The 56,459-nt window shown below is 66.5% G+C and carries 51 protein-coding genes and 1 pseudogene (2 of these 52 cut by a window edge); 19 read left to right on the top strand and 33 right to left on the bottom strand.

The annotated features are described in order from the left end of the window. Together QHG62_RS23590 and QHG62_RS23585 are read left to right on the top strand one after the other, a co-directional pair. Positions 1-4,367 carry the 3' portion of a non-ribosomal peptide synthetase gene (locus tag QHG62_RS23590; RefSeq protein ID WP_281148050.1) on the top strand. It extends 3,502 nt beyond the left edge of the window, so the window shows 4,367 of its 7,869 coding nt (coding positions 3,503-7,869); the start codon falls outside the window, past its left edge; the stop codon is at positions 4,365-4,367. Beyond that, positions 4,367-8,467, top strand: a complete 4,101-nt coding sequence (locus QHG62_RS23585; RefSeq protein ID WP_281148049.1) for an amino acid adenylation domain-containing protein — start codon at positions 4,367-4,369, stop codon at positions 8,465-8,467. Before QHG62_RS23590 ends, QHG62_RS23585 begins: the two co-directional genes overlap by 1 nt. Before the next feature lie 83 nt (positions 8,468-8,550). Here QHG62_RS23585 and QHG62_RS23580 read toward each other — a convergent pair whose 3' ends face one another. From QHG62_RS23580 to fhuF, 5 genes and pseudogenes are all read right to left on the bottom strand, one after another. Further along, positions 8,551-10,752, bottom strand: a complete 2,202-nt coding sequence (locus QHG62_RS23580; RefSeq protein WP_281148048.1) for a TonB-dependent siderophore receptor — start codon at positions 10,750-10,752, stop codon at positions 8,551-8,553. Positions 10,753-10,920: 168 nt separating this feature from the next. After that, positions 10,921-12,255, bottom strand: coding sequence for a lysine N(6)-hydroxylase/L-ornithine N(5)-oxygenase family protein (locus tag QHG62_RS23575; RefSeq protein ID WP_281148047.1), 1,335 nt, complete (start codon positions 12,253-12,255; stop codon positions 10,921-10,923). 13 nt (positions 12,256-12,268) lie between these two features. Then, on the bottom strand, positions 12,269-13,312 hold the full coding sequence (locus QHG62_RS23570; protein WP_281148046.1) for a GNAT family N-acetyltransferase: 1,044 nt from the start codon (positions 13,310-13,312) through the stop codon (positions 12,269-12,271). Continuing rightward, positions 13,309-14,227: pseudogene (locus QHG62_RS23565) on the bottom strand (N(5)-hydroxyornithine transformylase PvdF). The gene QHG62_RS23570 and the pseudogene QHG62_RS23565 overlap by 4 nt, the downstream one beginning before the upstream one ends. 49 nt (positions 14,228-14,276) lie before the next feature. Beyond that, positions 14,277-15,005 (bottom strand): siderophore-iron reductase FhuF, encoded by a 729-nt coding sequence (gene fhuF / locus QHG62_RS23560; protein WP_281148045.1) that lies wholly within the window; start codon positions 15,003-15,005, stop codon positions 14,277-14,279. A 183-nt stretch (positions 15,006-15,188) separates the two neighbouring features. Here fhuF and QHG62_RS23555 point away from each other — a divergent pair, with 183 nt between their 5' ends. Both QHG62_RS23555 and QHG62_RS23550 read left to right on the top strand, forming a co-directional pair. Continuing rightward, positions 15,189-16,880: a cyclic peptide export ABC transporter gene (locus tag QHG62_RS23555; RefSeq protein ID WP_281148044.1), complete on the top strand. Its 1,692-nt coding sequence runs from the start codon at positions 15,189-15,191 to the stop codon at positions 16,878-16,880. A 9-nt stretch (positions 16,881-16,889) separates the two neighbouring features. Then, positions 16,890-17,135 carry a hypothetical protein gene (locus QHG62_RS23550; RefSeq protein ID WP_281148043.1) on the top strand — a complete coding sequence of 82 codons (246 nt, stop codon included), beginning with the start codon at positions 16,890-16,892 and terminating at the stop codon, positions 17,133-17,135. 12 nt (positions 17,136-17,147) lie between these two features. Here the strand turns inward: QHG62_RS23550 and QHG62_RS23545 are convergent, their stop codons facing one another. The 5 genes from QHG62_RS23545 to QHG62_RS23525 form a co-directional block, all read right to left on the bottom strand. Beyond that, a complete protein-coding gene (locus QHG62_RS23545; RefSeq protein ID WP_281148042.1) occupies positions 17,148-17,363 on the bottom strand; it encodes an iron dicitrate transport regulator FecR in 216 nt (71 codons plus the stop codon). A 10-nt stretch (positions 17,364-17,373) separates the two neighbouring features. Further along, positions 17,374-17,988 (bottom strand): RNA polymerase sigma factor, encoded by a 615-nt coding sequence (locus QHG62_RS23540; RefSeq protein WP_281148041.1) that lies wholly within the window; start codon positions 17,986-17,988, stop codon positions 17,374-17,376. Between the two features lie 241 nt (positions 17,989-18,229). Further along, the gene (locus QHG62_RS23535) at positions 18,230-18,934 is read right to left on the bottom strand and encodes a glutathione S-transferase N-terminal domain-containing protein (RefSeq protein ID WP_281148040.1); all 705 of its coding nucleotides are present in this window, start codon (positions 18,932-18,934) and stop codon (positions 18,230-18,232) included. Positions 18,935-18,992: 58 nt separating this feature from the next. Continuing rightward, complete coding sequence (locus QHG62_RS23530; protein WP_281148039.1) at positions 18,993-19,880, bottom strand: phosphate/phosphite/phosphonate ABC transporter substrate-binding protein; 888 nt, start codon at positions 19,878-19,880, stop codon at positions 18,993-18,995. Positions 19,881-19,987: 107 nt separating this feature from the next. After that, positions 19,988-20,827 carry a hypothetical protein gene (locus tag QHG62_RS23525; RefSeq protein WP_281148038.1) on the bottom strand — a complete coding sequence of 280 codons (840 nt, stop codon included), beginning with the start codon at positions 20,825-20,827 and terminating at the stop codon, positions 19,988-19,990. Between the two features lie 211 nt (positions 20,828-21,038). Between QHG62_RS23525 and QHG62_RS23520 the strand changes: the two genes are divergently transcribed. Continuing rightward, complete coding sequence (locus QHG62_RS23520) at positions 21,039-21,692, top strand: DUF1345 domain-containing protein (protein ID WP_281148037.1); 654 nt, start codon at positions 21,039-21,041, stop codon at positions 21,690-21,692. Here QHG62_RS23520 and QHG62_RS23515 read toward each other — a convergent pair. The 3 genes from QHG62_RS23515 to QHG62_RS23505 are packed head-to-tail and all read right to left on the bottom strand — an operon-like array spanning position 21,667 to position 24,788. Next, positions 21,667-22,635 (bottom strand): DMT family transporter, encoded by a 969-nt coding sequence (locus QHG62_RS23515; RefSeq protein ID WP_281148036.1) that lies wholly within the window; start codon positions 22,633-22,635, stop codon positions 21,667-21,669. The two genes, QHG62_RS23520 and QHG62_RS23515, sit on opposite strands and share 26 nt — an antisense overlap. Positions 22,636-22,682: 47 nt before the next feature. Beyond that, positions 22,683-23,177, bottom strand: a complete 495-nt coding sequence (locus QHG62_RS23510; RefSeq protein WP_281148035.1) for a methylated-DNA--[protein]-cysteine S-methyltransferase — start codon at positions 23,175-23,177, stop codon at positions 22,683-22,685. A 6-nt stretch (positions 23,178-23,183) separates the two neighbouring features. Further along, the gene (locus QHG62_RS23505) at positions 23,184-24,788 is read right to left on the bottom strand and encodes a DNA-3-methyladenine glycosylase 2 family protein (protein WP_281148034.1); all 1,605 of its coding nucleotides are present in this window, start codon (positions 24,786-24,788) and stop codon (positions 23,184-23,186) included. Positions 24,789-24,899: 111 nt separating this feature from the next. Here QHG62_RS23505 and QHG62_RS23500 point away from each other — a divergent pair, with 111 nt between their 5' ends. Both QHG62_RS23500 and QHG62_RS23495 read left to right on the top strand, forming a co-directional pair. Next, complete coding sequence (locus tag QHG62_RS23500; protein WP_281148033.1) at positions 24,900-26,282, top strand: phosphomannomutase/phosphoglucomutase; 1,383 nt, start codon at positions 24,900-24,902, stop codon at positions 26,280-26,282. Between the two features lie 5 nt (positions 26,283-26,287). Then, positions 26,288-27,667: a 3-deoxy-D-manno-octulosonic acid transferase gene (locus QHG62_RS23495; protein WP_281148032.1), complete on the top strand. Its 1,380-nt coding sequence runs from the start codon at positions 26,288-26,290 to the stop codon at positions 27,665-27,667. Positions 27,668-27,684: 17 nt separating this feature from the next. Here QHG62_RS23495 and QHG62_RS23490 read toward each other — a convergent pair whose 3' ends face one another. The 4 genes from QHG62_RS23490 to QHG62_RS23475 all read right to left on the bottom strand — a co-directional run bounded on the left by QHG62_RS23490 (position 27,685) and on the right by QHG62_RS23475 (position 31,058). Further along, positions 27,685-29,238, bottom strand: coding sequence for a TolC family outer membrane protein (locus QHG62_RS23490; RefSeq protein WP_281148031.1), 1,554 nt, complete (start codon positions 29,236-29,238; stop codon positions 27,685-27,687). Between the two features lie 21 nt (positions 29,239-29,259). Beyond that, positions 29,260-29,598, bottom strand: a complete 339-nt coding sequence (locus QHG62_RS23485) for a rhodanese-like domain-containing protein (protein WP_157614927.1) — start codon at positions 29,596-29,598, stop codon at positions 29,260-29,262. A 14-nt stretch (positions 29,599-29,612) separates the two neighbouring features. After that, a complete protein-coding gene (locus QHG62_RS23480; protein WP_281148030.1) occupies positions 29,613-30,290 on the bottom strand; it encodes a protein-L-isoaspartate O-methyltransferase family protein in 678 nt (225 codons plus the stop codon). Between the two features lie 90 nt (positions 30,291-30,380). Continuing rightward, positions 30,381-31,058, bottom strand: coding sequence for a TetR/AcrR family transcriptional regulator (locus QHG62_RS23475; protein ID WP_281148029.1), 678 nt, complete (start codon positions 31,056-31,058; stop codon positions 30,381-30,383). A gap of 113 nt (positions 31,059-31,171) precedes the next feature. On the opposite strand from QHG62_RS23475, the gene QHG62_RS23470 reads away from it, so the two are divergent. The 3 genes from QHG62_RS23470 to QHG62_RS23460 all read left to right on the top strand — a co-directional run bounded on the left by QHG62_RS23470 (position 31,172) and on the right by QHG62_RS23460 (position 34,790). Further along, entirely contained in the window at positions 31,172-31,567 is a 396-nt protein-coding gene (locus QHG62_RS23470) for a hypothetical protein (protein WP_281148028.1), read from the top strand. A 77-nt stretch (positions 31,568-31,644) separates the two neighbouring features. Beyond that, positions 31,645-33,759 (top strand): TonB-dependent receptor, encoded by a 2,115-nt coding sequence (locus tag QHG62_RS23465; protein WP_281148027.1) that lies wholly within the window; start codon positions 31,645-31,647, stop codon positions 33,757-33,759. 80 nt (positions 33,760-33,839) lie between these two features. Then, on the top strand, positions 33,840-34,790 hold the full coding sequence (locus QHG62_RS23460; protein WP_281148026.1) for an AEC family transporter: 951 nt from the start codon (positions 33,840-33,842) through the stop codon (positions 34,788-34,790). A 99-nt stretch (positions 34,791-34,889) separates the two neighbouring features. Here the strand turns inward: QHG62_RS23460 and QHG62_RS23455 are convergent, their stop codons facing one another. Continuing rightward, positions 34,890-35,243: a hypothetical protein gene (locus QHG62_RS23455; protein ID WP_281148025.1), complete on the bottom strand. Its 354-nt coding sequence runs from the start codon at positions 35,241-35,243 to the stop codon at positions 34,890-34,892. 24 nt (positions 35,244-35,267) lie between these two features. Here QHG62_RS23455 and QHG62_RS23450 point away from each other — a divergent pair, with 24 nt between their 5' ends. Continuing rightward, on the top strand, positions 35,268-36,470 hold the full coding sequence (locus QHG62_RS23450) for an OmpA family protein (RefSeq protein WP_281148024.1): 1,203 nt from the start codon (positions 35,268-35,270) through the stop codon (positions 36,468-36,470). Between the two features lie 6 nt (positions 36,471-36,476). Here the strand turns inward: QHG62_RS23450 and pdxH are convergent, their stop codons facing one another. Beyond that, positions 36,477-37,130: a pyridoxamine 5'-phosphate oxidase gene (pdxH, locus tag QHG62_RS23445; protein ID WP_281148023.1), complete on the bottom strand. Its 654-nt coding sequence runs from the start codon at positions 37,128-37,130 to the stop codon at positions 36,477-36,479. Positions 37,131-37,184: 54 nt separating this feature from the next. Here pdxH and QHG62_RS23440 point away from each other — a divergent pair, with 54 nt between their 5' ends. After that, positions 37,185-37,757 (top strand): nucleotidyltransferase family protein, encoded by a 573-nt coding sequence (locus tag QHG62_RS23440; protein WP_281148022.1) that lies wholly within the window; start codon positions 37,185-37,187, stop codon positions 37,755-37,757. Between the two features lie 8 nt (positions 37,758-37,765). Here the strand turns inward: QHG62_RS23440 and QHG62_RS23435 are convergent, their stop codons facing one another. Continuing rightward, positions 37,766-38,308, bottom strand: a complete 543-nt coding sequence (locus tag QHG62_RS23435; protein WP_281148021.1) for a superoxide dismutase family protein — start codon at positions 38,306-38,308, stop codon at positions 37,766-37,768. After that, positions 38,305-39,066 (bottom strand): gamma-glutamylcyclotransferase, encoded by a 762-nt coding sequence (locus QHG62_RS23430; RefSeq protein WP_281148020.1) that lies wholly within the window; start codon positions 39,064-39,066, stop codon positions 38,305-38,307. Before QHG62_RS23430 ends, QHG62_RS23435 begins: the two co-directional genes overlap by 4 nt. A gap of 123 nt (positions 39,067-39,189) precedes the next feature. On the opposite strand from QHG62_RS23430, the gene QHG62_RS23425 reads away from it, so the two are divergent. The 4 genes from QHG62_RS23425 (at position 39,190) to QHG62_RS23410 (ending at position 43,129) form a co-directional block, all read left to right on the top strand. Beyond that, a complete protein-coding gene (locus tag QHG62_RS23425) occupies positions 39,190-39,747 on the top strand; it encodes an OmpA family protein (RefSeq protein ID WP_281148019.1) in 558 nt (185 codons plus the stop codon). A gap of 172 nt (positions 39,748-39,919) precedes the next feature. After that, a complete protein-coding gene (gene edd / locus QHG62_RS23420) occupies positions 39,920-41,746 on the top strand; it encodes a phosphogluconate dehydratase (RefSeq protein ID WP_281148018.1) in 1,827 nt (608 codons plus the stop codon). A 16-nt stretch (positions 41,747-41,762) separates the two neighbouring features. After that, the gene (gene eda, locus QHG62_RS23415; protein ID WP_258501562.1) at positions 41,763-42,398 is read left to right on the top strand and encodes a bifunctional 4-hydroxy-2-oxoglutarate aldolase/2-dehydro-3-deoxy-phosphogluconate aldolase; all 636 of its coding nucleotides are present in this window, start codon (positions 41,763-41,765) and stop codon (positions 42,396-42,398) included. A gap of 2 nt (positions 42,399-42,400) precedes the next feature. Further along, entirely contained in the window at positions 42,401-43,129 is a 729-nt protein-coding gene (locus QHG62_RS23410) for a haloacid dehalogenase type II (RefSeq protein WP_126746221.1), read from the top strand. A 23-nt stretch (positions 43,130-43,152) separates the two neighbouring features. Here the strand turns inward: QHG62_RS23410 and QHG62_RS23405 are convergent, their stop codons facing one another. The 9 genes from QHG62_RS23405 to QHG62_RS23365 all read right to left on the bottom strand — a co-directional run bounded on the left by QHG62_RS23405 (position 43,153) and on the right by QHG62_RS23365 (position 51,767). Further along, complete coding sequence (locus QHG62_RS23405; protein ID WP_281148017.1) at positions 43,153-44,214, bottom strand: acyltransferase family protein; 1,062 nt, start codon at positions 44,212-44,214, stop codon at positions 43,153-43,155. Further along, entirely contained in the window at positions 44,211-45,416 is a 1,206-nt protein-coding gene (locus QHG62_RS23400) for a hypothetical protein (protein WP_281148016.1), read from the bottom strand. Before QHG62_RS23400 ends, QHG62_RS23405 begins: the two co-directional genes overlap by 4 nt. A 272-nt stretch (positions 45,417-45,688) precedes the next feature. Further along, positions 45,689-46,129, bottom strand: a complete 441-nt coding sequence (gloA, locus tag QHG62_RS23395) for a lactoylglutathione lyase (RefSeq protein WP_281148015.1) — start codon at positions 46,127-46,129, stop codon at positions 45,689-45,691. A gap of 44 nt (positions 46,130-46,173) precedes the next feature. Next, on the bottom strand, positions 46,174-46,851 hold the full coding sequence (locus QHG62_RS23390) for a glutathione S-transferase family protein (RefSeq protein ID WP_281148014.1): 678 nt from the start codon (positions 46,849-46,851) through the stop codon (positions 46,174-46,176). Positions 46,852-46,948: 97 nt separating this feature from the next. Further along, positions 46,949-47,632: an ABC transporter ATP-binding protein gene (locus tag QHG62_RS23385; RefSeq protein WP_281148013.1), complete on the bottom strand. Its 684-nt coding sequence runs from the start codon at positions 47,630-47,632 to the stop codon at positions 46,949-46,951. Then, positions 47,629-49,293, bottom strand: a complete 1,665-nt coding sequence (locus QHG62_RS23380) for an ABC transporter permease (RefSeq protein WP_281148012.1) — start codon at positions 49,291-49,293, stop codon at positions 47,629-47,631. The genes QHG62_RS23385 and QHG62_RS23380 overlap by 4 nt, the downstream gene beginning before the upstream one ends. A 25-nt stretch (positions 49,294-49,318) precedes the next feature. Next, a complete protein-coding gene (locus tag QHG62_RS23375; RefSeq protein ID WP_281148011.1) occupies positions 49,319-50,380 on the bottom strand; it encodes a Fe(3+) ABC transporter substrate-binding protein in 1,062 nt (353 codons plus the stop codon). A 133-nt stretch (positions 50,381-50,513) separates the two neighbouring features. Continuing rightward, complete coding sequence (locus QHG62_RS23370; RefSeq protein ID WP_281148010.1) at positions 50,514-51,206, bottom strand: nitroreductase; 693 nt, start codon at positions 51,204-51,206, stop codon at positions 50,514-50,516. Positions 51,207-51,221: 15 nt separating this feature from the next. Continuing rightward, positions 51,222-51,767, bottom strand: a complete 546-nt coding sequence (locus QHG62_RS23365; RefSeq protein ID WP_281148009.1) for a PaaI family thioesterase — start codon at positions 51,765-51,767, stop codon at positions 51,222-51,224. 51 nt (positions 51,768-51,818) lie between these two features. Between QHG62_RS23365 and QHG62_RS23360 the strand changes: the two genes are divergently transcribed. From QHG62_RS23360 to QHG62_RS23350, 3 genes are read left to right on the top strand one after another with little or no spacing between them, the layout of a single operon-like run. Further along, a complete protein-coding gene (locus QHG62_RS23360) occupies positions 51,819-52,322 on the top strand; it encodes a MarR family winged helix-turn-helix transcriptional regulator (RefSeq protein WP_281148008.1) in 504 nt (167 codons plus the stop codon). Beyond that, positions 52,315-53,550 (top strand): MFS transporter, encoded by a 1,236-nt coding sequence (locus QHG62_RS23355; protein WP_281148007.1) that lies wholly within the window; start codon positions 52,315-52,317, stop codon positions 53,548-53,550. Before QHG62_RS23360 ends, QHG62_RS23355 begins: the two co-directional genes overlap by 8 nt. Then, a complete protein-coding gene (locus QHG62_RS23350; RefSeq protein ID WP_281148006.1) occupies positions 53,547-54,956 on the top strand; it encodes an MATE family efflux transporter in 1,410 nt (469 codons plus the stop codon). Before QHG62_RS23355 ends, QHG62_RS23350 begins: the two co-directional genes overlap by 4 nt. A 37-nt stretch (positions 54,957-54,993) precedes the next feature. On the opposite strand, the gene QHG62_RS23345 is transcribed toward QHG62_RS23350, so the two are convergent. The 3 genes from QHG62_RS23345 to QHG62_RS23335 form a co-directional block, all read right to left on the bottom strand. Continuing rightward, complete coding sequence (locus QHG62_RS23345; protein ID WP_281148005.1) at positions 54,994-55,317, bottom strand: hypothetical protein; 324 nt, start codon at positions 55,315-55,317, stop codon at positions 54,994-54,996. Between the two features lie 158 nt (positions 55,318-55,475). Beyond that, positions 55,476-56,213 (bottom strand): aldolase, encoded by a 738-nt coding sequence (locus QHG62_RS23340; RefSeq protein WP_432445557.1) that lies wholly within the window; start codon positions 56,211-56,213, stop codon positions 55,476-55,478. 49 nt (positions 56,214-56,262) lie between these two features. Then, positions 56,263-56,459, bottom strand: partial view of a 2-dehydro-3-deoxy-6-phosphogalactonate aldolase gene (locus tag QHG62_RS23335; RefSeq protein ID WP_281148004.1) — the 3' end only. 445 nt of this gene lie beyond the right edge of the window; only the last 197 of its 642 coding nucleotides appear in the window; the start codon falls outside the window, past its right edge; it ends in the stop codon at positions 56,263-56,265.

Here is a 56,459-nt window from a genome sequence, read left to right as displayed (position 1 = left end):
AAGGCGCATGGCACCAGCACTACACGGCAATGTCCGACAGCGAACTCGCCGAACTGCTGTGGGTGCGCAAGGCACGCGATGCAGGGCAGCTCGAAGCGCTCTGCGACGAAGCGCAGCGCAGCCTCGACCTGGCGCGCGGCCCTCTGCTGCGCGCGCTCGCCGTCGAGTTGCCGGACGGCGAATTGCGCCTGCTGCTCGCCATTCACCACATGGTGGTCGACGGCGTGTCGTGGCGCATCCTGCTCGAAGACCTGCAGGATGCGTATCGCCAGATCCTGGCGGGCCGAGCCGTTGCGCTGCCCGCCAAGAGCAGCAGCTACAAAGACTGGACGACTGCATTGCAGGGCTATGCCGCAAGCCACGCCGACGGAATCGCCCATTGGGCGGCGCTGGCGGATGCCCACGCCAACCTGCCGTGCGCTCGCCCCGACGGATCGAACACCGCAGCCGACCAGCAGACCCTCGAAGTGCGGCTGGACACAGCGACGACGCAGGCGCTGTTGAAAGACGCACCCGCCGCGTACCGTACACAGGTCAACGACCTGCTGCTGACAGCGCTTGGCCGTGCGCTGTGTGCATGGGCCGGCCACGGCAAGGTGCTGGTCGATCTTGAAGGCCATGGGCGCGAAGACCTGTTCGAGCACGTCGACCTGTCTCGCACCGTCGGCTGGTTTACCACGCTGTTCCCGGTTGCGCTCGATCCGTTGGGTGAACCCGGCGCTGCCATCAAGCGCGTGAAGGAAAGCCTGCGCGCCATACCCGACAAGGGCATTGGCCACGGCGTGCTCAAGTACCTTGGCGACCTTGCGCAACAACAGGCGCTGCGGGCGCTGCCCAGTGCGCAGGTGGTCTTCAACTACCTGGGCCAGTTCGACGCCGGCTCCGATGAGCGCGCGCATTGGCTGCTGGCCCACGAGGCGAGTGGCGCGCCGGTGGATGGCGGCGCACCGCTCACGCACGAGTTTTCGGTCAACGGCCAGGTGCACGAAGGTGTGCTGACGCTGCGCGTGAGCTATAGCCAGGCCCGCCACGACCGAGGCGCCGTCGAAGGCTGGGTGCAGCGCTTGCAGCAGGAGCTTGAAGCCTTGGTCGCACATTGCACCAGCGGTGCGCAGGGCGTGACGCCGTCGGACTTTCCGCTGGCCCGCATCGGCGCGCAGCAGCTCGATGCCTTGCCGCTGCCGGCTTCAAATCTGGCGGATCTGTACCCGCTCTCGCCGATGCAGGCGGGCATGCTGTTCCACAGCCTGTATGCGCCCGGAGGCAGCGCCTATGTCAACCAGCTGCGCGTCGATATCGACGGGCTCGATGTGGCCCGCTTCAAGGCGGCATGGCGGGCAGTGCTGGAGCGGCACGACGTGCTGCGCACCGGTTTTCTCGTGGGCGAACCGGCCTTGCAGTGGGTCGCACGGCATGTCGACTTGCCGATGGCCGAGCATGACTGGCGAGACCGCGGCGACGCCGCAGTCGCGCTCGACGAACTGGCGCAGGCACAACTCGCGCAGGGCTTCGACTTGGCGCAGCCCCCGCTGATGCGCTTCGTGCTGGTGCAAACGCAAGGCGGCAAGCACCATTTCGTCTGGACCATGCATCACATGCTGCTGGATGGCTGGAGCACCTCGCAGCTGATGGGTGAAATGCTGCGGCATTACGCCGGCGAAGCCCTCGCAGCGCCGGGCGGCCGCTATGCGGACTACATCGCCTGGCTGCAGAAGCGCGACGGAAAGGCCGACGAGCGCTATTGGCGCGAGCAGCTGGCGCGCATAGATGGGCCCACGTGGCTGGCCAACACCCTGCCCAAACCGCGCGACGCGCGCACGGGCCATGGCATGCATCGCTGCGAGATCGACGCGCAGCGCACCCGCGCGCTGGCAGAAGCAACCAAGCGCGAGCGCGTGACCCTCAACACGCTGGTGCAGGCCGCATGGGCGCTGCTGCTGGCACGCCACACGGGGCAGCGCACAGTGAGCTTTGGCGCCACCGTCGCGGGCAGGCCGGTGGAGCTGCCCGGCGCCCAGCAGATGCTTGGACTTTTCATCAACACGCTGCCGGTCATCGCCACGCTTGAGCCGGCACAGCGCGTGGGCGATTGGCTGCGCGAACTGCAGGCGAGCAACCTCGGTGCGCAGGAGCATGAGCACACGCCGCTCTACGAAATACAGCGCTGGGCCGGGCAGGGCGGTCAAGACCTGTTCGACAGCATCGTGGTGTTCGAGAACTATCCGCTCGACCAGGCGCTGAAGCAGGGCGCGCCCGACAGGCTGCGCTTCGGCGAAGTCTGGAACCGCGAGGAGACGAACTACCCGATGACGCTCTCGGTCAACCAGGGCGAGACCCTGGTGCTTAGCTACAGCCATGCGCGCGACCAGTTCGACCCCACGACCGTGGAAACGCTCGCGCACCGCATGGCGCAGTTGCTCGACTTGCTCGCTGCATCGCCCGATGCGCCTGTGGGCGACATCGGCCTGCAGGACGAAGGCAAGGCGGCGCTGCCGCCGGCCCGACCCGCGGAGGCCTTGCATGCCGCCGACGTCGCGCAACCCGTGCACCGCTGGTTCGAGCGGCAGGCGGCCTTGCATCCGGACGCGACGGCGGTGGTCTTCGGCGATGAAAGCCTGAGCTACGCGGAACTCGACGCGCGTGCCAACAAAGTCGCGCACCGGCTCATCGGTCTTGGCGTGGCGCCCGAGGTGAAGGTGGGCATCGCGGTCGAACGCTCGACTGAAATGGTGGTGGGGCTGCTCGGCATCCTGAAGGCCGGCGGCGCGTACGTGCCGCTCGACCCCGAGTACCCCGCCGACCGCCTGGCCTACATGATCGAGGACAGCGGCATTCGCCTGCTGCTCACGCAAAGCCATGTGCAGCCCAGGCTTGCGCTGCCGGGCGATGTGCGCGTGCTGGCGCTCGACGATGCCGGCCTGGATGCGGCACCCGCGCACGCGCCCGACGTGCCGGTGCATGCCGACCATCTCGTCTACGTGATCTACACCTCGGGCTCGACCGGCAGGCCCAAGGGCGCGCAGCTGACCCATCGCAACGTGACGCGGCTGCTGGGTTCGACGCAGCCCTGGTTCGGGTTCGGCGCGCAAGACGTGTGGACGAACTTCCACTCGTATGCCTTCGACTTCTCGGTGTGGGAAATCTTCGGTGCGCTGTGCACCGGCGGCAGGCTGGTGGTGGTGCCGTTCTGGGTCAGCCGCTCGCCCGACGATTTCGTTGCGTTGCTGCGCGAGCAGCAAGTCACCGTGCTGAACCAGACGCCGTCTGCTTTCAGGCAATTGATTCACAGCGCGGCGCTTGCCGCGGGCGAACGGCTGCCGCTGCGATGCGTGATCTTCGGCGGCGAGGCGCTCGAGCCGGAGAGCCTGCGGCCATGGATGGATCGCTTCGGCGACCGGCAGCCGCAGCTCATCAACATGTACGGCATTACCGAGACCACCGTGCACGTGACCTACCGGCCGATCGTGCGCGCCGACCTCGACGAACAGAGCAGTCCGGTGGGCGCCTGCATTCCAGACCTTGGCATGTGGGTGCTCGACGGCGACCTCAACCCTCTGCCCGTTGGCGTGGCGGGCGAGCTCCATGTTTCGGGCGCGGGCCTGGCGCGCGGCTACCTCAACCGCGCGGGTCTCAGTGCGGAGCGTTTCGTGGCGGCGCCCTTCGGCCCTGCGGGCGGGCGGCTTTACCGCACCGGCGACCTGGTGCGCTGGCGCAGCGACGGCCAGCTCGACTACCTCGGCCGCATCGACCACCAGGTGAAGATCCGCGGCTTCCGCATCGAGCTCGGCGAGATCGAGGCGCAGTTGCTGGCGCAGCCCGAGGTGCGAGAGGCGGTGGTGCTGGCAAAAGAGGGCGCGGGCGGCATGCGGCTCGTGGCCTATGTGTCCGCGCGCGCCGGCCAGGCGGTGGATGCCGCAATGCTGCGCGAGCGGCTGCTGCAGAAGCTGCCGGACTACATGGTGCCCGCGGCGCTGATGGTGCTCGACGCCGTGCCGCTGAACTCGAACGGCAAGGTCGACCGCAAGGCGCTGCCCGATCCGGAGATTGCCGGCGGCGGAGCCTATGCAGCACCGGTGGGAGAGGTGGAGAGCGCACTCGCCGCCATCTGGGCCGAAGTGCTCGAGGTGGAACGCGTGGGCCGGAGCGACAACTTCTTCGAGTTGGGAGGCCACTCGCTGACCCTCTTGGCCGTGCAGGCCAAGGTGCAGAAGCAGCTTGCGGTGCAGTTGCCGCTCAAGCGCTATTTCGAAAACCCGACGTTGGCCGCAATGGCGGGCGCCGTGCAGGAAGAGGTCGGCACAGCCGCGGCCGCGGGCTCGGAAGACCTCGCGCAGATGGCCGCGATGCTCGACCTTCTGGAGGATTGATGGAGATCGACAAGAACAGCATTGCGGACCGCTTTGCGCGCCTGCCCCGCGAAAAACAGAAGGCGTTTCTCGGCTTGCTGCAAAAGCAGGGCGTGGACTTTGCCAGGCTGCCCATCGTGCCCCTGCCGGCCGGAACGAAGGCCGAGCTGTCTTACGCGCAAATGCGCCAGTGGTTCCTTTGGCAGCTGGACCCGAAGAGCACGGCGTACCACATCTCCGGCGCGCTGAAGCTGCACGGGGCGCTCGACATCAATGCGCTGAAGAACAGCTTTGCGGCACTTCTGGGGCGTCACGCGTCGCTTCGCACGGTGTTCAGGCCGGATGCGCAGGGCCTGTGCGAACAGGTTGTGCAGGAGCGTGTGGATCTCGACATCGCAGTGATCGACGTGGCCCACGGGCCCGGCGACGTGGAGGCGCGTGCGCGAGAAGAAGCCCGCCGCCTGAGCGCGACGCCTTTCGATCTCACAACGGGTCCGCTGATGCGGGTGGGCGTGATCCGGCTTGCGCCGCAAGAGCATGTGCTCGTGCTCGCAATGCACCACATCGTTTCCGACGGCGGCTCGCTGCATCTGCTGGTGGGTGAGTTCGTCGCGCAGTACCGTGCGCGGGTGCTCGGCGACCGGGTGGACCTGCCGCCGCTGCCGATCCGCTATATCGACTACGCGGCATGGCAGCGCAACTGGCTGGAAGCCGGCGAAAAACACAGGCAGCTTGCCTATTGGACCGAGCGCCTGGGCACCGGCAACCCGGTGCTGCAGCTGCAAGCGGACCACAGCCGCCGGCCGAACGGCTACTACACCGCGGCCAGGCATGGCGTCGATCTTGCACCGGAGCTGGTGCAGGCGTTGCACAAGCGCGCGCGCACCGGCGGGGCGACGCTCTTCATGGTGTTGCTGGCGGCTTTTCAGGCGCTGCTGCACCGCTACAGCGGGCAGCAGGACATTCGCGTGGGCGTGTCGGTGGCCAACCGCCATCGCGCGGAGACAGAAGGCGTCATCGGGCTCTTCGTCAACACGCAGGTCATGCGCAGCACGGTCGAAGGCCGCATGAGCCTGGCGAAGGTGCTCGCGCAGGCAAAGGAAGCCGCCATCGGCGCGCAGGCGCACCAGGACTTGCCTTTCGAACAGCTGGTGGACGCGCTGCAACCCGAGCGCAGCCTCAGCGTGAACCCGCTGTTCCAGGTGATGTTCAGCCACGACCGCACCGACTCCCGCACGCTGAAGCAGTTGCCCGGCCTGGCGCTCGAAGACTATGCGTTGGCCGCGCCGGTGGCGCAGTTCGAACTGGTGCTGAACACCAGCGAAGACGCCGATGGGCGCTTGCATGCGAGCTTCATCTATGCATCGGAGCTGTTCGAGCCCGGCACCATCGAACGCATGACCGCGCACTATGTGGCGATGCTCGGTGCGGTGGCTGATGACGAAGGGCGTGCGGTGGGCGACATCGCCCTGCTCGGCGCCCCCGAGCAGGCCCAGCTCACCGCCTGGAGCGTGAACCCCCATCGCGAGCCGGCTCCCGAGCCCGTGCACCGCCTCATCGAGCGCCACGCCCGCCAGCAGCCCGAGGCCACCGCGCTCCTCTTCGCTGACGAGGCGTTGAGCTTCGCTGAACTGAACCGCCGTGCCAACCGCCTCGCGCACCGCCTCATCGCCCTGGGCGCCGGCCCCGACCGGCTCGTGGGCATCGCCATGGAACGCTCCGTCGAGATGGTCGTCGCCATCCTGGGCGTGCTCAAGGCCGGCGGCGCCTACCTGCCGCTGGACCCCGACTACCCCGCCGAGCGCCTGGACTACATGGTGCGGGACAGCGGCATCGAGCTGCTGCTGGCGCACCGCGCCACGCGCGACTGTCTCGACGACCGCAGCAGCCTCACCACGCTGGAGATCGACAGCCTCGACTTCAGCGGCGAGCCAGAGGCGGATCCGCAGGTCGCCCTGCACGGCGAGCACCTCGCCTACGTCATCTACACCTCCGGCTCCACCGGCAAGCCCAAGGGTGCCGCCATCCGCCACCACGCCCTGCACAGCTGCATGGCTTGGATGCAGCGCACCTACGGCCTCACCCGCGAAGACACCGTGCTGCACAAGGCCCCCTTCGGCTTCGACGTGTCGGTGTGGGAGCTGTTCTGGCCCCTGACCGCGGGCGCCCGCCTCGTGGTGGCCCAACCCGGCGACCAGCGAGACCCGGCCCGGCTGGTCGCGCTCATCCAGCGCCACCAGGTCACCACCCTGAACTTCGTGCCCTCCATGCTGCAGGCCTTCCTGGCGCACGAAGGCATCGAGGCCAGCACCCGCTTGAAGCACATCATCTGCGGCGGAGAGGCCATGCCCGCCGAGACCCAGAGGGAGACCCTGCAGCGCCTCCATGGCGCCACGCTGCAGAACCTGTACGGCCCCACCGAGACCACCATCCATGTCACGCGATGGACCTGCAGGGACGATGGCCAGAGCCTGGTGCCCATCGGCCGCCCGATCACCGACACCCAGGCCTACGTGCTCGATGCAGAGCTCAACCTGGTGCCGCGCGGCGTGGCCGGCGAGCTGTACCTGGGGGGCGTGAGCCTGGCGCGGGGCTATTTGAAGCGGCCGGGCCTGAGCGCGGAGCGCTTCGTGGCCGATCCGTTCGATGCGAAGGGCGGGCGGCTCTACCGCACGGGCGACCTTGTGCGCTGGAACACCGAAGGGCAGATCGAATACCTGGGGCGCATCGACCACCAGGTGAAGATCCGGGGGCTGCGCATCGAGCTGGGCGAGATCGAGGCGCAACTGCTGGCGCAGCCCGAGGTGCGCGAGGCGGTGGTGGTGGCCAGGGAGGGGCCGGGCGGGGCGCGGCTGGTGGGCTATGTCTCGGTGCATGCCATGCAAGCGGGGCAGGCCATCGACACCGCGGTGCTCAAGGAGCGCCTGGGCCGGGTGCTGCCCGACTACATGGTGCCGGGGCTGATCGTCGTGCTCGATGCCTTGCCGCTGAGTGTCAATGGCAAGGTGGAGCGCAAGGCGCTGCCGGAGCCCGTGTTCGCCGGCGAGCTTGCGTATGAAGCGCCGCAAGGCGATGCCGAAGAGGCGCTGGCTGCCATCTGGCGCGAGGTGCTGGGCGTGGCGCAGGTGGGGCGCGGCGACAACTTCTTCGAGCTGGGCGGCGATTCGCTCCTGAGCCTCAAGCTCATCGCGCGCATTCGCAAGCAGCTGCCCGGCGGCAGCCACCTGGGCCTGGCCGATGTGATGCAGGCCGCAAGCCTGCGCGAGTTGGCCGCGCGCGTGAACCAGCGGGCCGAGAGCGCGAACGACGCCGTGTGCCTGCATGCCGGCGGCGCGGGCGTGCCGCTCTTCTGCCTGCCCGGCCTCATCGTCAACTCGCGCGAGTTCCAGCCGCTGGCGCGCGCGGTGCAGGGCGACCGGCCGGTGTATGCCTTTGTGAGCCACGTCTACACGCGCAAGCGGTGGCGCGGTTTTGCCATTCGCGAGCTTGCGGCCGAGTATGCGGATTTCATCGTCAAGACCGCCACCGGCGGCCGGTGCGCCTTGCTGGGATGGTCGCTCGGCGGCGACCTGGCTTTCGAGGTGGCGCGGCAACTGCAGGGCCGCATCGAGAACGTGTTCTTCGGCGCGGTCGATGTGTTCGAGTCGGAGCCGATGGTGCCCCAAGGCAACTTGACGCCGGCGCAGCGCGCACAGGCCGACGAGGTACTGGCCGCTTGGCTTGCAAAGTCAGACATGGCGGCGCAATGGAAAGAGCTGTTCGCCCGCATGACCGATGCAGAACAGGCCTGGGTGGCCGAGCAGCTGCTGGCCCCAACCTGGGTGTCGCCGCTCGACGGTGCCGGCGACGAGGCTTATGAGTACCTTCTGTGGGCCACGCTCGACAGCCGCGTGCAGTCCGCGCACTACGCCCGCTGCGCGCAGGCCAAAACCGACTTGCCCGTGGAGGTGTTCCATGCCGAGCGCTCGCTGCAGGCGCCGGGTGTGCTGCGCCGCTGGCCGGAGCGCGCCCGCGTGCTCTCGACCGAGGTGGTGCCGCGCACCGGGCACCTGGACATCATTCGCGATGCACAGTTCGGCGCCACGGTAAAGAACCGCCTGCTGGCGCTCGACGCCGCGTAGCGGCAGGGCGAGGCCGAGCGGCGCACAAAAAAGGCCGGATGCCCGCGAGGGCATCCGGCCTTGGCTCTTTGGGGCCGAAGGGCTTACCAGCGATAGGTGGCCGTTGCCACCGCCGTGCGCTGCGTGCCCAGGTAGCAGTAGCCGTAGGCGCAGTTCGCAACGTAGGTCTTGTTGGTCAGGTTGCGCAGGTTCAGCGCCAGCGTCCAGCGGTCGATGTCGTAGCCGATCATGGCGTCCAGCAGCGTGTACGAAGGCACCTTGGCCGGCGCGACGACTTCCGCGTCGCCGCGGGTCGAGCCGTTGAAGCGCACGCCCGCGCCCACCTTCAGGCCGTTGCTGAAGCGGTAGTCCGCCCACACCGAGAGGCGGTTGCGCGGAACGGACATCGCCTGCTTGCCGATTTCTTCGGCGCGGCTGCTGGCCGTGACGATGGCGCGCGGCGTATAGGCGTAGGAGGCCGTGAGGTTCAGGCGCGGCATGAGTTCGGTGGTGGCTTCGAGCTCGAGGCCCCGCACCGAGATCTCGCCGGTCTGCTTCGGCATGAAGGTCGCGTCATACGTGATGTAGTTCTTGCGGCGCAGGTCGAAGATGGCCGCGCTGTACAGCGACTTGCCGCCCGGCGGCTGGTAGCGGATGCCGGCCTCGTACTGGCGGCCGCTTTCAGGCTTGAAGGGGGTCCGGGTCGCCGGGTCGAGCGCGCCGATGGGCGCGAACGACTCCGAGTAGCTCAGGTACGGCGCCAGGCCGTTCGGGGCCAGGTAGACCAGGCCCGCGCGCTTGGTGAACTTGTGCTCCGAAATGCGCTGCGTGGAGCCGTCCAGGCGGCTGTAGTTGGTGCTTTGCGCGGTGTCGTAGCGCCCGCCGATGGTGAGCGACCAGCGATCGCCCCACTTGATCTGGTCCTGCAGGTAGATGCCGGTCTGCGCGAGCCGGCTCACGCCGTTGACGTAGGGCTGCGGAATGTCGATGGTGCCGCCGTACACGGGCGCGTAGATGTCGAGCAGCGGCGCGCCGAAGCCGCTGCTGTAGGTGTACTGGTCGATGCGGGTGCGCTGGTAGTCAAGGCCCACGAGCACCTTGTGGCGCCAGTCGCCCGAGCGCAGGTCGGCCTGCAGCTGGTTGTCCATGGTGACGGACGACGTGCTTTCCTGGCTGCCGAAGACACCGCGGTTCAGGTAGCGGTAGTTCTCGAAGCTCAGGGCGTTCGCCGGGTCCATGGGCACGAAGTTCGGCGCCTGCAGGGCGCGGTAGTCGACCTCGAGCTTGCCGTAGCGCAGCTTCTGGCGCACGGTGAAGGTGTCGTTGAAGCGATGCTCGAGCTGGTAGCCGATCATCTTCTGGTCCTGGTTGAAGTGATCGAAGTTGGGATCACCGGCGTTCAGGTCGTCGGGAATGTAGGTGCCGATGCGCGTTGGCGTGAGCGAGCCGGCCGCGGGGCGAATGCGGGTGTAGCTGCCTGCGCGGTTCTTCTGGTACTGGGCCAGCAGCGTGAAGGTGGTGTCGCTGGAAGGCTTCCAGGTGATCGAGGGCGCAATGTAGGTGCGGTCGTCGCGCGAGCTGCCGCCGGGCAGCTGGGCATCGCGCAGCACCCCGGTGATGCGATAGAGCACCTTGCCTTCCGAGTCGAGTGCACCCGAGAAATCGCCGGCCACCTGGCGGCGGGCGTCGTTGCCGTACTGCAGCTGGATCTCGCGAACGGGCTCTGCCGTGGGCAGCTTGCTCGCAATGTTGACCACACCGCCCGGGCTTGCCATGCCATAGAGCACCGAGGTAGGGCCGCGCAGCACTTCGATGCGTTCGCTGCCGTAGTTCTCTGTTTTCCAGAGGCCCCAGGTGCCGTTGTTGCGCAGCGGCAGGCCGTCCAGGTAGAAGCCCGGCGCATAGCCGTCGAAGCCGCGGATCGAGATCCAGTCGTAGCGCGAGTCGGCGCCGAAGGGTGCAATGCTCACGCCCGGGGTATAGCCGAGCGCGTCCTTCACGTTGGTGGCGCCGATGGCGTCCATGCGGTCGGCCGTGATGACAGAGATCGACTGCGGCGTCTCGACGATCGGCGTGTCCGTCTTGCTGCCGGCCGTGCTGCGCTTGGCAAGATAGCCGTTGACGCGGCCGGTGGCGGTTTCTTCCGTGTCGGCGTTCACCGTGATGGCGGGCAGCGTCGAATCGCCGGCCCGCTGCTGCTGTCCAGCCGCCTGCGCCAGGGCGCTCACGCTGCAAAGGGAAAAGGCCGTGCCAAAGGCCGCGGCGAGCGCGGCATTCAATAGACGTTGACGGGGCAGGGGACGCATAAAGTTGATACTCCAGGTGCTTGAATACGACGTGTTCACGTTGCGACGCCCAGGGCTGGCCGATTTCGGCACCTTGGCGCTTCCATACATGAGACGTTTGGCTTAAAAAAAAGGAGACAGCAGGCTGTCTCCTTTTCTTTTTGCCTGCCCGGCGCCGGGTAGCCGTGCCTAGGCCTGCACTGGCTGCCGCTCATGGCGGGGGCTGTTTGCGGCATTCACGGCAGTGGCGGCCACCGCCGCGCCGGCCGGAATCGCCCTGAGCAGGGCATTGCCGATCTCACCCGTGCGCACCGATGTCACCGACAGCAGGGTGTCGCTCAGCCCGTGAGACGACTCGCAGGCGCCCTGCAGGAAGATGGCGGGGTGAAAGTCCGGCGTGCTGCCCACGCGGTAGTGGCGGTCGACCGAAAAATCGCCAAGGTAGGGGGCAAGCGGCGTCAGCAGCGCCTTGTGCTGCTCGCGGCCGTAGCCGGTGGCCAGCACCACGGCATCGTAGAGCAGGGTGTTTTCGTGGCCGGTGTTCTGGTCGTGCAGGGTCAGGTGGATGCCATCGCCCGCCGCATGCACGCCGCGGATCTCGTGCCGGCGCAGGAAGCGCATGCGCTCTTCGCCGCGAACCTTCTGCTCGTAGAACATCTTGAAGATCTGCTGGATCAGGTCGAGGTCGGCCACTGCGTAGTTGGTGTGGCCGAATTCGTCGATCAGGGCGGCGCGTTCGTCTTCAGGCTGGCTGTAGATGTAGTCGGTGAACTCGACGTTGAACACCTCGTTCACGAAGGGGCTGTCGTCCGACGGGCGGATCGAGCGGGCCCGCATGATGAGGTCGACCTGCGGCGCGTGCGGGCGGCCCTGCAGGTCCATGAAGATCTCCGCCGCGCTCTGGCCCGCGCCCACGATCGCAATCCTTGCGGCATCGGGCAGGCGGGCCATGTCCCGCAGGTAGCTGCTCGAATGGAACACGCGCGGGTCGTTCCTGAGTGCGCGGAATCCGTCCGGAATGTTGGGCATGCCGCCAATGCTCACGACCAGGTTGCGTGCAAGGCGTTCTGTCACGTGGCCGGTGCCGTCGCGCGAGCGCACGCGCAGCAGCGAGACCTCGCCGCCATGGCCTTCTCTTTCGGGCAGCACCTCGAAGACTTCTTCTCCGTAGACGCAGGCATCTTCGAACTGGGATGCGGCCCAGCCCAGGTAGTCGTTGAACTCGTGCCGGCTGGGAAAGAAGGTCTTCAGGTTGATGAAGTCCTGCAAGCGCTTCTTTTCATGCAGGTAGTTGATGAAGGTGAAGCGGCTGGTGGGGTTGCGCAGCGTTGCCAGGTCCTTCATGAACGAGATCTGCATGTGCGCCTGGTCGAGCATCATGTCCTTGTGCCAGGCGAAGCCGGCCTGCTTCTCGATGAACATCGCATCGACGCGGCGGCCGTCGCGCCGTTTCTCGTCCAGCGCAATGGCCAGTGCGATGTTCGAAGGGCCGAAGCCGATACCGATGAGGTCGTGAATCACCATGGCGGTTTTTCCTTTACGCAGAATGTTGGGCAGGCGTGGCGGCGGCGTCGCTGCGGGGCAGCCAGAGGGCGTCGGTGAAGTAGCGTTCGCGCAGCATCACGACCAGCAGGGCGCGCTTGTGCGGCAGGTCGAATTCCTTCACCTTCGCGTAGCCGGACTTGTCGAGGTTGCGGATCTGCTGCAGATGGTCGATGCGCGGCTCGCCCACGGCGCGCCGGGTGCGTGGGTCGCACAAGAAGATGTAGTGAGAGATGGAGGTGAGCCAGGCGGTGGCGAAGGCCTTGCCGCGAAACGCCGGCTCGCCGATCAGAACGTGCCAGCCGCGGTCGTAGTCGTCCACGTCGTAGAACGGCGCAATGCGGCTTTCCTTGGCCCAGTACATCTCGAAGTAGCCGAAGGGCTCGCCGTCGAGGCAGGCGATCATCGAATACATGTGCGGATCGCGGTCGATGGCCGAGAGGTACTGGCGGTGTTTGTCCAGGTCGCCTTCTTCCTCCCAGATCACGGCCACGTCGGGGTCGTTCATCCAGCGGTTGAACATCGGCAGGTCGGCCTCGAAGTCGAAGCTGCGAAACGAAAAGGTCTTGCCGAGCCAGGGAATGAAGCGCTGGTAGAGCACGCCGCGCGGCTTGGGCGGGCGCACGGGGTGGCGCTTGCCCTTGGTCAGTGCGTATTGCAGGGCCATGGGGGCGTGCACTGCGGGTAGCCACAGCGAAGGCTGCTGCCAAAGCATGTCGCGGCAGGCGAGGGCCTGGCCGCCTTCGGCTTGCAGCAGCACGCCGGCCTGCACGAGCGACGTCGCCGGCTGGCTCGGCGCAACGCGCAGCGTCTTGAGGGCCGGGTGGTGTTCGAACGCGCCTTCCAGGGCGGCCAGCAGGTGGGCCGTGGACGCATTGCTGCCGTCCACCCACTGGAGCACGGCGCCTGAAGCAGCCTGGCTGGTTTTCCAGAGCGAGCGTGTTTCGTCCTGCGTGTTGCGCACGCTGAGCGCGTCGCCGTCGCGCGTGATGGCGTGCGGCATGCCGCCCGCATAGGAGACATGGGGAGTTGGCGTCATGCGGTTCTTTCGGTGAGCGGTTGCCGTTGCCCTGCGAGCAGGGCCAGGCCCTCGTGCAGCGCGGCAAAGAGGCTGTGGTTGAAGTTGTTCCAGCGCAGCTCGAGGATGGTGTCGTTCGGGTCGATGGTGGTGCGCAACGCGTCATGGATCACCTCGCCGGAGTCGATGCCGTTGTCCACGTAGTGCAGCGAGGCCCCTGTCTTGTAGAGCGGAGGCACGGGCACGCTTTCCATCGTTTGCCAGTTCACGATCTTGCGGCCCTGCGCACCGTGCAGCGCATCGAGCGTGGCATAGGCGCCGCGGCGCTCGTAGGGCGATTCGATACGGGTGATGCCCGGATGGATGTTGACGATCTTGCGGTGGAACGGTGCGCCGGGCCGCACCAGCTCGTCGAGGATCACGAGCAGGCCGTCGAGCACGACGATGTCGGCACGGTGCGCCGGGCCGCACCAGCTCGTCGAGGATCACGAGCAGGCCGTCGAGCACGACGATGTCGGCCTGCAGCGTCAGCAGCTTGTCGAGCAGGGTGCGCTCGAAGCGGCTCTTGCCTGCGGGGCGTTCGGCTGAATCGAGCGGCAGCCGCCTGTATTCGGAAGGCACCGAATGGAAGATGTCCGTGAGCTGTTTGCCTTGCGTCTTCAAACCCGCCGGAAAGATCCATTTCTTGTCGGGCTGGCATGAAAAGCCGTAGTCCTGCAGCGCGGCCTGGTCTTTCGGCGAGCGCGGATCGTCGTCGATGACGATGCCTTCGAGCGAGTAGGCGTCGCCCAGCGGCGTCTCATCGAGCGCCTTGGCCAGGTACTCGAGCGGGGAGGCCATGTAGCGCTGCTCGCCCTTGTATGCAATATGCTGGCCGGCCTTGTCGGCGGCGGCATTTCTCAAAGACAGGATGTAGACGAGCTTGGCCTTGGGCATATGTGTGCGATGGATGGATAGATGGAAGACGGAATGGCCCGCAATCTGTTCACCCGAAACCGCGATGCTCCGGTGCAAGCGGGCAGGCGTTGCAGTGGTGCTCGTGCGGCAACAGGTAGTTGAGGCAGCACTCCCGGTGCAGCTTGACGCGGTGGCTGCGTTCGCGGCCGTGAAGCGGGTTGGGGCGAAGCTCGTTCGGCCATGTGGCGCTGTGCAGCAGCAGCTGCCGGTCGCGCGAGATCGACGGTGCGCCGCCGGTGGCGGCCAACGCCACGTCGAATACGGGCTCCATGAGCCGCACGGTGTTGCTCCAGAGAATCTTGGGCGCAAGCCGCGTCGTCCCCGCGAGCGCTTCGAAAAGCGGCGCAAGGTGCTGCCATAGCAGCGGCGCGTAGCGCTCTGCGGTGCCGGCCCCGTGGTGCGGCCGGCCCATGTGCCGGATGTGAAAGCTCGCGGGGCCGCCATGCGCGTCGAGCCGCACCCAGGTGTGTTCCGCCGCAACCGGAAACACGTGCTGCAGCATGCTGGCCGCGGCCATCACGGGCGGCAGCAGCATCGCGATGTATTCGAGGCTCCATGCGGACGCAACGGCGCGCAGGTCTGTGCCGGCAACGCCCCGGTAGCGCGCATTTCTCTGCAGCACGTCGGCAAGCAGCGCGGGCGATTGCGCAAGGTCGGCCACGCGCAGCGCGCCGGGCGGCACGGCGTCGGCGCATTGCAGCTTTTCGCCATGCACGGCCAGCTCGCCGGGGAACAGGGGCTCCAGCAGCGGGATCACGGATCGGCCGTCGGCGAGGTCATGCCATCAAGACGGATTTGCAGGGCAACTGTTCACGCGCACCGCGCTGAACATTGCCGCGGCTCAACCGTCTAGGCAGTAGGTGGCACGAAGCCACCGGGGCTGTGCCGGGCGGCATGGTCGTTTCCACGCTGTCGCCCCCGGGGCGGAAAGAGCCTTTGCATGACAACTACCACCGCAGGCAACGGCGCCGAGATCGGGCGCCTGCTGAAACCCTTTCTTCCGTGGATAGTGCTGTCCGCGGTCACGGGCATCAGCGCCGGTGCCGCCACGGTCGCGCTGCTCGGCACCATCAACCGTGTGCTCAACCAGCCGGGCGGGCTGGCGGGTGGCCTGCTGCTGACTTTCATCGGCCTGTGCGGCGTGGCGCTCTTCGGGCGCATGGCGTCGGACGTGTCGACCAACTTCGTCGGCCAGCGCCTGGTGGCCCAGGTGCGAAAGAGCCTTGCGCAGAAAATTCTCGCGGCGCCCATTGATGCGCTGGAGCGCTACCGCACGCACCGCCTGATGCCGGTGTTGTCGCAGGACGTGGACATGATCAGCGACGTGGCGTTCGCGCTGTCGGGAATGCTGATCGCAATTGCCGTGGCGCTGGGCTGCCTGAGCTACCTCGCGTTCCTTTCGCTGCCGCTGTTCGGATTGATGCTGATGGCGCTGGTGATCGGCATCACGGTGCAGCTCATGGCGCAGATCCGCGGCGAAGCCGGCTTCTGGAAAGCGCGCGAGCAGGAAGACCAGCTGCACAAGGCCTACCGGGCCATCAGCGAAGGCGCGAAGGAGCTGCGCATGCACCGCACGCGCCGCACGCGCATGTTCTCCGGCCAGATCGAGCGCATTGTCGACACCATCCGCGTCGTCAACGGGCGTGCCATCAACACCTATGTGATTGCCACCGCCTTCGGCTCGGCACTGTTCTTTTTGCTGATTGCGCTGATCCTGGGCTGGGCTGCGTTCCAGCCGACCGAGCCCGCGGTGCTCAGCGGCTTCGTGCTGGTGCTGCTGTTCCTGAAGGGCCCGCTGGACCAGATCGCGCTCCTGTTGCCCGGGGTGGGCCGTGCCAAGGTGGCCTTCCAGCGCATTGGCGACCTGTCGGCACGCTTTGCCACGCCGGAGCCGCACCTGCACCTGGAGCGCGCGTCCAACGGCGTCATCCTGAAGAATGAAATCGGCATGCGCGGCGTGCGCTATGCGTTCGATGCGCCCGAAGGCGGCGAGGCCTTTGCGCTCGGGCCCATCGACCTGAAGCTGCGCCGCGGCGAAATGGTGTTTGTGGTGGGCGACAACGGCTCCGGCAAGACCACGCTGATCAAGCTGCTGCTCGGGCTGTATGCGCCGCAGGCAGGCGACGTGCTGATCGACGGCTCGGTGGTCAAGCCCGAAGGCCGCGACGACTACCGGCAGCTGTTCACCACGGTGTTCTCCGACTTCTATCTGTTCGAAGACCTCGTGGCCGGTGAAGAAAGCGAAGGCGGCGCCGGCATGGAGGTGTTGCCCGAAACGGCGCTGCCCTATCTGGAGCGGCTGGAAATTGCCCACAAGGTGAGCCTGAAGAACGGCGCATTCAGCACCACCGACCTTTCGACCGGGCAGCGCAAGCGGCTGGCGCTGGTGCACGCCTACCTTGAAGGGCGCCCGGTGCTGGTGTTCGACGAATGGGCCGCCGACCAGGACCCGACCTTCCGCCATCTTTTCTATACCGAACTGCTGCCCGAACTGCGCGCCAAGGGACACCTGCTGGTCGTGATCTCGCACGACGACCGCTACTTTCACCTGGCCGATCGCGTCATCACCATGCAGGCGGGAAAGATCGTCGAGGACAAGGTGCGCGAATCGCAGGAAAGCCTCGCAGCGTGAAGGAGGGTAATGAAAGACAAGACGACCCGGCCGACCGGCGGCGACCCGGCCTTCGACGTCGCCTGGACGCTCTTCTGCACGCTGCATGATTCGCCCTCGCCGGAGCGGGCCGAAGAGCTCATACGCTGGCTTGGCGTGAACCCCGGCAACATCTGCGCGCTGGACGACGTGCTGACGCTGTGGGCACTGACCGGCGCCGCGCTGATCAAGCCGTCGATGGAAGAGGCGCAGCGCGAAGAGGGGCGCCTGCAGTGAAGCCCGGCGGCGCTACTTTTGCAGATTGCGCAGTTCTGCCGCAATGCCGCCGAGTGCGTCCCAGCGCCGCCGCGCTTCTTGCGCCGCTGCCGTGTGTTCGGCCGATCGGCTGCGCCAGCGGCTCAAGGCCAGGCGCGCGGCAACCGCCGCATCTTGCGGGGCGCTTTCGCTTTCGACGATGAGCGCGAGTGCACGCTCGATGAGCTTTTCTTCCGGCGCGCTTGCCACGTTGCGGCGCTCAGGCGAAGTCTTCGGCCAGCTTCGCGTCGAAGCCCGTTCGGTTCGAGACCGTGGTCTGCTCGACCAGTTCCGAACGCAGCGCGGCAAACACGCGCGAGCAGTCGATGGCGGCGCGCAGCAGATGCTTGGCCACCGCCATTTCAGTGATGCCGAGCTGCTGCGCGATTTCCGCCCGCGTGTGTCCGTAGGCGCGAAACAGCAAAAACACTTCGCGCCGCCGCGGCGGCAGTGTTTCGAGCGTTTCGACCACGCGCGCCAGCACCTGCTGCTGGGAGGCGATGTATTCGCAAGACGGCACCGTCTGGCGTGAACCGGCGCTGAAATGCGTGCTGACCCAGTCCTGCGCCACCTTGCGGTGACGCGCGTCGTCCACGCACAGGTTGCGCGCCACGCGAAACAGCAGGGCGCGGGGCGATTCGATGCCCGCACCCTGCGAACCGCCGGTTGCCGCCCCAACGCGGATGTCCTTGTTCAGCTTGAGTGCGTGCGCATACACCCGCTCGAAGCTGGACTGCGCGATGTCCGCCGCGTAGTGCGGGTCCCGCAGGTCGCGCGTCAGCTGCCGGCGCAAGTCCGCATAGTGAGCCAGCAGTTCCTGGACGAGGTCGCGCATCCGATTGCCTTCTCGCAAGCATTCGCAGTGATGGTGGTTCCCGGCCGGCCACCGGCTTCAGTGTGAAGGGTGACTCGGATGGTTGAATAAGAATTATTCTTATTGAAGTGTAACCTTAACCGCTGCTGAACGACGCGCGATAAAGATTCGGAAACCCAAGTGCGTGCCTGAAAGCGACACCTGCTCCGAAAATGAATAGTTCTGTTTTCGGATTGGGCGGCGGATGCGCCGCCCCCTGCGATCAGCCGCGCTTCGGAATGCCCAGGCCTCGCACGACGGCGGGCCGCGCAACGAAGGTTTCGAGCACGCGGGCCACGTTCTTGAACTCGCTGAAGCCCACCAGGTCGGCTGCTTCGTAGAAGCCGATCAGGTTGCGCACCCACGGGAAGATGGCAATGTCGGCAATGGTGTAGCTGTTGCCCATGACCCAATCGCGCCCTTCGAGGCGCTTGTCGAGCACGCCGAGCAGCCGCTTCGATTCGGCCACGTAGCGGTCGCGCGGGCGTTTGTCTTCGTAGTCCTTGCCCGCAAACTTGTTGAAGAAGCCGAGCTGGCCGAACATGGGGCCGATGCCGCCCATCTGGAACATGAGCCACTGGATCGCTTCGTAGCGGGCCGCGGCATCTTGCGGAATGAACTGGCCGGTCTTGTCGGCCAGGTACAGAAGAATGGCGCCCGACTCGAACAGCGCGAGCGGCTTGCCGCCGGGGCCATCGGGATCGAGGACGGCGGGAATCTTGTTGTTCGGATTGAGCGAGAGGAATTCCGGCGACATCTGGTCGCCGGTTTCAAAGCTCACCAGGTGCGGCTCGTAGGGCAGCCCGGTTTCTTCCAGCATGATCGAAACCTTGACGCCATTGGGCGTAGGAAGCGAATAAAGCTGCAACCTGTCAGGCTGCAGAGCGGGCCATTTCTTGGTGATGGGAAAGCTGGAAAGATCGTGCATGGGGCAATTCTGGAAGAGCGGAAAAGGAACGGGGCCTGAGCGCCGCGCCCGCCGGTTTTCAGATGCCCAGCCAGGTGAGCAAGGCTGCCTCGACCTCTGCCGACGGCGCGACAAACCCAGTGTAGGTCGAGGTTGCAAGCGCCCGCTTGCCGGCATCGCTTTGTGCGAGCCCCAGCAGGGCTTCCCGCGCGGCGGCCACGGTGGCGGCATCGAGCTTTCGCGACGCGAGCCATTGCTTGATGGGCACCGCGCGCGATTCGGCGCACACGTTGCCGCCGCCCTCCGTCCAGGTCTTGACCACGCCCGATGCGGCGGTGGCGCCATAGGCCGCGAAGCCGTTCTTCACGTAGAAGGGCACGGCGTCCTGGTAGCGTGTGTTGGTGAGCTTCAGCGCGGCGGGCTGCAGCCCGTGCTCGCGCAGCATGGCGCGCGTGATCACCGAAGTGATCGAATCCGGGTCGGGCATCACGAGGCCCTTTCCGGCGATGCTCTTCCAGTCGGAAATGGGTTGCGGCTCCTTGCACAGCAGCGACACCTTGTACGCGGTGAAGCCTCCCGTCCAGGCCAGTGCCTGGTAGCGGCCGCTCTTGACGGCTTCGAGCGCTACGTGGGCCGGGTGGACGAAGGCGAAATCGACCTGTTGTTCCTTCAACGCTTCGCGTGCGCCGTTGTAAGAAATCAACACCTTGATGGTCACCGGCTGTTTCAGCGCCTTGCTCAGCACCTCGGCAATGGGCTCGAAGCGCGGTGCGATCTGGCTTTCGGTGACCTGGTAGCTCACGCCTTCCGTCACGCCGATGACCAGCGCGTGCGCCGGTGCGCCCGCCGCCAGCAGCAGCGCCGCCGCCGAGACGGCGAGGCCTGACGAGCGCAGCTTGCGGGTACGAGGCGCACTGGCGGCGTACCCATCGAGTTTGTCGGAGCGGAGTGGGGCGGGGGTGTACATCAAAAGATCATAGGGGGCCGTGGCGTGGCCGCCGATGATCGCAAGCACCTATGCGCGCGCCGCCCCGGCCATGGCATGCATGGCAAGGAGGCGGCCGCGGAGCGGTTTCAGAACCGCGCCTTGAGGAAGGCTGACGGCCCGTGCAGCTTGACCTTGACGCGCGTTTCCGCAGTGCTGCTTTCGCGTGCCAGATCGATGTTGGTGACACCGTAGGCGAGCACCAGGCCGACGTTCTTCACCGGGAACCACTCCACGCCCGCGCTGGCGTTGTAGATGTTGCCGTGAAAGCGGCCGCCGCCCTTGCGCACGCCGGAGAGGTCTGCAAACAGGCGCAGGTCGGGGTTGATGGCGTGCCGCACGCCAACTTCGAGCAAGGGCGCAACGGCATCGTCGCTCGCGTCTTCGTTCAACTGGCCGATGCGCCCGTTGACCGCCACGTTGGCGTTGGCGCCCACATTGATGCGGTAATAGGCCGCGCCCGCGCCAAGGCCGAACACCGTGTTGCCCGTGCCGAGCCACCACTTGTACGAGAGCTTGGCAAAGTCGAGCTTCACATTGAGGCTGGCATTGCCGAGGGCGTTGAACGTGCCGAAGCCGCCGAGCGATTCGCTGCCTCCCGCCTGGCCGAAGTAGTCGCGCTTGTAGCGGTAGTAGTCGAAAGACAGGCCGTGGCTGTCGCCGATCAGCAGGTCGGCAGTCACGCGCGGCATGGTTACGCGCCCGGGCTCGAGGTCACGCGTTCGCAGCGCGCCGTAGGGCGAGCTTACCGAGGCATTGAATTTGGGATCGGCGCTGAAGGCTCCCACCGAAAAACTGAACCGGTCCAATGCGGGCGAAGGTTCCGCCCAGGCGGTTGCATGGGCAAAGAGCAATCCGGCACCGGCCAATGTACCCAGCGTCGTCAATCTGGCGGTATTGGCGAGCGGGCGGGAGCGAGGCAGCAGCATGAAAGGTCCTTCAGAAGGCAAAAAAAATGCCTCGGGCCCGACACGCAATTTTTATGCGCGCGGTGCTTCCGGGCGGGGCTCCCTTTTGATGACCGACAAGTTAATAGCGCGCTTGCCAAATCTCCATGCGCTGATCGCCGCTCCGCTTGTAGGACAGTGCCCATGCACATGTTCTGCACGCCTGAAAAAGTACTCAAGGTAAGCTTTGAACATGCGCAAACACCTGTCCACCACCACCGGCCCGCAGCGTCTTCTCTACGGCGGAGTCGCAGGCCTGGTCGTCGCAGCAATCCCGTGGCCGGTCGACGCAATGGCGCGCGGCCTTGCGGGCTGGTGCGTGAGTGCTGCGGTCTACCTGGTGCTCACATGGTGGCTGGCCCACACCTTCGATGCACAGCGAACCCGTGAGCGTGCGCAAGCGCTGGACCAACCCAACATGGTGATCCTGGTGTCGATGCTGGTCGCAATTGGTGCGAGCGTGGTGGCCATTGCAATGCTGCTTCAGCAGGTCAAGCTGCTGAGCGGGCCCGCGCGCACCGGGCACATTGCGCTCGGGCTGGTGGCGCTGGTCGGCTCGTGGCTCATGATGCACACGATCTACGCCTTTCACTACGCGCATCGCTATTACATCGACCAGCGGGACGGCTCGCCCGACGGGGGCCTGGATTTTCCGGGCAAGGACGAGCCGGACTACTTCGACTTCTTGTATTACGCCTACGTGGTCGGCATGACCTCGCAGGTGTCCGACGTGCAGGCCACCTCGCGCGAGATGCGGCGCATCACGCTGATGCACAGCGTGCTCGCCTTCGGCTTCAACATGCTGGTGCTTGCGCTGTCGGTCAACGTGGTCGCGGCGGCGATGTAGCGGCTGCCGAGCCGGCGCCCGGCCACAGCTTGACGAGGCCCGTGGAAAGCGCCACGCCGCACACGATGACCGCCGCGCAGATCAGCATCCACTGCGTGATGTTTTCGCCCAGGAACACGGCGCCGTAGAACACCGCGAAGACCGGCACCAGGAAGGTCACGGTCAGGGCGCGCGCCGGACCCGCGTTGGCGATGAGCCGGAAGAACAGGATGTAGGCCAGGCCGGTACAGGCAATGCCCAGCGCCAGCAATGCGAGCCATGCGCGCAGGCTGGGCATTTGCGTGGGCCAGAACCACAGCGCGGGCAACGCAAGGAACAGCGTGGCGCCGATCTGGCTGCCGGTGGCCGTGGCCAGCGCAGGCACGCCGCCCAGGTAGCGCCGCGTGGCGCTGGCTGCCACGCCATAGCTTGCGCAGGCGCCAAGGCAGGCCAGCACGGCCCACAGCGCGGCATTGCCTCCGGCATCGGCATGCAGGCCCGCGCTGCGGCTTGCGAGCATGGCAACGCCTGCAAAGCCGATGACCAGCCCGACGATGCGCGAGCCATCGGGCCGGTCGCGAAACCAGGCCCAGGCCACGAGCGCGCCGAACATCGGCACGGTGGCGTTGATGACCGCGGCCAGGCCGCTGTTGATGGTGAGCAGCGCAAAGCAGAACAGTGCGAACGGAATGCCCGAGTTCAGCACGCCGATCGCCATCGAGGCTTTCCAGTGCTGCGCCAGCGCCGCACCGTGGCCGCGCATGAAGAGCAGCGGCAACAAGAAGAGCGTGGCCACGCCGACGCGCACCGCGGCCGCCGGCAAGGCACCGAACTCGGCGGCGCCGATGCGCATGAAAAGAAAAGACGCGCCCCAGAGCGCGCCGAGCAGCACGAGATCGATGAGCCATGCCTTGGGCTTTGGCGAGTCGGTGGCTGCGGTGTTGTCTTTTGTTGTTGTAGTCATACGTTCTCTTGCATTCTCTTGATCTGCGCGCCCGGCCGGGGCCAGGCCTATTTCGATTCGAGTTCCAGCAAGGCGGTCTTGCGGTGAAGCCCGCCAGCGTAACCGGTCAGCGAGCCGTTGGCACCGAGAACGCGGTGGCAAGGCACGATCACGCTGATCGGGTTGCGTCCCACGGCCGCACCCACCGCACGCACCGCGCCAGGGTTGCCCACGTTGGCGCTCAGTGCGCCGTAGGTCATCGTCTTGCCCGCGGGTATGGCAAGCAGTGCCTGCCATACGCTCTGCTGGAACGTGGTGCCGTGCGACAGATCGAGTTTCACATCGAAGGTGTCGCGCTTGCCGGCAAAGTAGTCGCGCAGCTGCGCCCCGGCTTCGACCAGCGCGGGATGATCGTCCTTGGGTTGCCAGCCCGTGGTGTCGGGCCAATGGCGTTGCTGGTCGAACCAGACGCCCGCCAGGCCTTCGTCGGTGGCGGCCATGGTGATGCCGCCCAGCGGCGTTTCGATGTGCGATGTGTAGATGACTTTGGTCTTGAACTTCATGACATTTCAGGCGGAGGCGCCTGCCGTTGTGATGTTGCTGGAAGAAGGTTCTGCCGCGGGTGGTTCCGCGGTTGTGGCGGTTGCCGGTAATGGCGACGGTGCATGCCATGCGCGCAGCACCGCGTAGCTGCGCCAGGGGCGCCATGCCTGCGATGACTCGCTCGCCGCGCGTGCGGTTGTCACGCCCAATGCTTTTTGCAGCGCGACGTCTCCGGCCGGAAACGCATCGGGCCAGCGCAGCGCGCGCATGGCGATGTACTGCGCGGTCCAGGCGCCGATGCCCGGCAACTCCTGCAGCGCGGCGATGGTCGAAGGCACGTCGGCACGCGCATGCAGCGCCAGCTTGCCGGCCGCGACCTCGCGGGCAATGGCCTGCAGCGCGGCTTGCCGCTGGCGCACGATGCCGAGCTGCCCAAGTGCATCTCCGCTCGCGGCCGCCACGGCTGCAGGCGTGGGGAACAACCGGTCCAGGCCCTCGATGGGGGTGGCAATGGGTTCGCCGAACGCAGCCACCAACCGCGAGCCCAGCGTGCGCGCCGCAGCCACCGTGATCTGCTGGCCCAGCACTGCGCGCACCGCGAGTTCGAAGCCGTCGACGGTGCCCGGCACGCGCAGCCCGTCGCCGTGCGGAAAGGCTTCGTGCAGCGCGGCGTTGATGGCCATCGGCTCGGCATCGAGGTCGAGCATGGCCCGCGCGCGGCTGATCACGATCGGCAGCACCGCGGCAAGCGAATCGCTCACCGAGAGCAGCATCTGCTCGCGCTCCATGTCGAAGCGCAACTGCAGCCATCCGGCGTGCGTTTGCGTGCCTTGCTGCACGCGCAGCGTGCGGGCCAGCTGCACAAAGGTTGGCGTGCTGCCCTTGGCGGGCTCCTTGCCGTCGGCGGTGAACGCAACTTCGACGCCCCGCAGTGCACGGCGCGCAAAGAAGCCGAGCATTGCGTTCACGTCGTACGGCGGGCGAAAGCCCAGGCGCACTTCGATGGCTTTTGCTTCACCGCCCTCCGCGCCGCCCGCGCGCCGCAGCGCACTCGGGTTGAGGCCGTAGTGCTCCAGAAATGCGGCGTTGAAGCGGCGCACGCTCGCAAAGCCGCTGGCCAGTGCCACCTGCGTCATGGGCAGGCGCGTGTCGGCAATCAGCTGCTTGGCGGCCAGCAGCCGCCGCGTTTGCAGGTATTGCAGGGGCGAGACGCCGAACTGCGCCTCGAAGATGCGCCTCAGGTGCCGATCGCTCACGCCGAGCCGTGCTGCAATCTGTGCGGCGCCGGGGCCGTCCTCGGTCCAGGCATCGGGTTCGTCGATGAGGCGCGCGGCCTGGAGCGCGAGAATGCGCGAGGCATCTTCGGTGGACCAGCTTGCCGCCCGCGGCGCCAGTTCGGGCCGGCAGCGCAGGCAAGGGCGAAAGCCTTCCGCCTCGGCCTGCGCCGCATGGCGGAAGAACCGGCAGTTCTCGCGGCGGGGCAGCTTCACGCGGCAGACCGGCCTGCAATAGATGCCGGTGGAGGTCACCGCCGTGAAGAACGTGCCGTCGAAGCGCGCATCGTGCGTCTTCATTGCCAGGTAGCAGGCGTCGCTCTCGAGCACTTCGGTGGAGGCATGTGTGGAAGGCATGGGCAAATGATACGGTTTCGACTCGTTTCAACTGGCCGTTTTCGGACATGTGGGCACCAGGCTGCTTGCCTACAATGGCTCGGTCTTTAGAACTACAGGGAATGCCTTCTCATGCAACTCAGTGCGTCGATTTTCAAGGCCTACGACATCCGCGGCGTGGTACCCGTCACGCTCGATGCCGAGGTCGCCGAAGCGCTCGGCCGGGCCTTTGGCAGCGCCGCCCGTGCCGCCGGTGAAAAAACCGTGGCCGTGGGCCGCGACGGCCGCCTGTCGGGCCCTGCGCTCGCCGAAGCACTGATCAAGGGCCTTGTCGCCACCGGCATCGAGGTTATCAACGTGGGCGCCGTGACCACGCCCATGCTGTACTTTGCGGCGCACACGCTGTCGAGCAGCGGCATCCAGGTGACCGGCAGCCACAATCCGAAGGACTACAACGGCTTCAAGATGGTGCTGGCAGGCCGCGCCATCTACGGCGACGAGATCCAGGGCCTGCGCAAGGGGATGGAAGAAGGCACCGCCAAGCTGGCACCGGGCGGCAGCGTGCGCAATGTCGATGTGACCGAGGCCTATGTGAAGCGCATCGTCGGCGACATCAAGCTGGCGCGGCCACTGAAGATCGTGGTGGATTCGGGCAACGGCATTGCGGGCGCTTCGGCTCCCGCCATCTTCCGCGCCATCGGCTGCGAAGTGACCGAGCTGTTCAGCGAGGTCGACGGCGACTTTCCCAACCACCACCCCGACCCGAGCCGTCCCGAAAACCTGAAGGACTTGATGGCCGCGCTGGCCACGGGCGACGCCGAACTGGGCCTGGCCTTCGACGGCGACGGCGACCGCCTTGGCATCGTCACGAAAGACGGCCAGAACATCTTCCCCGACCGCCAGATGCAGCTCTTTGCGCAGGACGTGCTTTCGCGCGTGCCGGGCGGCACCATCGTTTACGACGTGAAGTGCTCGCAGCGCCTGGGGCCGGCCATCGAGGCCGCAGGCGGCAAGCCGATGATCTTCAAGACCGGCCATTCGCTCATCAAGGCCAAGATGAAGGAAATCGATTCACCGCTCGGCGGCGAAATGAGCGGCCACATCTTCTTCAAGGAGCGCTGGTTCGGCTTCGACGACGGCACCTATGCGGGCTGCCGCCTGCTCGAGATATTGAGCAAGACGCCCAACGCGAGCGACACGCTCAACGCGCTGCCCACGAGCTTCTCGACGCCCGAGCTCAACGTGAAGTGCGCCGAAGGCGAGCCGCATGCGGTGGTCGAAAAGCTGGTTTCAAGCGCAAGCTTTGCGGCACCCGCGGTGGTCTCGACCATCGACGGATTGCGCGTCGACTGGCCCGACGGCTTCGGCCTCATTCGCGCTTCCAACACCACGCCGGTGCTGGTGCTGCGCTTCGAAGGCCAGACCGATGCGGCCCTGAAGCGCATCGAAGCCGAGATGCTCGCGCTCCTCAGAACCGTGAAGGCCGACGCGACGCTGGCCGAAGCGTCGCACTGAACCCCGTGCGTTCGCTGCTGCTGCGCCTGTACGGCGTCTTCACCACCGTTGTGCAACCGCTGGTTCGCCGCAAGCTGCGGCGCCGCGCGGTGGCCGAGCCGGGCTATGGCGTGGCCGTGGAGGAACGCTTCGGCTACTACGACGATGCAACCACTGGCGAAGGGCAGTGCTGGGTGCATGCGGTTTCGCTCGGTGAAACACGCGCGGCCGCCATCCTGATTGCCGAGCTGCGTCGGCAGTACCCCGGCATACCCATTTTGCTCACGCACGGCACCGCCACCGGCCGCGAAGAGGGGGCCAAGCTGCTGGAGCCGGGCGACACGCAGGTCTGGCAGCCGTGGGACATGCCGGGCGCGGTGGCGCGTTTTCTCGATCGCTTCCAGCCGCGCATCGGCGTGCTGATGGAAACCGAAGTCTGGCCCGAGATGGCCGCCGCCTGCGCCGAGCGCCGCATTCCGCTCGTGCTTGCCAACGCACGCCTCAACGAAAAGTCGCTGGCCGCGGCCGAGCGCCTGAGCTGGCTCGCGCGGCCCGCGTATTCGGCGCTGGCCGCCGTGTGGGCACAGACGGAGGCCGACGCGCACCGGCTGGTGTCGCTTGGCGCCAAGGTGGCCGGCATCTACGGCAACCTCAAGTTCGATGCCTCGCCCGACGCGCGCCAGCTCACCGCGGCCGTGGCGCTGCGCGAGCGGCTGCCCAAGCCGATGGTGGTGCTTGCGAGCTCGCGCGACGGCGAAGAGCGCATGCTGCTCGAGGTGCTCAAGCGCTTCGGTGCCACGTCGCCCGTGCCGCCGGAGCAGGGCGCCGTCCGCTCGATTGCCAAGCGCGTGCATGACGTGCAATGGATGATCGTGCCGCGCCATCCGCAGCGCTTCGACGAAGTGGCCGCGCTCATCGAATCGCAAGGCTTTGCCGTGGCGCGCCGAAGCGCGGCCGGCCAGCCGACCGATGCAGAGATATGGCTTGGCGATTCGCTCGGCGAAATGGCGCTTTACTACGGCCTGGCCGATGTTGCGCTGCTGGGCGGAAGCTTCGAACCGCTGGGCGGCCAGAACCTCATCGAGCCCGCCGCTTGCGGCTGTCCGGTGGTCATGGGCCCCTCGACCTTCAACTTTGCCGAAGCGGCGCAGCTTTCGCTTGCGGCCGGTGCCTCGCTGCGCGTCGAGAACATGGAGCAGGCGGTGACGGCGGCCCTCAAGCTGGTCGAGAACCCCGAGCGCCGCGCTGCGATGGCGCAGGCCGCGCTGGCTTTTTCATCGTCCAACCGCGGGGCGGCCGAGCGCACCGCCGCGGCCGTGCTTGCCATTGCGCAGGCTGCCGACCCCGTGCCGACCGGCGCCGCGCCTCTGGAAGAAGACGCGAGAGCGGAACCCACGCTCGAGTAGCCGCGTGGGCTGAATTCTCAGCGAACGGGGGGATTCAGGATGACCGGTGGCGGCGGTGCCGAAGGCATCGTCGGAGCCGGCGGATTGAACGGCGGCACAGGCACGGGCGGCACCACCGGAATGCTCGGCGGCGTGACCGGCACCACCGTCGAAGGCGCCGTCTGCGGGCGCTCGCCGGTCGAAGGCTGTGCCGGCTGCGAAGACGGGCCGCCGTTCTTCGCCAGCGTCGCGTTGATCGCGTTCATGTCGTCCACCGTCAGCGTGCCGTTGGCCTGGCGCAGCTTCAGGTTGCCCAGCAGCACGTTGTAGCGCGCCTGCGCAAGGTCGCGCTTGGTCTGGTACAGCTGGCTTTGCGAATTGAGCACATCGATGTTGATGCGCACGCCCACCTGGTAGCCGAGCCGGTTGGCGTCGAGCGCGCTCTGGCTCGAGGCTTCGGCGGCTTCGAGCGCCTTGACCTGGCCCGCGCCGGATACCAGCCCGAGGTAGGCTGCGCGGGTGGCCTGCGCCACGCTGCGGCGGGTGCCTTCGAGCACGCTGCGCGACTGCTCTTCGAGTGCCAGCGTTTCCTTGATGCGGTTCTCGGTGGCAAAGCCCGCGAAGAGCGGCATGTTGAACACCACGCCCACCGACGCGGCATCGATGCGCGTGCCCACAGTGCTGGTGCTGGTGCCGTGCGGATTGCGCGTGATGTTGTAGCCCAGGTTGGCGTCCAGCGTGGGCTTGTGGCCGGCTTCGGCCTTGCGGATTTCGAGGCCGGCCACGTCGAGGCCGAGCCGCGCCTGGCGGATGGAGGGATGCGCTTCTTCGGCCTGCGCCACCCATGCATCGATGCTTGCGGGCATGGCCGTTGGCAGCACCACGGGCTGCGCCAGCGGAACCGGCACGCTGCCGGGCCTGCCGACCAGCTGGTCGAGGACGATCTTCTTGACCTGCAGGTCGTTCTCCGCGGCAATCTCTTGCGCAATGACGAGGTCGTAGCGCGCCTGTGCTTCACGCGTGTCGGTGATGGTGGAAGTGCCGACCTCGAAGTTGCGCTTGGCCGACGCGAGCTGCTCGGCCACGGCCACCTTTTGCGCGCGCACCAGCGTCAGGCTGTCCTGGCTGGCGAGCACGTCGAAATACGCTTGGCTCACGCGAACGATCAGGTCCTGCTCGGCCGCGGTGAGCACCGCCTCGGCAATCTCGGCCTGGCGCTTGCCCTGCTCGTAGGTGGCCCAGTTGGCGGGCCGGTAGATCGGCTGCGTGGCGTTGATGCCGACGTTCTGCGTCGTGAAGTCGCGCGGCGTGCTGGTGCCGCGGCCGGGGCCGGTGAGGGTGTCGATGTCGAGATTGTTGCGCGTGGCGCCGGCCGTGAGCCCCACGGCGGGAAGAATGCCCGCCTTGGCCTGCGCCGCGCGCGCCACGTTCGCGTCGTACTGGGCTCGCGCACCCTGGTAGGTGGCGTCGAAGCCGCGTGCGGATTCGTAGAGTTCGTTCAGTGTCTGGCCTTGGGCCGGCAGTGCGAGCAGGGTGGCAAAGAGACTTGCGAGCGCTGCGGAAAGAGGCAAAAGCCTGGGCCTGGAAGGCATTGAACGTCCTTGAAGAAAGAATCAGTAGCGCGGCACGGCCGGGTCGTGCTGTGCGGACCAGGCGTCGATGCCGCCGGCCACGTTGGCCAGCTCGGCAAAGCCGTTCTGGCTCAGGAAGGCCGCCACGCGCTGGCTGCGCGCGCCGTGATGGCACAGGCACGCAATGCGCTGGCCTTCGTCGAGTTCGGAAAGCCGCCCCGGAATCTCGTTCATCGGGATGGCGACCAGCGTGAAGCCCTGGGGCGCGACGCTTGCCGTCTGCAGTTCCCAGGGTTCGCGCACGTCGAGCAGCACGGGCGCCGCATCGGGGTTCTGGGCAAACCAGGCTGCAAGATCGGCGGGGCGGACTTGATCGATCATTCGAAGACGTCCGTTCAGAACGAGAAGCGCGAAGGCTCGGGGAAATTGAGCAGCCGCGGCGCCACCGTGTCCCACGGCTGGATCGTGTCCCACTTGCTTTCGCTGCTGCGGGTGACGAAGTGCGCGCGCATCATGGGTTCTTCGCCCACGATGGCGGCCAGGCGGCCACCCACCTTGAGAGAGCCGAGCAGGTTCTGCGGAATGCGGGCGACGGAACCGCTGAGCACGATCACGTCGAAGCTCGGGCCGCTCGGCAGCGGCACGGCGCCGTCGGCGTTGCGCACTTCCACGTTGGCAACGCCGTTCTGGCGCAGCGTCTCGGCGGCGCGGGCGGCCAGCACGGGGTCGATTTCGAGCGACAGCACCTGGGCGGCGCGATGGGCGAGCAGGGCGGCCATGAAGCCGGAGCCGGTACCGATCTCGAGCACCGACTCGTGCTTTTGCACGTGCAGGTCCTGCAGCATGCGCGCCTCGACCTTGGGCGAGAGCATCACCTGGCCGGGAACGGAGCCGTCGCCGAGCGGAATTTCCATGTCGAAGAAGGCCAGGCCGCGATGCGCGGGCGGCACGTAGTCTTCGCGCCGGATGGCAGCCAGCAGGTCGAGAATTTCGAGGTCCAGCACATCCCAGGGCCGGATCTGCTGCTCGATCATGTTGAAGCGCAAGCGCTCGAGGGTGGGGGTCGGGTTCATTGGGGGCTTTTCCTTGTGGGGCTCAGGACAAACCTTCAATTTTAGGTTGCGCAGCGCCCGCTCGCGGAAGCCCGGCCATCCATGCACGCTTCATGCCGCGGCTCCCGGGCGGCGGGTAAGGCCGTAAAGCACGGTTTCCGCCTGGGTGGCAAGGTACTTTTCAGGGTCGAGCGAGGTGTCTTCGTCGACACACACCATGGCCGAGTGCTTCCACAGCATCAGGAAGACCATGGGCGCCACCACCGAGTAAATGGCGTGGTCGATGTCGACCGGCGCGAATTCGCCCTTGTCGATGCCACGTTGCAGGATGCGCCGCAACAGCGAATGGCCCGGCCGGATCACTTCCTTGCGGTAGAACTCCGCCAGGTCCGGAAAATTGGCGCCTTCGCTCATCATGAGCTTGGTCAGGCCCGAAGCCTTGGTCATGCCGACCCGCTCCCACCAGACGCGCATGCAATAGCGCAGCATGTCGGCCGAGGTGCCCTCGAAGGTTTCGAACTCTTCGTTCCACTCGGAGAACCGGCCGCTGAGGTTTTCGACCACCACGGCCTTGAAGAGCTCTTCCTTGCTCGGAAAATAAAGAAAGAGCGTGCCCTTGGAGACCCCGGCGCGCGCCGCGACTTCCTCGGAGCGGGTGGCGGCAAAGCCTTTTTCAACGAACAGATCGAGTGCCGCCGCCAGCAGTTCGCCGGGGCGCGCCTCCTTGCGGCGCTCGCGTTTGGAGCGCACCGGGCAGATCTTGTCGACAAAGGAACGGGGCGTGGGCATGAGATTAATGACTCGCGGGTTAGTAATGTAGTGACCCGCATCCGGCCCGTCAAGCCGCGACAATATCGGGTTCGCTTTTTTCCTGCCCGCTCCGTTTTCAACACCCGCTCCCTGTGCACACCGCCTGCCAAGCTCCACACCGGTCGATTCTGTCGACCCGCGCGATCGCCGTCGCGCTGGTGGTTGCGCTGTGGTTTGCGGGTACGCTGGGGCTGATCCACCGGACGCTGCACGTGCCCGGGCTGGGGCAGGCCAGCTCCGCCGCGCAGGCTGTCCATGCCGACGCTGCGGGCAAGCACATCCACGGAATTGCCAGCCTCTTCGGCGACCATTCCGATGCCGAGTGCCGGCTGTACGACCAGCTGTCGCACGGTTCGGGCGCCTTGGGTGTGCCCATGGTGGTGCTGCCGGTGCTGTTGCCGTCGGCCACCTTTGCGTATCTCCAGGGCGAGGCCATCGCCCGCTGGGTTGCGCTGTTCGACGCGCGCGGCCCGCCTTCCACTCGCTGAATCCCTCCGTGTTCCGGTTGCTGCACCGCCTCTGGTGGTCGCGGCAGATCGTCCATTGATTCAACGAGTGCCCATTCATGATTCCCAATTTCCGTCGCAACGCCATCGGCGCTGCCGTTCTTTCGCTCGCCTCTTTCGCGAGCCTGGCCCAGGCGCAACCGCAGCCCCAGCCGGCCCCCCAGCCGCAATCCGCTGAAGCGCCCGCGGCCTCCCTGCCTGAAATTGCCGTCACCGGCAATCCGCTAGGCGCGGCCGACCTGATTGCGCCCACCACCACGCTCTCGGGCGACAAGCTGCTGATGCGCTCCGAATCGACGCTCGGCGAAACGCTCAACAACCTTCCCGGCGTGAGCAGCAGCTACTTCGGGCCCAACGCGAGCCGCCCGATCATTCGCGGCCTGGACGGCGACCGCATCCGCATCCTGCAGAACGGCGGCGGCGCGCCCGATGCTTCGGCGCTGAGTTACGACCACGCGGTGCCGGTCGATTCGCTGGTGACCGACCGCGTCGAAGTGCTGCGCGGGCCGTCTGCGCTGCAGTACGGCGGCAGTGCGGTGGGCGGCGTGGTCAACGTCATCGACAACCGCATTCCGACCGAGCCGATCGACGGCTTCGGCGGCCGTGCCGACCTGGGCTTTTCGACCGGCAACAAGGAAAAGAACGGCGGTGTGGTCTTCGAGGGCGGCAACGGCCGCCTGGCGCTGCACGTCGATGCGTTCAACCGCGACTCCAAGGACGTCTCGGTGCCCATCGAACTGGAATGCACCAAGCCTGGCCGTCCCACGCTGGCGCGCAAGATCTGCAATTCGGCCAACGAGGCGCACGGCGGCGCCGTGGGCGGCACGCTGTTCTTCGACCAGGGATGGATCGGCGCTTCGGCGAGCACCTACCGCAGCAACTACGGCACGGTGGCCGAAGACGACGTGACCATCGGCATGAAGTCCGACCGCTATGCCATCGAAGGCGAATGGCGCCCGGGCGGCATCATCAGCAGCGTTCACGCCAAGCTCAGCCACACCGACTACCGCCACACCGAGTTCGAAGGCGGCGAGGCCGGCACCACCTTCTCGAACATGAGCAATGACCTGCGCATCGAGGCGCGCCACCAGAAGATCGGCAACCTCGAAGGCCTGGTGGGTTTCAGCAGCGAGACCAACCGCTTTGCCGCGGACGGCGCGGAAGCCTTTGCGCCGCACAGCCGCACGCGCTCCAACGCGCTGTTCATGTACGAAGAGCTCGGCACCTCATGGGGCCGGCTGAGCTTTGGCGCGCGCACCGAGAAGGTCCGCATCACCTCGCTCGGCTATCCGGACGACCCGAGCGTGACGCGTTTTGCGGTCGGCGAGCGCACCTTCAACCCGCACAGCGCGGCCCTGGGCGCGCTGGTCAACCTGACGCCGCAGTGGCAGCTCACCTCGAACCTGGCCTACACCGAGCGGGCTCCGAAGGACTACGAACTGCTTGCCAACGGCCCGCACGTGGCAACGGCCGCATGGGAGGTCGGCAACCCGAATCTCGAGAAGGAAAAGTCGACCGGCTTCGACCTGGGGGCGCAATGGAAGTCGGGCGCCAACACCGCCCGCGTCAACGCGTACGTCACGCGTTTCCGCAACTACATCGGCCTGACGGCATCGGGCCGCACGCTCGATGAAGAAGGCCAGGTGGTGACCGACCCGGAGGCGACGGACACGCTGGCCGAGTACCTCTACAGCGGCGTGCGCGCGCGGTTCACCGGCATCGAGGCGAACGGCAACCTGCGCCTCTTGGGCACCGACGGCTTTGCGCGTTCGGCGGACGGCTCCACGCTCGACCTGGAGTGGCGCGGCGACATCGTGCGGGCCAAGAACCTCGACACCGGCGAGCCGCTGCCGCGCATTGCGCCGCTGCGCGTGGGCGCCACGCTGGCCTACGGCAATGGCCCGTGGGGTGCGCGCCTGGGCTTCGACTACAACGCGGCGCAGCGCCGGGTGCCGAGCGTGGGCGCGCGTGAGACCGACTCCTACACGCTGTGGAATGCGGCCGTCACGTACCGCATGAAGGTGCAGCGCGCCAACCTCACCTGGTATGCGCGTGTCGACAACATCACCAACAAGCTGGCCTACAGCCCGACATCGATCCTGACGACGACGGTGTACCCGAACGCGCCGCTGCCGGGACGTTCGCTGAAGGTCGGCCTGCGCGTGACGTTCTGACCTGACGCCCATCAGGCCTGCTCTTTCTCGAAAGGAAAGGGCAGGCCGGGCTGAGCGCACCCTCGGCTATCCTCGACCGGGTGAACCCGTTCGTCATTTCCTCGCTGCTGCCGGTCGTCGTCCTGATCGCAGCAGGCTACCTGGCAGGCCGGCGCCGCTGGATCGGCGGCAACGCCGTCAAGGACCTTTCCAACCTGATCTTCCTGCTGCTTGCGCCGGCGCTGCTGTTCCGTGCGATGAGCACGGTGCACGTGGAAGAACTCAGCCTCAAGCCTGTGGCGGCGTACTTCATTGCATCGGGCCTGCTGTTCGCGGGCACATTGGCGCTGCGCGGCTTCAACCGCACGGCAGCCGTCCTGGCGCTGGCCAACACCTACAGCAATACCGTGATGATCGGCATCGTGCTGGTCGGCCTTGCGTATGGCGACCAAGGCATGGTGGTGCTGCTCACGCTGATCTCGCTGCATTCGCTGGTGCTGTTGACGAGCGCCACCGTGGTGCTGGAGCTGGCCGTGGCGCGCGAGCATGCGGTGGTGAGCGGCGAGGAGAAGCGTTCCATGGTTCGCACGGTGCTGCGGGCTCTTCGCAACGCCATCATCCACCCGGTGCCGATGCCGATCATCGCGGGGCTGCTGTTCGCGCAGACGGGGCTCGTGATGCCCGACTTTCTCGACAAGCCGATCATGCTGCTCGGGCAGGCCTTCGGCCCGGTGGCGCTTGTGATGGTGGGCATCACGCTCGCGCTGACGCCCATCGGCCGGCACTGGCGCGGTGCCACGGTGCAGGCCCTGGTGAAGAACCTGCTGCATCCGCTGCTCGTGGCCGGCATCGGCTGGCTGCTGGGCGTGCGCGGCATTCCGCTCACCGTGATGGTGGTGGCGGCGGCGCTGCCCATCGGCGCCAACGTCTTTCTCTTTTCGCAGCGCTACCGCACGGCCGAAGACCTGGTGACGGCCAGCGTGGCGGTGTCGACGGTGCTCGCGCTGGCCACGCTCACGCTGGTGATGACGCTGGCGCAGTGGCTTCCCTGAAGCTTCAGTAGCCCGGCGGGCGCCTATGCCGTTCGGCAGGGTGGCCATTTGGCGAGATGGCGGGCGGCGCCCGCCGCTCTACATTTGCCGGCTGATGATTTACCAGGTGCGGTCTTCGCCGTTTTCCGCCATGGCGCCGATCGCAATGGCGGTCGCGCTGTGCTGCGCCGCGTTTGCCGCCACGGCAGATACCAAGCCTTGCAGGACGCCGTGCCTTTCGGCCGGCGTGCCGCGGGAAGCGGCGCCGCCGCCTGCAACCAAGCCGGCAGAGACCAGGCCGGCTGCGGCAACGCGGCCCGGTGCCAGGCCGCAGGCGGTCGCGGTGGCCGCGCAGCCGCTGCCAGTGCCGGAGGCGGAGAAGCCCGCGGCTCCCAAAAAGCCGCCGCTCTCCAGGCGCTGCAGCGAAATCAACATGCGAGCAGCGGTGGGGGAGCCGCTGTCGGAGGAAGACATGAAGATCTTGAGGAGCCAATGCTGATGATGAAGACCACCCATCCGATCAGGACCGCACTGCGCGTATTTGCGCTGTGCGCCGCGGCGCTTTCCGTTGCGTGCGCGCACCGGCCACCACCGGGCAATGCCATGCCTTTCGACCAGGCCGTCAACCAGGCGGTGGACGACCTGATCGTGCAGACGCAGAAGCTGCCGGCCTTCCTGGCCAAGGTGGAGTCGACCATCAAGCAGAGCCGCATCGTGATCGATCCGCTGCTCGAAGGTTCCAGCGGCCAGCAGACCGAAGTGACGCGCGTGGCCGAGCAGCGCGTGGTCCAGCGCATGCAGTCGCAGTTCAAGCAGTTCACCGTCACGCCCTTCAACAGCGCCGAGATCGAACGTGCGCAATACGTGCTGAACGGCACGCTGGTGCGCGACAAGGATTCGGCAGACGGCCGCTACCGCCTGAACCTGGCGCTGACTGAAATCAGGAGCGGCATGGTCATTGCGCAATCGGTGGCGCGCATCAGCGATCCGACGCTCGACACGCGGCCGACAGCCTTCTTTCGCGACAGCCCGGTGAACGGCAAGGACCGCGGCGTGGAAGGCTACATCCGCACCGCCGAAACGCAGCCCGGCCAGGCTGCCGACGCGCTGTACCTGGAGCGCCTGCCCACGTCGACGGTGCTGCAGGAAGCCACCGCCGCCTACGAGGCCGGCCGCATGAGCGAAGCCCTCGCCCGCTACGAAGCCGCATCGCGCCGGCACGACGGCCAGCAGCTGCGCATCTACAGTGGCCTGTATCTCACGCAGGCACACCTCGGCCGCACGGCCGATGCAGAAAAAACCTTCGGCACCCTGGCGCGGCTCGGGTTGGAAACCAACAACCTGAGCGTGAAGTTCCTGTTCAAGCCCGGCTCCACAGACTTCCTGGCCGACCCGAAGATCAGCGCCGCCTACCCGATGTGGCTGCGGCAGATCGCGCGCCAGGCGGCGCAGATCGATTCATGCGTGGTGGTCACGGGCCATACGAGCCGCACCGGCCCGGAGGCGGTCAACGAGCGCCTCTCCCTTCAGCGCGCGGTGAGCGTGAAGACCCGGCTGGTGGGCGAGGCGCCGCCGCTGTCGAGAAAGCTGCGCGAATCGGGCATGGGGTTCCGCGAGAACATCGTGGGCACCGGCGCTGACGACGCGAGCGATGCGCTCGACCGCCGCGTCGAATTCAAGGTCGCGCCCTGCGAGGCCTGAAGGGGCTCAGGGCGCGAGCCGTTCGCGCACCCAGCCCTCGCCTTCGAGCCGGTAGCGCAGCCTGTCGTGCAGGCGGCTCTTGCGGCCTTGCCAGAACTCCCAGCGGTCGGGAACGAGCCGGTAGCCGCCCCAATGCGGTGGGCGGGGAGGCGAGAGCAAGTGCTTGGCGGCGGCCACCGCGGCGTTCTTCACCAGCACGTCGCGGCCGCTGATCACTTCGCTCTGCGGGCTGGCCCAGGCGCCGATGCGCGAGTCGAGAGGGCGGCTGGCAAAGTAGGCATCGCTTTCTTCCGCCGTGGTTTTTTCGACCCGGCCTTCGATGCGCACCACACGCTCGAGTTCGACCCAGTGGAACTGCAATGCCGCGTACGGATTGCCCGACAGCTCCCGGCCCTTGCGGCTTTCGTAGTTGGTGTACCAGACGATGCCGCGCGCGTCGTAGCCCTTGATGAGCACGATGCGGCTCGAAGGCCGCAGGTCGCTCGCCACGGTGCACAGGGTCATCGCATTGGGCTCGGGCACCTGGGCGTCGATGGCTTCGCCGAGCCAGCGCTCGAACTGCTTCAGCGGATCGTCGGCGCTGTGGGCTTCGCCGAGTTCGGCCCGCTCGTAGCTCTTGCGCAGCGCGGCCAACGTTTCGGTGGTTGGGGAAGAGGTCATGCCGACATTGTTGCGCAAGCTTGCCGGGAGCCATTCCGCGCACATACTCGGCTTATGGCAACAAAGGCAAATTCTCCGTGGGTGATCGTGCTGGCTTCAGGCCGGGGCGAGCGTTTCAATGCGGCGGGCGGCGTGGGCTCCAAGCTGCAGGCGCCGCTCGCGGGCAAGCCGCTGCTCGAGCGAACGCTCGATGCTGTTCGCGCCAGCGGACTACCCTGGCGGCTCGAAGATGCCGGCCATCCAGGCATGGGCGATTCGATTGCCGCCGCGGTACGGGCCACGCCCGATGCTGCCGGCTGGCTGATCTTGCCCGGCGACCTGCCGCTGGTACGGCCTGAAACACTGCGTGCGGTTGCGGGGGCGCTTACCGGCCGCACATGCGCCGCGCAGCCGCAATACAAAGGCGAGCGTGGCCACCCGGTAGGCTTTGCGGCCGGATGCCGTGCGCAACTTGCGGCGCTGCAAGGGAATTTTGGCGCGGCGCCCATCCTCAAGGCGATGCGCGCCATCGATGCCGTCGCAGACCTTGTGGTGGACGATGTCGGAATCGTGACCGACATCGATACGCCGGAGGACCTGGCGCACGCAGAGGCCCTTTGGCGGGAGCGCTCCGCGGGTTCGGCCTGACGGGTCGATCAGCTCCGCGCGATCACCGCGCATGCGGTGCGCGGGCCGGAGTTGCCGGCTGGCTGGGTCGTGAAATCGTCCCGGTCGCGGTGCACGACGAGCGCGCGGCCCACCACGTTGTTGGCGGCGCCTTCGGTCAGAGAAATCGAGTGGATGTCGACGCGGAAGCGTGCCACGCCGCTGGCGTCGGCCGCGAGGCTCGGGAGTTCGCCGGCGTGGCTGCCCGGCGCGCCGAACTTGCCGTGCGTACCGCCGGCGGGGTTGAAGTGGCCGCCCGAGGCGTTGCCGTTGTCGCCGCAATCGCCTTTTTCATGGATGTGAAAACCGTGTTCGCTGCCCGGCACCAGGCCCCGCACTTCGCCCGCTACGCGCACACCGTGGTCCAGCGCGGTGAAGGTCACCGTGCCGCGCGTCGGGTTGGGCGAGATCGCCGCAGTCGGCGTCAGTTCGGCGGCCGCACCCGGCTTGCCGCCCATCATGCCGCCGCAGGCCGAAAGAAGGGCGCTGGCGAGAAGGGCTGTGCCGGTGGCGATCGAGAGACGATGGTTCATGGTTTTTCCTTGGACTGTCCGGATGATGGTTGGGAAGAAAAAGAACGCGAAGAAGAATTCTTCTCCGCAGACCCCGGAACGTATACCGGAGGAGGGGGCGTGCCGCAATCGGACGCCGCGCCGGATTGCGCCTGCTTGGCTTGCCGGTCCTCCCGTTCTTGGTGTTCCTGCTGTTCCTGCCTCTCGTGCGCCAGCGCAACCAGCCGTGCCAGCGCTGCGTCGTGGATCGAGTGGCGGCGCAGCTCCAGCAAGGTCTGGCGCGCATAGTCGAGCGAACTGCCGTAGCGGCCGACGGCGTGGGTGAAGATGTGGCGATAGCGCTCGTCGCTGAGTTCGCCGGTGAAATTGGGGCTGCGCCTGGAGAGCGTGAAGGCCAGCGCGCGCACCGGGCCTTCGGGCGTGATGCACTTGAGCCATTTCGGGTCGTAGACGCCCGTCGGCATTTCGCGCAACCAGAGCCTGCGCAGTGTTTCGAGGCCTTGGGACGTCGGCACCCGGAACACCATGCCCCGGCAACTGCCGCCCGAGAGCAGGCCGAAGACGAGGCCTGGCGTCTGCACGCTGCCGCGGTTGATGCGGCTCCACATCTTCAATGCGCGATGCCAGCCATGCACCCAGGCAAAGCGCCGCTCGGCAAAATCGAACTCGGGCCGCCATATGAGCGAGCCGTAGCCGAAGAGCCACAGGTCCTCGCGGCCGCCCCAGTCAGCAATAGCCTTTTCGAGCATCGGCTGCGGGTCGCGCAACGGCCGGGGCATCGGGTCCAGCCCCGGCGGCCCGGGGTCGGGTGCGGGGCCTGATGGGCCGGCGCCTACAATTTGGCGATCATGGTTCACCGCACCATTATTTACCGACCTCTTCCTTACGGAGCACGCAGACCCATGAATGAAGACGAAAGCCAGCAAAAGTTCGCCCTCGGATTTCTCCTGATACTGATTGCGCTGGTGATCTCCTTCGTACTGGGCATCGCGTTCTGGCACAAGGGCAAGAACGCAGCGGCAAAGGCCAAGCCCGCCCCCGTGGTTGCTGCGGCACCGGCACCGGCACCGGCCAAGCCAGCCACCACGGTGGCCGAGGTCACCGAAACGGTCACCGTCGTGATCCCCGACGGTGCCAGCATCCGTGTGGCCGACGGCGTGGTCAACTTCTATTTCGCGACCGGCAGCGCCGATATCGCACCGGGTGCCGCCGAGGCGCTGGCTGCCGTCATCAAGGGCGTGGAGAGCGGCCGCAAGGCGGTGGTCTCGGGCTTTCACGACACCACGGGCGACGCGGCCATCAACGAGCAGCTTGCCAAGAAGCGCGCCGAGATGATTCGCGACGTGCTGGTGGGCCTGGGCGTTCCGGCGGGCAAGGTCGACCTGCAAAGGCCCCCTGTTACGGCAGGTTCGGGCAACAACGCCGAGGCGCGCCGCGTCGAAGTCAAGCTCATCGATTGAGCCTCCTGCGCCCCTGATCGGCGCGGAAGTAAATGCAGGATGTAAATGCGTATTGCCGGAAGGCCGTTTTCGATCGGCCTTGTTGCTGCTGTCTTGGTACTATTCACTTCCAAGTCGAAGGTCGCAAAAGTGACATTGGCCAGATGCCGGCAGCGCGACCGAATACATCCCCATGAGCACACATCCCACCGTCCTTGACGTTACCGCTCGCATTCGCGAACGCAGCCGGGGGCCGCGCAGCGCGTACCTCGAGCGCCTCACCGAAATCCGCAACCGCGACCGCGGCTCCGACCGCATGGGCTGCGCCAACGTCGCGCACGCCGTGGCCGGCATTCCGGCCAACGACAAGTTCAGGGTGGTGACAGAGCGCGCGCCCAACATCGGCATCGTCACCGCCTACAACGACATGCTCTCGGCCCATGCGCCGTACCAGGGCTACCCCGACATCATCAAGAACGAGGCGCGCAGCCTTGGCGCCACCGCGCAGGTGGCCGGCGGCGTGCCCGCCATGTGCGACGGCGTGACGCAGGGCACGCCCGGCATGGAGCTGAGCCTCTTCAGCCGCGACGTGATCGCCATGGGCACCGCGGTGGCGCTCACCCACGACATGTTCGACGGCGCGCTGCTGCTGGGCGTGTGCGACAAGATCGTGCCGGGCCTCCTGATCGGCGCGCTGCATTTCGGGCACCTGCCGACCGTGTTCGTGCCCGCCGGCCCCATGCCCTCCGGCCTGTCGAACGGCGAAAAGTCGAAGGTGCGCGAGCAGGCCGCGCAAGGCCTGGTCGGCCGCCAGGGCCTGCTCGACGCCGAGATGGCGGCCTATCACACCGTGGGCACCTGCACCTTCTACGGCACCGCCAACAGCAACCAGATGCTGCTCGAGGCCATGGGCCTGCATGTACCCGGCACGGCGTTCATCCAGCCCGGCGATGCCATGCGAGAAACGCTCACGCGCGAGGCCGTTCGCACGGTACTCGGCCGCGCGAGCGAAACGAAATTCAACTGCCCACCCATCGGCGAGGTCGTGGACGAGCGCTGCATCGTCAATGCCATGGTCGCGCTGCTGGCAACGGGTGGCTCCACCAACCACCTGATCCACTGGGTGGCCGTGGCGCGCTCGGCCGGCATCGTGATCGACTGGGACGACTTCTCGCGCCTCTCCGACATCATTCCGCTGCTGACGCGCGTGTACCCCAACGGCAGTGCCGACGTGAACGCGTTCCAGGCCGCGGGCGGGCCGGGCTTCGTGATCGGCGAGCTGCTCGATGCGGGCCTCATGCATGCCGACGTGCTGACCGTGCGCGCCGGCGGCATTCGCGAATTTGCGAACGTGCCCACCATGGCCGAAGACAAGCGCCTTGTCTGGCAATCCGCCGCGCCTTCGAAGGACGATTCGGTTGCGCGGCCGGTGGAGAGCCCCTTCAGCACCACCGGCGGCCTGAAGCTGCTCAACGGCAACCTGGGGCGCAGCGTGATCAAGGTGTCTTCCGTGCCCGACGACCGCCACGTGATCGAAGCGCCCGCGCGTGTTTTCGATTCGCAGGCCGCGCTGCAGCAGGCCTTTACCGCCGGCGAACTCGAACGCGACGTGGTGTGCGTGGTGCGCTGGCAGGGCCCGCAGGCCAATGGCATGCCCGAACTGCACAAGCTCACGCCGCCGCTCTCGGTGCTGCAGGGCAAGGGCTTCCGCGTGGCGCTGGTCACCGACGGCCGCATGAGCGGCGCATCGGGCAAGGTGCCGGCCGCGATTCATGTCTCGCCCGAAGCCGCCGCGGGCGGCCCGCTCGCCAAGGTGCGCGACGGCGACGTCATCCGCCTGGATGCCGTGGCCGGTACCCTTGCCGTGCTGGTGCCCGACGACGAGTGGGCCGAACGCGAGCTTGCCAGGCTGCCCGAAGCCAAGCGCATCGCCGACGGCCACGGCCTCGGCCGCGAACTGTTCGCCGGCATGCGGCGCAATGCACTGACCGCGGAAGAGGGCGCATGCTCGTGGCTGTGAACAATGGAGCAATGAAATGACAGACAAACTCACCGCACTCGACGTCATGCGCGATGCGCCGGTCATCCCGGTCATCGTGCTGAACGACGTGAAACATGCCATTCCGCTGGCGCGCGCGCTGGTGGCCGGCGGCATCCGCATGCTTGAAGTGACGCTGCGCACGCCGCAGGCGCTCGAGTGCATCGAAGCCATTGCCAAGGACGTGCCCGAAGCCGTGGCCGGCGCCGGCACCATCCGCAGCGCGGCCGATGCGCAGGCTTCGGCGCTGGCCGGGGCCAAGTTCGGCGTGAGTCCGGGCTACACGCGCGCGGTGGGCAAGGCCTGCCACGATCTCGGCTTGCCGCTGCTGCCCGGCGTGGCCACCGGCAGCGAGATCATGACGGCGCAGGAAGACGGCTACACCGAGCTCAAGTTCTTTCCCGCGCTGCAGGCGGGCGGGCTGCCGATGCTCAAGGCCTGGCAAGGGCCGTTCGGCGACGTCACTTTCTGCCCCACCGGCGGCATTCATGCGGGCAACGCGGCCGAGTTTCTTGCGCTCTCGAACGTGGCTTGCGTGGGCGGCTCGTGGATCGTGCCGACCGACGCGATCCGCGAAGGCAACTGGGCGCTGATCGAGCAGCTGGCACGCGCCGCGAGCCAACTGCAGCGCTGACCATGCGCGCGGATTTCGACGCGAGCGACCTGAAGGTCATCGCGTTCGACGTTTTCGGCACCGTGGTCGATTGGCACAGCGGCATTGCCGCCGAGGCCGAGCTTGCGTTACCGGGTGTGGACGGCGCCACCTTCGCGCTGGCGTGGCGCGCCGGCTACCAGCCCGCAATGAAATCGGTCATGGAGCGCATTGCGGCGGGCGAGGGCGGCTTCACGCTGCTCGACGAGTTGCACCTGAGCATGCTCGAACAGGTGCTGCACGACTTCGGCCTGACGGAGCAGCTCGACACCGCCGCCAAGCGCCACCTGAGCCGCGCCTGGCACCGGCTGCCCGCCTGGCCCGATGCGGTCGAGGGCCTCACGCGCCTGAAGAAGAAGTTCACCATCTGCACGCTCTCGAACGGCAACATCGGCCTGCTCACCGAAATGGCCAAGCGCGCCGGCCTGCCGTGGGACTGCGTGCTCTCGGCCGAAGTGTTCAAGGCCTACAAGCCCGATCCGCGCACCTACCTTGGCGTGGCGGGCGTGTTCGACGCAACGCCCGGCCAAGTCATGCTCGCGGCGGCGCACCACGACGATCTTGCCGCGGCACGCGTGTGCGGCTTGAAGACCGCCTACATCGAGCGGCCCCATGAGTACGGCCGCGCGCAACCCAAGGATGTTTCGCCGAACGCAGAGAACAACCTGCATGCGCGTGACATCAACCAGTTGGCCGATCTGCTGGGCTGCTGATCGCGCCGAGACTCGTCGGCCAATTACCTTGCTCTTGCTGCGCCCAGAGATTTCGCGGACTTGATCATTCCGCGCATCATCTGCGTGAGCGGAAATTCCACCAGCTTGTAGACCATGTGCGAAGCCGCAATGGCCGCAACGCCGACCGCTGCGGAAATGGCGAGTATCGGCACCGGTGAGGAAATGCCGAGCAGCTTCACCGTGATGGGAATGCCGACCAGGATGAACGGATGGAAGAGGTACAGCGAATAAGAGCTGTCTCCGATTGCCAGCACCGTGCGTCTTCTTTTCCAGAATGACCCGAGCAGGATGATTCCAACGAACATCATGGCCGAGGGGATTGCGAGCGCGAAGCCTCTCAGCTGGCCGCTGCCAAGGCCTTGGGATATTGCAAGATAGGCAAGAAAGGCCCCGGCAATGGCCAGCACGATGCCCAAGAGAATGTTCTGCTGGAACACCCCCTTCTTGAACGCGACACCAACGGCCACGCCGAATGCAAATTCCACGAACAGCGAAAAATTGATGACCTTGGGGTCGACGTTGAAAAGCAGCCCCATGAATGAACCCGCAGCCAGTACCAGGCACGCAATGGTGGCGGTCTTGCGGTTGGCGGTGGGCAGCGCGACGAGCGCCCAGAGCGCGTAGAAAATGATCTCGTAGGTCAGCGTCCAGCCGTTGTTCACCAGGTACGGCGCGGTGGTGGGCCACAAGAAAAACGAGGCGGCAATATCCGTCGCCTGCTGCGCATTGCTGTTGATCAAGTTCGGCTTGAAGATGAGAACAAGCAATGCCAGCAACGAGAGCCCCCAATAAAGCGGAAACACCCGCACGATCCGCTTTTCCATGAACTCCACATGCGTCATCGTCTTGTTGGCGGTGACGAAATAGATGATGAAGCCGCTGATCATGAAGAAGATGTCAACCCCGACGATCCCGAAATCGAACGACGGAATGGCGCCGCCGGAGAGCGCATGCGATTTCTGTGCGATGTGGTGCACCACGACCAGTAGGGCGGCAATGCCTCTTCCCGCCTGGATGGATTCGACGTACTGGGGCTGGTCGACCGCAATGGATTGAGACTTCACGAGATGCGATCCTGCTGAAGGGCGCCAACCAAGGCCGGCGAACCGGAAGGGGCGGCCGAGCTGCTGCTGCTCCGCGGCCGCTTTTCGATGCCCAGCTCGGCTTTCTGCAGCAGCGCCATCGCAGAAAAAACAAGCGGACTCACAATGGCGAAGTGGCGCGCAAAAGAGCCGAAGTCGGGCTCGAATACGCCTTCGATGATGAGAAAGGCCAAGGGCGCCAGCGCAATCTTGCCGGCCTGGATGATTTTTTTATTGTCTGACTTGGCGCTCTTGACGATGACCTTCACCATCCATATGAATGTGAAGGGCATGATCGAAATGAACGCAAGCTGGCTCACCGAACCGAAGCGCAGAAGTTCGAGCGGAAATGCCAGCCTGAAGAAAGTGATGGTTGCATTGAGCGCTTGCAGCAATGCGTTGTCGGAAGCAATGACAGCCTCGATCACGGTGCGCGATCCCTCGGCGCCAACCTCTCTGTTCTCGTTGACGGCCAGCCGTGCAAAGTCGAGCGTAACGCCCAACGCAATCTGGAAAGTCAGCGCAAGTGCAACGTAAACCAGGACGATGATGACAAGCAGCCTGAATACGGTGAGCTGCTTTCTTATCAGCCTCAGTCCAAACCACACGGCGCTGACCAGCAGCCAGTATTTTCTGACCACCCAGCCGTAAATCGTTGCGGACAAAAGCCAGGTGAGCCCAAACCATGATTGCCGCGCGGCCATCACCGAGACAAGCACCACCGCAGCGGACAGCATGTCCTTGGAAAGAACGGACAGAAAGATGGCCCGGATGACGCCCCAGGCCAGCGATGCGAGAAATACGCCCAACGGAATGCGGGCGAACTGAAAGACGGGTATCAAGGTAAGCGACACGCTCAGCAGGGCGCCGGCCAATGGCGCAGTGCCGGCGCTCAACCCAATCGACTCGAGCAGGAACGCGCTGCAGGCGTAGGAGTTTCTTTCCTCGATGGTGGTCGAGGTCAACTGGCACGCATCGGCGCCGAAGAAGCTCAGCAGCGTGTCCTCGTCCGGAAAGATCTGTGCTGCCGTGTCGTGGTACGCAAACGGAATGGCGCCAACGACAAGAGCGGCAAATAGAAATACGATGAGCGAGATTGCCGGATCGATGGCCTTGCCGCGTATGCTTAAACTGGTCAAATTGGTTCCGCTTAGAAGAAAGCGCTCATTTGGAAGACGGGGCAAAAATCAACGGGGCATTTCAATACTTTTGAACTGCTATTCGCGTTCGAGCATGAAAGTTCTTGTTGCAAATTCGGGCGTCTGAAGCGTTTAGCATTAACGCTCCCTGCCAAGGAACTGCAGCAAAGAATATGCCGGTCGCCCCTGCGAAGGCGGCTATTTTGTCTCGTTAATTTGCCCGCGCATTCCACGCATCGCGTTTCTTACGGTTGCTTGCAACCTCGCGGAGATTGACCCGGCCCAAAGACCGAACCAACCTATTGCCTGCGCCTTGGCTACGGGGCGCGCAACGCGTCTGCAGCGGCTTCCGGCTTGTTGCCGTTCGCCTTCGACTTGTCCTGGATCAACTCGACCTTGTAGCCGTCCGGATCGGTCACGAACGCGATGACGGTGCTGCCGCCTTTCACGGGGCCGGCTTCGCGCGTCACGTTGCCGCCGGCCGCCTTGATTTTTTCGCAGGCTGCATAGGCATCGGGCACGCCGAGCGCAATGTGGCCGAAGGCCGTGCCGAGTTCGTAGCTTTCGGTGCCCCAGTTGTAGGTAAGTTCGATCTCCGCCTGGTCGGGGTTGCCATTGCCGTAGCCGACAAAGGCAAGGCTGTACTTGTACTCGGGGTTCTCGGACGTGCGCAGCAGGTTCATGCCCAGCACCTTCGTGTAGAAGTCGATCGAACGCTGGAGATTGCCGACGCGCAGCATGGTGTGGAGAAGTCGCATCTCGTGGGTGCCTGTTCGTTGTGGGAAGAATTCGATTGTCGGTTTTACGCGAGCGTGAGCAAGTGCGCCTCGTGCTTCTGCAGAAATTCGCGCAGGTGCTGCGGATACTCCGGCACCACGGCGCCTTGCACGCTGGGCCGCGCGGCCAGGGCCTTGCGCCATGCATTCACCTTGGGCAAGGCATCGAAGATGTGCGAGTTGCTGATCTCGTCGAATACCTCGAAGTAGCGAAAGACCGGCGCAAAGACGGCGTCGACCAGGCTGAAGTTTTCGCCCGCGAAGTAAGGGCCTGTGCCCAATGCCGCTTCGACGCGCTCGAACTTGGCAGCCAGTGCAAGGCGCTTCTGTTCGAACACTTCGGCGTCGCGCGTGGTCTCGTAGCCCCACAGGTCGCCCAGAACGGCCGAGCCGAATTCCATCCACGCGCGGTGCTTGGCGCGGGTGAGCGGGTCTTCAGGGTGCAGGCGCGGGCCGTGCTGGGTTTCTTCGAGGTATTCGCAGATCACGTTGCTTTCGAACAGCACGGCTTCGCCGCCGCTTGGCCGCTCCAGGCGCAGCAGCGGAACCTTGCCGAGCGGCGAGATTGCAATGAACCAGTCCGGCTTGTTCGCAAGGTCGATCACCACGCGTTCGAAAGGCACGTTTTTCTCGGCGAGGGCAATGGCCGCGCGCTGCACATAGGGGCACAGCAGGTGGCTGACGAGGGTAAGGGGCTTGGCCATGGGGTGTTCCGGAAAATAGGTATGTGGGAGCGCCGCATTCTTGCGATCCCGAACAACCTTTTCCCGAAAAGCCCATTCGCCGAACGGGCGCCTTGTGCTATTTGGCGGCGTCCAGCCAGTGCGTGATGCGGCCGGCGTGCATCACGCCGATGCGGTCGGCCATGGCGTGGGCCTCGGCGTCGTTGTGGGTGACGAGGATTGCTGTCTGCCCGGCGCGCTTGAGAATGCCGCGCACCTCTGCCGTCAGGCGTTCGCGCGTGCCGCCGTCGAGGTTGGAAAAGGGTTCGTCAAGCAGCAGCAGGGCGGGTTCGGGCGCGAGCGCGCGGGCCAGCGCAATGCGTTGCTGCTGGCCGCCCGAGAGTTCGTGCGGAAAGCGTTCGCCCGCGTCGGCCAGGCCGACGAGCGAGAGCATTTCGGCCGTGCGCGACTGCTGCTGCGCGCGGCTCGATCGGCGCAAGCCGAAAGCCACATTCTGGTTGGCCGACAGGTGCGGAAACAGCGCGTACTCCTGAAACATCATGCCCACGCGCCGCTGCTCGGGCGGCAGGTGCGCCCGGGTTGAAGACAGCAGCACGTCGCCCAGCCGGACCGTGCCGGCGCGCAAGGGCTCGAAGCCGGCTATGGCGCGCAGCACGGTGGTCTTGCCGCAGCCCGACGGACCGAACAGGCACGCTATTTCGCCCGCGGGCAGCGAAAGAGAAAAGTCGTTCACCACGGTGTGCAGGCCGCGCGGTGTTTCGTAGGCGAGCTGGATCGACTCGATGGAAAGGGGTGAGCTCATGTCTTGTCCGGGCCGGGCAAGGCCGATGGCGTGCCCAGTTGATTGCGCGCCAGCAGCACCACCGGCAGCAGGCCGGCCGCGACGATGGCCAGCGCGGCAACTGCGCCTTCTTCATACGTGCCGCGCGCGGCTTCGGCGTAGAGCCATGTGGCCAGGGTGTCGAAATTGGCGGGCCGCAGCAGCAGCGTGGCCGGCAGTTCTTTCATGGCATCGACAAAAACCAGGAGCGCGCCCGTGGCAATGGCGGGCTGCAGTAGCGGCAGATGCACCCGGCGCAGTGTGCCGCCGGTCGTTTCGCCCAGCAGCCGCGAAGCCTGTTCGATGGCGGGCGGAATGCGGGCAAGCCCCGCTTCGATGCCGCCCACCGGCATGGCAAGAAAGCGAATGGCGCACGCCACGACCAGCACGACGCCCGCACCCATGAGCGGCAAACCCCGCAGGCCCAGCACATTGGCCAATGCGGCGTCGAACGCCAGTGCGGGCGTGAGCAGGCCGATGGCGAGCACTGTGCCCGGCACTGCATAGCCCAGCGTGGCAACGCGTGCCTGCCAGCGTGCGTGGTTGGGGCTCGAGCCCTGGCTGCGCGCCGCCCAAGCCACGACCAGCCCGGCGGCAACCGCCACCACGGTAACGCCCGCGGCCAGCGCAAGCGTGTTGCCCAGGCTTGCGAGCAGACCTTGGGACACGCCGCCGCCCAGGCGCAGCCGCTTGGCACTTTCCCAGACGAGGTAGAGAGCAGGCGCCACGAATCCGAGCATCACCGGCAATCCCGCAGTGGCAGTGGCGAGCCATGCAGCCCCGCCGTGCAGGCGCCGCGGCTGCATGGGACGCATGCGCTGCGCGGAGCCGAATCGCTGGTGCTGGCGTCCGTTGCGTTCGAGCCAGACCAGGGCCACCACCACGAACAGCATGGCGCAGGCGATCTGCGCCGCGCCGGCCAGGTCGGAGCGCGTGATCCACGTGGTGTAGACCGCCACGGTGAGTGTGTTGACGCCCAGGAATTCGGAGGCGCCGATGTCATTGAGCGTTTCAAGCAGCGCAAGGCTCAGCCCCACGGCAAGCGCCGGGCGTGCCAGAGGCAGCGCCACGCGAAAGAACGCGCCGCGCCGGCTTTCGCCCAGCGTACGTGCCGCTTCCATCAAGTGGGCCGGCTGCGTCATGAACATGGCGCGCGCGGTCATGTAGACGTAGGGGTAGAGCACGAAGCCGAGCACGAAGATTGCGCCCGGCATCGAGCGCAGGTCGGGCAGGCGGAACTGGCGCGGGCTGTCGAAGCCCAATGCCCAGCGGATCGCACCCTGCACGGGCCCTATCGGGTGCAGCAGGTCGAGATACGCGAAGGCGACGATGTAGGTGGGCATTGCGAGCGGCAGCAGCAGTGCCCAATGCAGAACGCGGCGTCCCGGAAAGTCGCAGGCCGTGACCAGCCAGGCGCAGCCGGTGCCTATCACCAGCACCAGTGTGCCGACACCCGCAAGCAGCACGGCCGTGTTGAGCGCCGCCTGCGGTAGCACGTGTGCGAACAGCGGCCCCCAGTGCGCCATGCCGGAGCCGAACGCAAGCCACGCCAGCGTGAGAACCGGCGCAAGCACGCCGACGGCAATTGCGAACGAGGCGCTGCGCCAGAGCGGGCCTGCAGCGCGCAGGCCACCGAAACTCATGCGCGAAGCCTGGGGGCGAGCAACATTACAGATCGAAGCCGACCTTGTCGACCAGCGCACTGGCTTGCTTGCGGTACTTGGCAATCTCGGTCAGCGGCAGCGGGTCGACCTTCAGCTCGCCGATGGTCTCGCCGATGATCGGATCGAGCGCCACACCCTTGCGCACCGGGTATTCGTAGTTGGCCTGCGCGTACAGCGACTGCGCCGGCTCCGACACCAGAAACTCGAGCAGCTTGACCGCGTTGGCGCGCTGGGGCGCGTTCTTGGCAACGGCCGCGCCGCTGATGTTGACGTGCGTACCGCCGCTCTTGCCGCTGGCAAAGGTCGGGCGGATCACCTTGATGGCGTCGCCCCACTTGCGCGCGTCGGTGCCGGCCGAAGCGCTCTTCATCTGGCCGACGTAGTACGAGTTGGCCACGCCGATGTCGCAGATGCCGCCGAGGATGTCGCGCGCCACGTCGCGGTCGCCGCCGGTGGCCTTGCGCGCCAGGTTGGCCTTGACGCCGCGCAGCCATTGTTCGGTCTTGGCTTCGCCTTCATGCGCGATCATCGATGCGATCAACGCCGTGTTGTAGGGGTGCTGGCCCGCGCGGATGCAGACCTTGCCCTTCCACTTAGGGTTGGCCAGGTCTTCATAGCGGAAGCTGGTGAGCGGCTGGGACTTGTCTGCGTAGAGCACGCGCGCGCGCAACGAAAGCGCGAACCACTGCCCGTCGGCCCCCCGCAGGTTGGCGGGAATGGCCGAGTCGAGCGCGGCCGATTTAACCGGCTGCGTCACGCCGCCGTCCACCAGGTCCATCAGGTTGCCGATGTCCACCGTCATCAGCACGTCGGCCGGCGAGCGTGCGCCTTCGGCCTTGACGCGCTCCAGCAGGCCGTCCTTCACGAACACGGTGTTGACCTTGATGTTCGTCTGCGTGCTGAAGGCCGTGATCAGCGGCTGGATCAGCGCGGGTTCACGCGTTGTATAGAGCGTGAGCTCGTCGTTGGCGGCATAGGCCGGCAGGGCGGCAGCGGCCAGCCAGGCGGCGGAGACGCCGAGCAATGCGCGGGCGGCGCGGCCTTGAACGCCGAGGCGGTCGGTCATGAAAGATCCTCCAGGTGCAGAGACGTGAATGAGAAAAGCATCGCAAGCCACGTGGCTGACGATGAGAATCATTATCACTGCCCCAGACGGCTTTTACCTCTTTGCACCTACAGGACGCACCGGCTTGTGCAAGTCAATCGACCCACCGGCAGGCCTGCTCCGGCGCTGCGCGCGTGGTCCGAAAGCGGTTGGCCGGGTGCGACGGATCTTCGTAGCCGAATGAAATGCCGCAGACGATCTGGCGGTCGTCCGGAATGTCGAACCAGCGGTGCAGGAACTTTGCGCGCGATGCAATGGCCGCCTGTGCGATGCTGGCCACCCCGAAACTGCGCGCCGCGAGCATGAAGTTGCTCACATACGCGCCGCAATCCACCGCACCATAGGTGCCCAGCAGCGCTTCGGTGGTGATGAGGGCCATGTGCGGCGCCCCGAAGAACCTGAAGTTCTCTTTCGCCTGCCGCGCCGAAGCCTCGCGGTCGCCGCGCACGATGCCGACGCTTTCGTACAGCTGAAAACCGCATTCGCGTCGGCGCTCCTGGTACACGCCGCGGTATTCGGCCGGAGGCGCGATGTCGAACGCGGCGTCTTCCGCGGCCTCGTCCGAGTCGAAGGCCCGGCGCAGCCGCCCGGTGGCATCGGCGCTGGTCACGATGACCTGCCACGGCTGCGAGTTGCACCAGGACGCTGTGCGCTGCGCCAGTTGCAGGATGGCGTCGATGGTCTCGCGCGCAACCGGTTCCGCAAGGTAGGCCCGGCAGCTGTACCTCTCGGCAAGCAGGGTCTTGAGAGCCGTAGCGAGCGTGGGGTCTGGAGGTGTGGAGGGCATGGTGGCGGCCACGGCTTAGCGCGGCGGAGGAACCTCGAACACGAGGCAGGTGGTGGTGGCGTGGGCATACAGCGTGCCGTCCGGCCCGAAAAGCCGCGCCTCGGCGGTGGCCAGTTGACGGCCGCAATGAATGACCTTGCCTTCGGCGCGAACCCGTTGCACCTTGGGCGTGAGACCCTTCACGTAGTTCACGCCCAGTTCGGCCGTCGTGTAGGCGCGGCCCGGCGGCATCATGGTGTGGACCGAGCAGCCCAGTGCCGAATCGAGCAGCGTGGCGACCCAGCCGCCATGGATGGTGCCAAGCGGATTCAGATGCTGCGGCAGCGGCCTGCCCTGGAACACGGCCACGCCGGGGCTCACCGAAAGAAGCGTGAAGTCGAGCGTCTTGGCGATGGCGGCATACGGAATTTCGCCGTTCAGCATGGCCAGCATCATTTCGAGCCCGGTCTTCCCGGCAATCTGCTCGGGGCGGGCGAGCCCCGGGCCGGGGCCGGCTTCAAGACGCTCGACCACCCGGCGTTCTTCAGCGATCCAGGTGTCGATGGCGTGGGGCTCGGTCATGCAATACTCCGTGATAGTTGTAGGTGCAATTATTGTAGCTACAATAAAAACATGAACACCGCTCTGAAGCCTCAGCCTCCTCAGGTCAAGCCCCAAGGATGTACCAATTTCCGCCTGCGCAGGCTCTCCAGGGTGGCGTCGCGCCTGTATGACGCGCACGTTGCGCCCAGCGGGCTCAAGACCACGCAGTATTCGCTGCTTTCGCACGTGCTGCATTTCGGGCCGCTGCGTCCGGTCGACCTGGCGCGCGAGATGAACGTGGATGCGTCCACGCTCACGCGCAATCTCAAGCCCATGTTGGCGGCCGGCTTCCTGGTGCAGACGGAAGGCCCCGATGCGCGCAGCCGGATGCTGGCGATTACCGACGCGGGTCGCGAGAAGCGCGCCGAGGCGCAGCGCCTGTGGCATGGCGCGCAGCTGGCGCTCAACGACATCCTCGGCACGGAGCGGGTGCTTGCGCTGCATGCCCTTCTCGATGAAAGCCTGGAATTGCTGCAGCGCGCAGGCCTGGGCGATGGACAGCCGGAAGAACCCACAGGAGCCCGTGATGAATGAAACTGTTCTGCGGCGCCATGCGCTCTGGCTCGTGCTGCTGGCGGCTGCCGGCGCTTTTGCGCTCACGATGGGCGTGCGCCAGACGATGGGGCTTTTTCTCTCGGCGCTCAACACATCGACCGCACTCGGCATCGGGAGCATCAGCCTTGCGTTCGCGTTCGGGCAGCTCTGGTGGGGGCTCACGCAGCCCTTCGCGGGCGCCGTGGCCGACCGCATCGGCACCGGGCGCGTCGTGTTCATCGGCGTGATGCTGGTGGCCATTGGCACGCTGATCACGCCGCTCATGACGAGCACGGCGGGCCTGATCTTCGCGATCGGCGTGCTTGCGGCCGGCGGTGCCGGCATGGCGGGCCCTTCGGTGCTGATGGCCGCGAGCACCCGCCTGGTGCCGCCGAACAAGCGCGGCCTGGCCACCGGCATGGTGAATGCCGGCGGTTCCTTCGGACAGTTTGCAATGGCGCCGATCGCCGTCGGCCTCACGGCGGCGGTGGGGTGGGCCGGCGCCATGCAATGGCTCGGTGTGCTGGTGTTGCTGGCGCTGCCGGCCGCATGGGTGCTCAAGGGCAATTCGAACGCGATGGCGGCGGCCTCGGCGGCCGCGTCGGGCACCAAGCCGCTGAGTGCGCGCGAGGCCATCGGCCAGGCGCTCGCAACGCCCAGCTACCGCTACCTGAGCCTGGGCTTCCTGGTGTGCGGCTTCCACGTGGCCTTCCTTGCCACGCACATGCCCGGCGTCGTGGCGGCCTGCGGCCTGCCGCCCGAGGTCGGCGGCTGGGCACTCGCGATGATCGGGCTCTTCAACATCGTCGGCAGCCTTGCCATGGGCTGGGCCGTGGGGCGCTGGCGCATGAAGTCGCTGCTGTCGCTGGTCTATGCCACGCGCGGCATCGCCGTGCTGGTGTTCCTGCTGGCACCGAAGACGACCGTGGTCATGCTGGTGTTCGCCGCGGTAATGGGCGTGACCTTCCTGTCGACCGTGCCACCGACAGCCGGGCTGGTCGCCAAGATGTTCGGGCCGGCCAACATGGCAATGCTGTTCGGCATCGTGATGCTGGCGCACCAGGTCGGCGGCTTCCTGGGCGCATTCCTGGGCGGCTATGTGTTCCAGGCCACCGGCAACTACGACATCGTCTGGTACATCGACATTGCGCTTGCGGCCGGCGCCGCGCTGGTGCACCTGCCGATCCGCGAAGCGCGGCTCGTGCGTTCGAAGCTGGCGGCGGCATGAGCCAGGAACTCGATCCGCGCACCCGGCGCCTGCTCGAAGCGCCCATTGTGCCCACGCTGCTGCGCCTGGCCGCACCCAACGTGCTCGTGATGGTGGCGCAGGCTTCCGTCGGGCTCATCGAAACCTATTTCGTCGGCAAGCTGGGCACCAATGCGCTCGCCGGCATGGCGCTGGTGTTCCCGATCGTCATGCTGATGCAGATGACGTCGAGCGGCGCCATGGGTGGCGGCATCGCTTCGTCCATTGCGCGTGCCCTGGGAGCACGCCGCCGCGACGAAGCCGACGCGCTGGTGTGGCACGCGGTGGTCATTGCCATCGGGTTCGGCCTGCTCTTCTCGATCGCGCTGCTGGCTGGCGGACGCCGGCTGTACGGAATCATGGGCGGCACGGGCGCCGCGCTCGAGGCGGCGCTGACATACTCGAACTGGGTGTTTGCGGGCGCGGTGCTGGTGTGGCTCTTCAACTCGCTGTCGGCCATCATCCGAGGCACGGGCAACATGGCCGTGCCGGCGAACGTGACGGTGGCGGGCGTGGTGTTCCTCATTCCCGCATCGCCGCTTTTGATCTTCGGCTGGGGACCGCTCCCGGGCATGGGCATTGCGGGCGGTGCGATGGCGCTGCTGCTGTATTACCTGCTGGGCTCTGTGGCGCTCATCGTCTACCTGCGCTCGCCGCGCAGCCTGCTGCGCCCGACGCTTGCCGCGCTGAAACTGCGCTGGCCGCTGTTCCGCAACATCCTGGGCATCGGGCTCGTGGGTGCGGTGTCCACTGTCGCAACCAATCTGTCGATCGGCATCGCGACCGCATTGACGGGCCATTTCGGGTCGGGGGCGCTGGCGGGCTACGGCACTGCATCGCGCTTGGAGTACCTGCTGGTGCCGCTGGTGTTCGGCCTTGGCGCGCCGCTGGTCGCGATGGTCGGCACCTGCATGGGCGCCGGCCAGCGCGAACGCGCGCTGCGCGCCACATGGGCCGGTGCCGCGCTGGCTTTTGCGTTGACGGAAACCATCGGCCTTGCCGCGGCGCTGTTTCCGCGGCCTTGGCTGCTGCTGTTCGGCAACGACCCCGCCATGCTGGAAACCGGCGCGCACTACCTGCGCGTGGTGGGGCCGCTCTACGGGTTCTTCGGCGTGGGCCTGGTGCTGTACTTCGCGTCGCAGGGAGCAGGACGCTTGCTGTGGCCGGTGCTCGGCAACATGGCGCGCCTGGCCGTGGCCGGCATCGGCGGTTGGCTGGCCCTGCGCTGGAGCGGAGGGCTGACCGGCGTGTTCGCTGCGCAAGGCGTGGCGCTGGTGGTGTACGGCATCGTCATCGCGTCGGCGATTGCGGGCGGCGCATGGTTCGGCCGCGTCGGCTGGCCGCGCTCGCCCAGCGGGCTGTTGCGCCGCGTGGCAGCGCAAGCCTGAGCCGGCTTGCGCTCAGGCCAAGGCGCTGGCGCAAAAATCAATAGCGGTACGGATTCTCGGGCCGGCGGTCGTAGCGGTTGGGAACACCGTCGCCGTCGTCGTCGCGGCGGCCGTAGCGGCGCTCTTCCCAACGGCGGTGCCGGCGCTCCTCGTAGCGGTCATGCCCATGGTGGTAGCCGGGGCCGTAGTAGGGCCTCGGGGGCGGCGGCGCGTAGTAGTAGGGGCGCGGCGGCGGTGGTGCGGGCACGACATACACCTGGGCCTGGATGAAGCGGCCGCCGGTCTGGGCTTGTGCCGGAGCGCTGAGGGCTGCCAGCGAGAGCAGGGCAGCGGTGCCGATTGCGAATGTGAGCTTTTTCATGGCAACTCCAATGGAGTGGTTGGAAGCCCTATCGTCGTGCTCCCATGTGAACGCTGTGTAAGGCTCGCGCGAAATCCGATAAAGAGCTGTAAGCCGCTGCGCACCCGTTCCGCCATCCTAGGCGCCCTGTGCCGGGGTTGGAACCGGCCGAACGGACGTCAGCCGTGTGGCGGAGGCAGCATGCGCCGGAGCGCCTCGAAAAACAAGTCTGATTGCTCGCGTTCGCCCTGGATTTGCGCCGCTGCGTGGGCTGCCATCTCGGGATCGACAGGAACCAGCGGGCGACCGGTCGATTGCGCAATGACCTGGTGCAGGCTTGCGCGCTCGAGGTAGTAGAGATCGTCGTAGGCATGCGCAACGGTGGCGCCCGCCACGACAACGCCGTGGTTCGCGAGAAAGGCCACGTCTTTTCCGAGCATGGCGCGTGCGATTCGTTCGCCTTCGGCATCGTCGAGCGCCAGGCCGTTGTACACCGCATCAATCGCAATGCGGTTCATGTAGCGCATGGCGTTCTGGCTCAGCGTGGGATCGAGCGCGCGGTCGGCCGTGAGCGTGAGTGCCGTCGCGTAGGGCATGTGGCAATGCAGCACGACGGCGTGGCCGGTGATGCGGTGCACCGCGCCGTGAATGAAAAGTGCGGTCGGCTCCACCCTGTGGCGGCCGGCGAGCACCTCGCCGTGCACGTCGATCAGCACGACGTCGTCCGGCCCGATTTCGCTCCAGTGCAGGCCGCGAGGATTGATCAGGTAGCGGTCTTGCGTGCCCGGCAGCATCACGCTGAAATGGTTGCAGACCCCTTCGGACAGACCGTGGTGCGCGGCTGCGCGCAAGGCGAGCGCAAGGTCTTCGCGCAACTTGCGCACGGCGGGGCTGGCGTAGTCTGAATCTGCGGACATCGACGGGGCCTCGTGGATGTGGATGGATGTGGGTTGAAAAAAGATGCGCTCAGGCGCGGATTGCGCCTGTATAGGCTGCAACGAATTTCTGCGCATCGGCGCGAACCTCCGACGCCTGCTTGCCTGGCTTGTACAGCGCAGAGCCGATGCCGAAGCCGGACGCGCCGGCCGCACGCCATTCGGCCATGTTGGCCGGCGTGATGCCGCCCACAGGCATCAGCGGCGTGCCGGCGGGCAGAACCGCAA

The sequence above is a fragment of the Variovorax paradoxus genome (genome assembly GCF_029919115.1).
Classification (GTDB): Bacteria; Pseudomonadota; Gammaproteobacteria; order Burkholderiales; family Burkholderiaceae_C; genus Variovorax; species Variovorax paradoxus_O.
The sequence above is the reverse complement of the archived record's forward strand: the minus strand, read 5'-3'. Positions and strand labels throughout refer to the sequence as shown.

Coding starts and splice junctions, on each gene's coding strand:
- edd (WP_281148018.1), top strand. CDS start 39,920: ATGAGCACACATCCCACCGTCCTTGACGTTACCGCTCGCATTCGCGAA.
- QHG62_RS23340 (WP_432445557.1), bottom strand. CDS start 56,213: ATGTCCGCAGATTCAGACTACGCCAGCCCCGCCGTGCGCAAGTTGCGC.
- QHG62_RS23580 (WP_281148048.1), bottom strand. CDS start 10,752: ATGCGTCCCCTGCCCCGTCAACGTCTATTGAATGCCGCGCTCGCCGCG.
- QHG62_RS23585 (WP_281148049.1), top strand. CDS start 4,367: ATGGAGATCGACAAGAACAGCATTGCGGACCGCTTTGCGCGCCTGCCC.
- QHG62_RS23385 (WP_281148013.1), bottom strand. CDS start 47,632: ATGAGCTCACCCCTTTCCATCGAGTCGATCCAGCTCGCCTACGAAACA.
- QHG62_RS23375 (WP_281148011.1), bottom strand. CDS start 50,380: ATGACCGACCGCCTCGGCGTTCAAGGCCGCGCCGCCCGCGCATTGCTC.
- QHG62_RS23550 (WP_281148043.1), top strand. CDS start 16,890: ATGAAAGACAAGACGACCCGGCCGACCGGCGGCGACCCGGCCTTCGAC.
- QHG62_RS23540 (WP_281148041.1), bottom strand. CDS start 17,988: ATGCGCGACCTCGTCCAGGAACTGCTGGCTCACTATGCGGACTTGCGC.
- QHG62_RS23450 (WP_281148024.1), top strand. CDS start 35,268: ATGATGAAGACCACCCATCCGATCAGGACCGCACTGCGCGTATTTGCG.
- QHG62_RS23515 (WP_281148036.1), bottom strand. CDS start 22,635: ATGACTACAACAACAAAAGACAACACCGCAGCCACCGACTCGCCAAAG.
- gloA (WP_281148015.1), bottom strand. CDS start 46,129: ATGCGACTTCTCCACACCATGCTGCGCGTCGGCAATCTCCAGCGTTCG.
- QHG62_RS23520 (WP_281148037.1), top strand. CDS start 21,039: ATGCGCAAACACCTGTCCACCACCACCGGCCCGCAGCGTCTTCTCTAC.
- QHG62_RS23425 (WP_281148019.1), top strand. CDS start 39,190: ATGAATGAAGACGAAAGCCAGCAAAAGTTCGCCCTCGGATTTCTCCTG.
- QHG62_RS23410 (WP_126746221.1), top strand. CDS start 42,401: ATGCGCGCGGATTTCGACGCGAGCGACCTGAAGGTCATCGCGTTCGAC.
- QHG62_RS23465 (WP_281148027.1), top strand. CDS start 31,645: ATGATTCCCAATTTCCGTCGCAACGCCATCGGCGCTGCCGTTCTTTCG.
- QHG62_RS23535 (WP_281148040.1), bottom strand. CDS start 18,934: ATGCACGATCTTTCCAGCTTTCCCATCACCAAGAAATGGCCCGCTCTG.
- QHG62_RS23510 (WP_281148035.1), bottom strand. CDS start 23,177: ATGAAGTTCAAGACCAAAGTCATCTACACATCGCACATCGAAACGCCG.
- QHG62_RS23440 (WP_281148022.1), top strand. CDS start 37,185: ATGGCAACAAAGGCAAATTCTCCGTGGGTGATCGTGCTGGCTTCAGGC.
- QHG62_RS23490 (WP_281148031.1), bottom strand. CDS start 29,238: ATGCCTTCCAGGCCCAGGCTTTTGCCTCTTTCCGCAGCGCTCGCAAGT.
- QHG62_RS23380 (WP_281148012.1), bottom strand. CDS start 49,293: ATGAGTTTCGGTGGCCTGCGCGCTGCAGGCCCGCTCTGGCGCAGCGCC.
- QHG62_RS23370 (WP_281148010.1), bottom strand. CDS start 51,206: ATGCCCTCCACACCTCCAGACCCCACGCTCGCTACGGCTCTCAAGACC.
- QHG62_RS23575 (WP_281148047.1), bottom strand. CDS start 12,255: ATGGTGATTCACGACCTCATCGGTATCGGCTTCGGCCCTTCGAACATC.
- QHG62_RS23355 (WP_281148007.1), top strand. CDS start 52,315: ATGAATGAAACTGTTCTGCGGCGCCATGCGCTCTGGCTCGTGCTGCTG.
- QHG62_RS23360 (WP_281148008.1), top strand. CDS start 51,819: ATGAACACCGCTCTGAAGCCTCAGCCTCCTCAGGTCAAGCCCCAAGGA.
- QHG62_RS23500 (WP_281148033.1), top strand. CDS start 24,900: ATGCAACTCAGTGCGTCGATTTTCAAGGCCTACGACATCCGCGGCGTG.
- QHG62_RS23475 (WP_281148029.1), bottom strand. CDS start 31,058: ATGCCCACGCCCCGTTCCTTTGTCGACAAGATCTGCCCGGTGCGCTCC.
- QHG62_RS23525 (WP_281148038.1), bottom strand. CDS start 20,827: ATGCTGCTGCCTCGCTCCCGCCCGCTCGCCAATACCGCCAGATTGACG.
- eda (WP_258501562.1), top strand. CDS start 41,763: ATGACAGACAAACTCACCGCACTCGACGTCATGCGCGATGCGCCGGTC.
- QHG62_RS23430 (WP_281148020.1), bottom strand. CDS start 39,066: ATGCCCCGGCCGTTGCGCGACCCGCAGCCGATGCTCGAAAAGGCTATT.
- QHG62_RS23555 (WP_281148044.1), top strand. CDS start 15,189: ATGACAACTACCACCGCAGGCAACGGCGCCGAGATCGGGCGCCTGCTG.
- QHG62_RS23505 (WP_281148034.1), bottom strand. CDS start 24,788: ATGCCTTCCACACATGCCTCCACCGAAGTGCTCGAGAGCGACGCCTGC.
- QHG62_RS23530 (WP_281148039.1), bottom strand. CDS start 19,880: ATGTACACCCCCGCCCCACTCCGCTCCGACAAACTCGATGGGTACGCC.
- QHG62_RS23435 (WP_281148021.1), bottom strand. CDS start 38,308: ATGAACCATCGTCTCTCGATCGCCACCGGCACAGCCCTTCTCGCCAGC.
- QHG62_RS23485 (WP_157614927.1), bottom strand. CDS start 29,598: ATGATCGATCAAGTCCGCCCCGCCGATCTTGCAGCCTGGTTTGCCCAG.
- pdxH (WP_281148023.1), bottom strand. CDS start 37,130: ATGACCTCTTCCCCAACCACCGAAACGTTGGCCGCGCTGCGCAAGAGC.
- QHG62_RS23350 (WP_281148006.1), top strand. CDS start 53,547: ATGAGCCAGGAACTCGATCCGCGCACCCGGCGCCTGCTCGAAGCGCCC.
- QHG62_RS23480 (WP_281148030.1), bottom strand. CDS start 30,290: ATGAACCCGACCCCCACCCTCGAGCGCTTGCGCTTCAACATGATCGAG.
- QHG62_RS23390 (WP_281148014.1), bottom strand. CDS start 46,851: ATGGCCAAGCCCCTTACCCTCGTCAGCCACCTGCTGTGCCCCTATGTG.
- QHG62_RS23345 (WP_281148005.1), bottom strand. CDS start 55,317: ATGAAAAAGCTCACATTCGCAATCGGCACCGCTGCCCTGCTCTCGCTG.
- QHG62_RS23455 (WP_281148025.1), bottom strand. CDS start 35,243: ATGTCTTCCTCCGACAGCGGCTCCCCCACCGCTGCTCGCATGTTGATT.
- QHG62_RS23365 (WP_281148009.1), bottom strand. CDS start 51,767: ATGACCGAGCCCCACGCCATCGACACCTGGATCGCTGAAGAACGCCGG.
- QHG62_RS23570 (WP_281148046.1), bottom strand. CDS start 13,312: ATGACGCCAACTCCCCATGTCTCCTATGCGGGCGGCATGCCGCACGCC.